We start from the raw sequence: 53,527 nt of genomic DNA, 5'->3' as shown, positions 1-53,527 counted from the left end.
CTTGGCCCGGCAGTAAATCCTTGATTCGTTCCCACTGGTCGTCTCGCAATCCGTATCGTCTGGCCATCTTCCGCTGTGCTTGCTCGCAGTTGGAGAGAACAGAAGTATGACAAAGGGGATTAATTGATGACAGGCCCTAGGCATTAGTGATAACGCCGGCGCCGAGTGCGATGCCATTTCTTCCCCCTTTTGCAGAGCCCTTACGACAGTTTTACGACAAACCCCGCTTTGAACGAACCTCAAGCGGGAATCGGCGTGAGAGGGAGGAGATAACGTGCTGATCTAACTGGTGCCCCGGGCCGGAGTTGAACCGGCGACCTACCGCTTAGGAGGCGGTCGCTCTATCCACTGAGCTACCGGGGCGCGGGCGGTATTCTAGCAGACGTGATCGGACCGGAACCGTGCACGGGATCGCTGGCGGACCTTTCCGGGCATCCTGTAAAATCGTCCGCTTGCAAGCAGGTCGCCGATGAATCCAACTGCCACATATACCCGGGGCGACGTACTGCGCTGGTTGAACGAGCGCGAGGTCGCCAAGGCGCAGGACTATCTCGTGCGCGTTTCCGAGCTCGACGTTCGGCCGCAATCGCTGCATGCGCGCGTGCAGGGCACGGTGCGGCGTCCGTATCAGGTCGACATCCACTTCCATGGAATCGAGCGCCGCGATTGGCGGTTACAGGCGAGCTGTTCCTGTCCGGTCGGTTATTTCTGTAAGCATACGGCGGCGGTTTTGCTCGTTGGTATCGCGCAGCGCGATCAAACGCCGGCCGTGCGGCCCGATGTGTTGTCGTGGATCGAGAATTTTCGCACGTCGTTACAGCCGCCGGCGGCGCCGGAAAAATCCAAGCGTGCGGTCAAGCCTACCACCGCGCTTTATTACGTGATCGATCGGTCCATCGATGAACGTACGTGGCACGTCCTGTTTCGCAAAGGTGGGCTCGATGTCGATGGTCGTCCGGCGCAGGCCGCGGCGGATTGGCACAACGTCGACCAGGCGTTGATGCGGCCGCCGAAGTTTGTCGACGAAAGCGATCTGGAGATATTGCGATTACTCTGGCTGCAACGGCCGCGCGATGGTTTTGGTTATGCATTGACGCTGGCCGGACCGCACGGCGAAGAGATTTTGCAGCGTCTCGTTGCCAGCGGCCGGTTATATTTTGGCGAACAGTCGCTCGTGCGTTTGTCCGAGGGTGCCGCGCGCCGCGGCGAGATGGCGTGGGGTCTCGACGCCAATGGTCTATTGCAGGCCGACGTGCGCACGACGCCGCCGGCGACCGCAGTGCTCGCGCTCAAATCGTTTTGGTACGTGGATGTGCCGGCGGGACTTATTGGACCGTTGACGCTGACGTTGCCGGTCGCACAAGCACGGCGGTTACTGGAGTTGCCGCCGCTCAATGCGCGCGAGGCGCCGTTGGTGGCGGATGCGCTATCGGAATTGGCGCCGGCACTACCGCGACCGGCGGCCGATGCGTTGTCGCAGATACCGGTGATCGACGAGGTGCCGGTTCCGGTATTGAAACTCGGCACGCTGTCGGTCTATGGCGTGCGCCGCTTTCGCGGATATCCGCGTAATTACAACTACGACACGATCGAGTTCGACTACGCCGTTCCGGTATTCCGTTATGGAACGGTGCTGGTCTCGGTCGATGATTCTTCGGAGTTCGTGCAAACCGCGGCAGGCGATTTAGTGCGGGTGAAACGTCGGCGGCGGGAAGAGGCGCGTCGTCTCGAATCGCTCAAGTCGTTCGGCTTGGCGCGCGTGCCGGCGCATGCGCTTCATACCGCCAGTTTGGCGGTGCCGCCGCGCATGTATGCGTTGCACGACGAGAACGCTTGGAACACTTTCTTCGTGACGACGTTGGCGCGGTTGCGTACCACCGGCTGGGACGTGCAAGTGCCGCCGAATTTTCGTCATCGTCGGCTCGAGCCGACCGCGTGGTATGCGGACATTACCGACGGCGGCAACGGTTGGTTTGAGCTCGATATGGGGATCGATGTCGACGGTCGACGGTTGGCGCTGGCGCCGCTGCTGTCGGCGTTGTTTGCGCGCGATTCGCGCTGGTTGGCGGACGATCGTCTGGCGCGTATCGACGATGCCGAAGCGATCGAGCTGCGCGCCGCCGACGGTTTGCGGTTGCAGGTGCCGGCCGGGCGATTGAAGCCGCTCGCGCGCACGTTGATCGATTTGTTCGACGTCGTACCCACCGGCGCGCTGCGTTTGCCGGTGCTCGACGCGCCGCGCCTCGCGGCGTTAGCCGACAGCGGACGCTGGCAATTCCGCGGGATGGACGATGTGCAACAGATGGCGGAACGTTTGCAGGCCACCGCCGGCGTGACGCCGGTTGCACCGCCGCGTGGCTTCACGCTCGCGCTTCGACCGTATCAGCGCGACGGCCTTTCATGGCTGCAGTACCTGCGTACGTACGGACTTGCCGGGATTCTGGCGGACGACATGGGCCTTGGAAAAACGGCGCAAACCTTGGCGCATCTGTTATTGGAAAAAGAGGCTGGGCGGCTCGATCGACCGGCGCTGATCGTGTTGCCGACCTCGCTGGTGCATAACTGGAAGCACGAGGTCGCGCGCTTTGCGCCGGCGTTGTCGGTGCTCGTCTTACAAGGTAGCGAGCGCAGCGCGTTGTTCGCGCAAATTCCAAGGTACGACATTGTCTTGACGACTTATCCGTTGCTATGGCGCGACGAAGCCGAGCTGACCGCGCACGACTATCATTTCGTGATCCTCGACGAGGCGCAGACCGTCAAGAACGGCGCGAGCCGCGCCGCCGCTGTGGTCCGCAAGCTCAACGCGCGTCATCGCCTGTGCCTGACGGGAACACCGCTGGAGAATCACCTGGGCGAGCTTTGGGCGCAATTCGACTTTCTGTTGCCGGGCTTTCTCGGCGACGCCAAACGGTTCGCACGCCATTGGCGCACGCCGATCGAGAAGCACGGCGATCAACTGCGCCGTGACTTGCTCGCGCGCCGCCTCCGGCCTTTCATTTTGCGCCGACGCAAAGACCAAGTGGCGACCGAGTTGCCGAACAAGACCGTCATCGTTCAAACCGTCGAGCTCCAGGCCGGGCAACGCGATCTGTACGAAGCGGTACGCAGCAGCATGGATAAAAAAGTGCGCGATGCTGTTGCCGGAAGAGGCTTCAACCGTAGCCACATCCTCATTCTCGACGCGCTGCTCAAATTGCGGCAGGTATGTTGCGACCCGCGCCTGCTGAAAACGGCCGCCGCCGCGCGTGTCAAAGAACGCGCCAAGCTCGCGCTCTTGATGGGTATGCTGCCGGAATTGGTCGATGAAGGTCGGCGCATCCTCGTGTTCTCGCAATTCACCGGGATGCTCGCCTTGATCGAGCAGGAATTGACGTCGGCGCAGATCCCGTTTGCCGTGCTCACCGGTCAAACCAAGCCGAAACATCGCGAATCCACAATCCGCCGTTTTCAGCAAGGCGAGGTACCGGTGTTCCTTATCAGCCTCAAGGCCGGCGGCGTCGGCCTAAACCTGACCGCCGCCGATACCGTCATCCACTACGACCCCTGGTGGAACCCGGCCGCCGAAAACCAAGCCACCGACCGCGCCCACCGACTCGGCCAGGACAAGCCAGTTTTTGTCTATAAGCTCATCGTTGCCGGTAGCATCGAAGAGAAAATTCTGACGTTGCAGGAGAAAAAAGCCGAGCTTGCCGCCGGCATCCTGGCCGCAGACGGCCATGGCACGGTGAAATTCGATGAAACGGAATTAGCGGCATTGTTGGCGCCGCTTCCGGGATAGTCGGTCGTGTCCGGAAGACGAAGCCGTTTTTGGCGCGTGCTACCGAGCACTTTCATTACCGCCGCCGAGAAGTTTGACGACTCCAGTCCGAGCGTCAGAGAACTCCATGCCGGGATCGGTCAGCTGGCACTGGAAAACGTGCGGGCCGGCCGTGGCCGTTTTGGACAGCCGGTCACGATTTGGTTACGTTGGGGAAACAGAAAGAAAAACCGGCTAGCGCTGACGACGTTAACCGGTTGTTGGCATAAGGGAAAATTGGTGGAGCGGAGGAGGATCGAACTCCCGACCTCTGCATTGCGAACGCAGCGCTCTCCCAGCTGAGCTACCGCCCCATAAGGTCGCGTAGTTTAACGAGTTTACGGGGGTTTATGAAGGGCTTGCTGATGATTCCCTTCATGTCGGGCATTCTATGGTGTCATCAATTTGTTTTTGCGCTTCTTGCCACAGAGATCGAACTTCTTGAGCTTTCGTTGACTTCCAGGAACAAGCGAATTTTGAAAATTCTGTTGGATAGACGATGAAAGCTTTTTTCAGTAGGACAAATGCTTCTGCTGATTTATTTGAAAGAGCCAAGTAGACGATTTGCTGATTAATGCTACGGGGGCCGGGGCGGTACTGCATAACGCGGGTTGCCATCAATAGCTGTTTGTCGAGCGCATTTCTATCGGGCTTCGCAGTTTGAATGGTGATCGCTTCTGCCAGCGGCGTCAGCAGCGGATTTCTTGATATTGCATGCAGCATTGCTGATGTTTCTTGAGGTGTTGAGGTTAAGATCAGCCCATTGATTTCAGTAAGATCTTGAAAGCCACGGAATGTGATTGCGAGTATCGCTGCAGATAGGAGCAGGGAAGCACCGGCGGCGAATTGGCCGAGGGTTGGTGTGAAAGTAGTCTTTAATGTTTTCTCATTTCCTAGCCCAAGTAGTATCGCGGCAATTCCCAAAAAGTAGCTATACCAGAGGGGAAATTCGACACTGCTGTGTAGTAAGAGGACTATCAGCAAGATAAAAATCAGCCAATACGAAGGATTTTTCCAGTGTGGCAGTACTTGACGGAGCCATGTAACGATCATGGATACTAGCAAGAGTAGGCCGACTATGCCGAGTTCAGCAAGAACCTGCATCACCAGGTTATGGGAATGATGAAAGAGCTCCGCTTTTGATATGGCAGCAAATTCGGGAAGGGCCTGGTAGCCGAAGCCGTACCATCCGTAATGGCCGATACCTATTCCCCATATAGGTGACTCTAAAAACATAAGCCACGCTTTGTGCCACTCCGATGTGCGCAGATCAATACCGTCGGCGGCGTTTCGTTGGAATGCCACTAAAGCATCTATGCCGCCTATATCGAGTCCCATGATGTTAAGCAATAATTTCAGCCAGTCGTTAAGGAAAGGTAAGAGATACTGAAAGAGCAAAAATAAAACCAGGATCAAACTGGTTCCCTGCAATAGACGTCGATGAATGGAGTTCCGAGTGGCGCGATATGAAATAAACGACAAAAGAAATCCGGCGACGAGAAAAATGGCAGCCGCACGAGAACTCGACATGGTCAAAACCAACGCATACAAAATCAATAGTGATATCGCAAACGCGCGATTGACTCGATCTGTCGCATGTAAATAAACAATGGCAAAGCTTGCGAAGGTGATTTGCGTAGCGAAGTGATTTCGTTGGCCTGTATTTCCGAAGACGCTAGCCTGGCCCTTCATATCAATAAGCAAGGCCAATTGACCAGAGATGTCGAAATACTGCACGAGGCCGACCGCTGCCTGTAAAGCGCCACCGATGGTAATTAGCCAGGCGATGACGGTGATAGCACGGTCAAGTCCGAGTTGTGTGCGTATCCATGCGCAAAGGACCACTAGCAACAACGCCCAAGTTAGATAGATTCCCGGCAGCAGGGCCTGGGCAACGTAGGCGTGGTCGATAACGAGAGCCTGAAGCGCGATTAGAAGGATTATTGCAAACAGGTAGATCGCTGTGTGAGGAACTTCGAGGTCACGCCAGAAAGTTCTGCATAAAAAAAATGGGAAGCAAGCTGCGAACCCGATGGCAAATGCGGCCCATTCACTATAAAAGGCGGTAGGTAGTCCGTGGTGTGGCAGTAGGAATGGGATAACGGTCAGCAACCCCAAGATCACAACACTTATTGAGGCCATAGTAATAAGTGCTGGACGGGAAGATTCGCTCATACGTACCTTATCCCTTTGAGAAAAATTTCGGGTTCAAAAAAAAGCCCGCCTTGGCAGGCGGGCTTGAGTTATTTATTTCTTCCGCTACCTATACTTTGGGCAGCCACTTCGAGAGTATTCCGCCGGATGCTGTCGGTGCTGCCCAAGTGAAGCCGGCTGTACCATCACAAGTGCCTGCGTATACGACCGTTCCCGTAGCTGACATGGGACCGAACTGAAGGTAATTGATAGTCACAGTAGCTGCGGTGGCTGATAGGCCGCTAAGCGTAATGCCAGCTGTAGGGCTCACGTATCTCCAGGCAGCATTTGTAAAGGCGGTAACACCGCTTGCAACAATGTCGAGACTTACAAGTGTGGTGGCGCTAGATAGCGTTCCATCACTGCAGGCAACGCCTAACGCCGTGAAGATTGGTACAGCGACTGCAGGTCCTTCGCTGATTTTCGCTTTCATGGTGTAGTCTTGATACGCCGGAATCGCAATCGCCGCCAAAATGCCGATGATCGCGACCACGATCATCAGTTCGATCAACGTAAAACCTCTTTGTAACGTTTTCATGTAATGCCTCCGGTTGAATCTTGAGTCGAGGGCGTCCTGGAAAAAACCGGCCCCACTTTCGTGTGGCACCTTAGTTCTTAAGCATTTGGCCCTTGCGACTCCTTTCAGGCCGATGCTTTCCAGAACCTCCTCCGTTGGTTACTTAGTCAGCCCCTGTACGAATGTCAAACAACTGACTCAGGAGTACTGCCAAATGCCTTTCGGCATCCCCATATAGCTGCAGGATCTATGCCACGGCCCTACCTGCCGCAAACGCGCGGTTTACGAGCGCGTCTGTCGACCGAATGGTGATGCTCGTCGGCACAAAAACGGAGGTCTAGTGCTCAGACCTGACAAAATTCGTCACCCCATGCCGCGGCAGGGCGACGAGAAGTGACATATCAGTGTATACGCTAGCCCATGCCGAGCTTTTCAAGTTTGTAACGAAGGGCGCGGAAACTGATGCCCAACAGCTTTGCCGCCGCCGTTTTGTTCTGGCTAGTTTTCGCTAAGGCGTTCTCGATAGCGACGCGCTCAATGCGTTCCAGGTAGTCGTCCAGCGACTCTTCGCCGCCCAGCAATCCTTTGGTTTCCGCTTCTTCCTCTGATGTTTCATGCAGTTGCAGATCGTCGGCGGTGATGTCGTTGCCGTTGCAAAGTGTAAGCGCGCGCTCCAGCACGTTCTCGAGCTCACGGACGTTTCCCGGGAAGCCGTAAGTACTTAGGGAAGTATGGGCTTCCGGCGTTAAACGGGGCGCCTTCATTGCCATGGCGTCGGCTAGGCGGGCGCAGAGCTGATCGGCCAGTAGCGGGATGTCTTCCGCTCGCTCACGCAGGCTGGGGATATGCAGCTGAATGACGTTCAGCCGGTAATAAAGGTCCTGACGAAACCGGCCTTGTTTGACCAGCTCGAGCAAGTCTTTATGGGTGGCGCATAACACGCGCACATCGACTTTGATTTCGGTCTGGGCGCCGACGGGTCGCAACGATCGTTCCTGGATAACACGCAGTAACTTCACCTGCATCGTTAAGGGCAGGTCGCCCACTTCGTCGAGAAACAACGTGCCGCTATCGGCGGCTTTGAACAAGCCATCTTTGTCCTGCAGGGCGCCGGTAAAGCTGCCTTTTTTATGCCCGAAAAACTCGCTCTCCATCAATTGCTCAGGAATGGCACCGCAGTTCACCGGCACGAATGGCTTGCCGGCGCGCGGTCCGAGTTCATGAATCAAGCGAGCGGCCAGTTCTTTGCCGGTGCCCGACTCGCCGCTGATGTAAATGGGCGCTTGGCCCCGGGCCAGCCGCTCGATCAGCGCGCGGACCTTGTGCATGGCCTCGGAGTCGCCGAGCAACCGGCGAGTGCCGGCGGAAGCGACGGCCTGCCCGGCGGGTGCGGCAGGTGCGGTGCTCGGTACCTGGGCGACGCGTAATGCTGACCGAACGATGTTGCGTAAGTCGTTCAGATCGAGCGGTTTCGACAAGAAATCGAAGGCGCCGGCTTTTAGCGCCGCAATCGCCGTTTCCATGTTGCCGAATGCGGTGATAACGGCGACGGGAAGGTAGGGAAACTTATCCTGGATGTGACGTACCAGCTCGATACCATTGCCATCCGGCAAACGCATGTCGGTTAGGCACAGATCAAACTTGAATTCGCCCAGCAGATGACGCGCCTCCTCAAGGTTCGAGGCAGTCCGCGTTTCGAGATTCATCCGTCCAAGAGTAAGTTCGAGAACCTCCCGAATGTCTGGTTCGTCATCGACGACCAGCACCTGGTGTTTTTGTTTGGTCATACTGCTCCGAGTTCATTATTTTCTTCCGCGCGGGCTAGGGTGACGCGAAAACGGCTGCCGACCCCGCCTTCGCCGGGGTGGTAGTCCAGTAACGCGCCGTTGCCTTCGCACAACTCTTTAGCAATATATAGACCAAGCCCGGTGCCTTTCGGAGTGGTCGTAAAGAACGGATCAAAAATGTTGTCGGCGATATTGGCGGGTACGCCGCTGCCCCAGTCGATCACGTCGAAATAGGGGCGCCCATCACCGTCGTTGCCGGTAGCCAGTTTAATTAAGGCCGTTCCAGAGAATGGCGGGCTGTGGCGTAGGGCGTTTTGACAGAGATTGGTGATGACCTGATTGAGCTGATCCGGGTCGAACAGTGCTTCGACGTCATCGCCTAGGCGGGTGAATGCCGGCAATGGAATTCGAACCGCGTCGACGTATTGCGTTAGGAAGTCCGCCAGCCACGTTTGCAGTGCCAGCCGTGCCTGATTGACACGGTCGCGCCGGCTTAGCTGGGTGACGTTCTGGATGATGACGTTCATACGCCGACCTTGTTCTTCGATGATCGTCGTCAGTCGTTTGGGTTCGCTGTCTTCGCCGACGGATTCACCGAGTAGTTGGGCGGCATTGGAGATGGCGCTCAGCGGATTGCGAATCTCGTGGGCGATACTGGCCGTCAGCCGAGCGAGCGCTGCCATTTTGAGTTGTTGCGCTTGCTGTTTTAGCGCTGCCATGTCCTCAAGAAAGACCAGCGTGCCGCTTTCTTTGGCGGCTCCGAGCGGCACGAAGCGTGGCAGCAGGGTGTAATTCGCCCGGGTAGTAAAGGCACGGCGAGTACGTTGCCCGGGGGTATCGCCGAGCCATTGAAACAGCTGAATGGCTAAATCCGAGGAGATTTCGTTCAGCGACATTTTCTTGTCGAGTGGCGGTTCTCTCAACCCGAGAAATCGCTGCGCCGTTTGATTCATAAACATAATGCTGCCGGTGTGATTGCACGCTAATACACCGGACTGCATGCGCTGGATAATCAGCTCATTGATATGAGTGAGGTTGGCAATATCGACACCGCGCCGCGCCGCGATAACTTCCGTGGCGCGTAGGCGCGAGCCTAGGGTGTAGCTCAGAAAAGTGGTGGTGAATAAGCCGATGCCGAGTAGGCCGACCTGCGGATAACCGCCCACTAAGTTTTCCGTCACCGTGCCGCCGATCAGTAAATCCCAAGAATGCTCCAGCATGGCGGCAACGGTAGCGAGCGATGCATAAAAAATGCTCACGCGGCGACCGAGCATGAGACTGCTACCCGCGGAGGCAACGATAAGCAGCAAACCCAGACCGCTGGAGATGCCGCCGCTCGAATGCATTAGCAGTGCGAGTAATGTGATATCGGCAAAGGTCCAAACGCTGATCTGCGTATCAAAATCCGGCTTACGCCAGCGGGCGGCTTCGACGGCGGTAATTGATATAACAAAATAAACAATGCCGGCAATTCTAAAAAGCGCGGGATTATCGGCACCAAAAGGCGGTAGCTGCCCGAGGGTCAGGCTGATAGCTAGGGTTGTTACAGCGATGCAGACCCGATAAATATTAAACAGGCCCAGCAGCCGCCAATTGTGACTGGCGGCGACCGTTCCTTGTAACGGGGTCAAATTGAGAGGAAGCGTCCTTGGCTGCGCTGACATCTTATTGGATTAGCACAGTTTCCAAAGGTAGGCAAAGCGCTGCCGCTCAACGATCAGGACGGACCGGCGTTCCGATGTTCTTGCGAACAGTAAGCGTGGCCGATATGAACCAGTGCATCTTTCTCGGGAATATGCACGCCGCAATGTGCGCACGGCACCATGCGTGCCGGCATGCTAGGCGTAGTACGAGTACGTTGTTTAGGCGCTGGACGACCGGGTAGCAGCTGCTTAATAAATTGAGCGACTAGCCAGCAGGCGAACAGGATAATAAGTAGACGAAAGAACTGACCCATAATGTTGGTCGGGGTAAGAGGATTTGAACCTCCGGCCCCTTGCTCCCGAAGCAAGTGCTCTACCAGGCTGAGCTATACCCCGAACTGGATCAATGATTGCGGTGGACGGAAAAGGCCGCCAGGTCCACAAGTGCGTGCTTGTAAGGCGAATCGGGAAGCGAAGCCAGGGCGTCTTTAGCTAGCGCCGCCTCGACTTCGGCACGGGCGGCAGTGTAAGCGATGGAACCGCTCGATTCAATTGCATTAATAACGGCATCGATCTGCGTTTGATCGCCGCGCTCGATGGCGCCGCGGATCAAATCGCGATGTTCAGTACTGCCATGACGCATGGCATGGATCAGCGGCAAGGTCGGCTTGCCCTCGGCCAAATCATCGCCGACATTTTTGCCCAGGGCCGGGTTGTTGCGGCCATAGTCTAGCGTATCGTCGACTAATTGAAATGCCGTTCCCAGATGCAGCCCATACCGCGCCATTTGTTCTTCGATCGCCCCGCGTTGTTTGTTAATGACGGCTCCCAGGCGGGCGGCAGCCTCGAATAACTTGGCGGTTTTGCTGGAGATGACGTCGAAATAGCGTTCTTCGGTGGTTTCCGGATCGTGACAATTGAGCAGTTGCAGCACTTCGCCGCGGGCAATGGTATTGGTGGTCTGCGCTAAGATTTCCATGACGCGCATTTCGTTGACTTCCACCATCATTTCAAACGCTCGCGAGTACAGAAAATCGCCGACCAAGACACTGGCCTCGTTGCCCCAAATCGTATTGGCGGTCGACTGGCCGCGGCGCATTTCCGAGGCGTCGACGACGTCGTCGTGCAACAGGGTGGCGGTATGGATAAACTCGACGATGGTCGCCAGCTGAATATGCGCCTGGCCCTGATAGCCGACGGCACGGGCGCCGAGCAGGACGATGAGCGGTCGGAGCCGCTTTCCGCCGCTGCCGATGATGTAATTGGCCAGCTGATTGATCAGCACCACATCCGACTGCAGGCGCGTGCTAATCTCGCGGTTTACCGCCTGAAGGTCTTCGTGCACCAGCGCTTTGATGGCTTCGAAGTCCATGCGGCCGTTCATTATTAGGGGGTTGGCAAGGTCGGGCATCGTAGGGATGGGGTACTAAGCTGTCAAGCAAAGGCACGTATCGTTTGACCTTATAGGGGCCGGCCGTTAGAATTGCGGGCCTTTTCAGCCCGGCGTCTGGCTTAAGACGCAACTTTTTCGGAGACGAATATTATGTACGCGGTGATTGAAACTGGCGGCAAACAGTACCGGGTAGCTCCGGGCGATGTCATTCGCGTGGAGAAGCTTGAGGTGGCCGCCGGCGATTCCATTGATTTGGACCGGATCTTGTTGGTCGCTGACGAGCAGGGCGCGCGTTTAGGCGGCGAGCTTGCGGGTCTCACGGTGACGGCGACAGTGCGTGCCCATGGTCGCGGTGAAAAAGTTCGCATCTTCAAGATGCGTCGCCGCAAGAACTACCGTCGTAGCGCCGGTCATCGCCAGTCGTACACCGAGCTCGAAATTACCAAGGTTGCCGGTGTTGCGGCAGTAGCCGCGGCGCCAGCCGCCTAACGGCATACAGGAGATACTGCAATGGCACATAAAAAGGCGGGCGGTAGTTCGCGCAACGGTCGCGACTCACACGCTCAGCGGTTAGGTGTAAAACGTTATGGCGGCGAACAGGTTCTTGCCGGTAACATCTTGGTCCGTCAGCGCGGCACGTGTTTTTATCCGGGTACCAACGTCGGTATCGGTAAGGACGATACGCTGTTCGCTACCGCCGATGGCCATGTGTACTTCGAGATCAAAGGCCCGCGTAACCGTAGAACGGTCAGCGTCCGGTCGGTTTAGTTGTAGCTGTTCATAGAGAAACCCCGCCCTGGCGACAGCGCGGGGTTTTTTATTTTAAAGAGATTCTCACCGACTTACCCTCCCCCTCGGGGGGAGAGTAAAGGGTGGGGGTGGGTTTTGAGTCGCTGATACGTCCGCTATGAAATTCGTCGATGAAGCCACCATTCGGGTCGAAGCCGGCAACGGCGGCGACGGTTGTATGAGCTTTCGACGCGAGAAATTTATTCCGCGCGGTGGCCCAAACGGTGGCAACGGTGGTGCCGGCGGTAATGTCTACTTGGTCGGCCAGGAGGGCCTCAACACCCTCGCCGATTTCCGGCATACGCGCATGTTCCGCGCGCCGCATGGGGAGAAGGGCGGTAGCCAAGATTGCACCGGACGGTCCGGTGTCGATCGACTGATCGCGGTTCCGCTAGGGACCAAGATTGAAGACGCTGCCACCGCTGAGCTCATCGGCGAGATCACGCGCAATGGCCAGCAGCTACTCGTCGCCCACGGCGGCAAGGGTGGCCTCGGGAACGCCTGCTTCAAATCCAGTACCAACCGCGCGCCGCGCAAAACGACCCAGGGCATACCCGGTGATCAGCGCGAGCTGAAACTCGAGCTGCAGGTATTAGCCGACATCGGTTTACTCGGTTTGCCGAATGCCGGTAAGTCGACCTTGTTGCGGCAGGTGACGCAGGCGCGGCCGAAGGTCGCCGACTATCCGTTCACGACGCTGCATCCTAATCTGGGTGTCGTTCGCCTTGGCCCCGATCGTAGCTTCGTCATTGCCGATATTCCCGGTTTGATCGAAGGCGCGGCTGAAGGCATCGGTCTTGGCATTCAATTTTTGAAGCACCTGTCGCGCACCCACATTCTGTTGCATTTGGTGGATCTACTTCCGCCGGAGGGCGAGGCGGAGATTGCGCGACGCGTCGAAAACATCGTCGGCGAGTTGCGCAAATTTAGCCCGGCACTGGCCGAACGCGAACGTTGGTTGGTGTTTAATAAAATCGATTTAATAGATCCCGCCGAGCGTACGGCACGCATCGATGCGTTACGCGCCGAACTCGGTTGGCAAGGCAATATTTACGGCATCTCGGCAGTAACCGGCGAAGGCTGCCGCGAGTTGATGGAAGGTTTGATGCGCCGACTCGAAGAGCTCAGACGGGAACAAAGCGAATGTCACAACGAAACTCCTCCAGCCGAGACCTCCTAACGCGGGCTCGCCGCTGCGTCATCAAAATCGGCAGCGCGCTCGTTACCAACGCCGGGCAGGGACTCGATGGCGAAGCGATCGCCGGTTGGGCGGCGCAGATCGCGCAGCTGCGCGCGCAATCGATCGAGTGTGTCGTCGTCACTTCCGGCGCGGTTGCCGCCGGCATGCAACGCCTAGGGCGTACGCAGCGGCCGAACGCATTGCACGAATTGCAGGCGATGGCCGCCGTCGGCCAGATGGGGTTGGTGCAGGTATACGAGTCGGCATTCCAGCGTTTCGGTATCCATACCGCGCAAGTGCTGCTGACGCACAACGACCTCGCCGATCGCCAGCGCTATCTCAACGCGCGCAGCACGCTGCGGACCTTGCTCGATCATTCGGTGATTCCGGTAATCAACGAGAACGACACCGTCGCGACCGAAGAGATTCGTTTCAGCGACAACGATACGTTGGCGGCGTTGGTGACCAATTTGGTGGAAGCCGACCTGCTGCTGATTCTCACGGATCAATCTGGGCTGTACGAACGTGACCCACGGGTGCATACCGGTGCGCCATTGGTCGCAGAAGGCGCCGCCGGTGATCCGCGACTGCTCGAAATGGCCGGTGGTTCCGGCACATTTGGCCGCGGCGGCATGCGTACCAAATTACTCGCGGCGGAGAAGGCCGCGCGCTCGGGCGCGGCTACCGTAATCGCCGCCGGACGTGAACCGGAGATTTTGCAGCGCTTACTGAAGGGCGAGACAATCGGGACGTTATTGTTGCCGCCGCAGGGTAGGTTGGCGGCGCGTAAGCAGTGGTTGGCGGGCCCACTACAGGTGCGTGGTCGACTGATGCTCGATGCGGGTGCTGTCACCGCTATCCGTGCGGCCAGTAAAAGCTTGCTACCGGTTGGTATTATTAAAGTCGAAGGTAGTTTCGGCAGAGGCGAAATCGTTGCCTGTATTGATGCCGACGGACGCGAGATCGCGCGTGGCTTGGTGAATTACAGTGCTGAAGAGGCGCGGCGCATCATGGGCCAGCCGAGCGACCGCATCGAGCCGATCCTCGGCTACATCGACGAGCCTGAACTAATCGGTAGGGATAACTTAGTACTCAGTTAGCGGCGCGTAATGGCGCCGCTAACTGCAAATCGTCGGATTAACCGGCGATGGCGCGGACGCGATCGTTGAGGCGGCTCTTGTAGCGGCTGGCGGTGTTGCGGTGCAGAACGCCCTTGCCGGCGAGACGGTCGATAATCGAGCTCGCATCGCGGTAGGCGGCTTGTGCCACGGTCTTGTCCTTGGCTTCGACAGCCTTCAGGACTTTCTTAATTTGAGTGCGCATCAGCGAACGGCGAGCGGCGTTGTGCTCACGATTTTTTTCGGCCTGACGGGCGCGTTTCTTTGCTTGTACGGTGTTAGCCAAGGTGAAGTTCCAGGTACCTTTAGGAAGGCGCGCAATATGCGGATTTCGCCGGTTTTTGTCAACCCGCTGTGCGACTGCCGGCGCTATCACGTATCATCGCCCCCGCTTCTGATACCCCCAGGGACCCCGTTTTGACGCGCAAATTGCTGCAATCGACGGCGCTAACCGGCGCCATGACCCTTGTTTCCCGCATAACCGGCTTAATTCGCGATATGGCCATGGCGAGCCTCATGGGCGCCGGTGCGTCGGTGGCGGCCGACGCCTTTTATGTCGCTTTTCGCATTCCGAATTTCTTGCGCCGCATCTTCGGCGAGGGTGCCCTGTCGCAGGCATTCGTGCCGGTCTTCGCCGAATATCGCGCCCGTAAATCGCCGGAGGAAGCGCAGCGGCTAATCGATAACGTTACCGGTGTCCTGAGCGTGGCGCTGTTCGCCGTAACGCTGATTGGGGTGGTGGTCGCGCCCTTGTTGGTGTGGGTCTTAGCGCCGGGCTTTGCCGTGCAAGAGCCGCAGAAGTACCAGCTCACGGTTGCGATGTTGCGCGTCATGTTTCCTTATTTGTTTTTTATCTCGTTGGTTGCGCTGGCGGGTGGAATTCTCAATACGTTAGGTAAATTCGGCGTAGCCGCGTTTACGCCGGTGCTGCTCAATTTGGCGCTCATCGGTGCGGCACTGTGGTTAGCGCCGTATTTGGATCAACCGGCGATGGGCTTAGCCTGGGGCGTGTTCATTGCCGGTGTCGCGCAGCTACTGTTTCAGATTCCCTATTTGAGAAGAGTCGGCTTGTTACCGCGGCCACGGTTTCGATGGCGCGATGATGGTGTCTCGCGAGTCATGAAGCTCATGTTACCCGGCATCTTTGGCGTGTCGGTCGCGCAGATTAATCTGTTGGTAAACACGGTACTCGCCTCATTTTTGGTGACCGGCAGCGTGTCATGGCTTTATTACGCCGATCGCGTCATGGAGTTTCCGATCGGCGTCTTCGGTATCGCGCTTGGCACCGTGGTCTTGCCGCAATTGTCGCAAAAGCATGCCAGCGCCTCGGTCGATGATTTTTCGCACTTGCTCGACTGGGGATTGCGCTTGGCATTCATAATAAGTATCCCCGCATGCGCCGCTTTGATCGTCTTAGCCGGCCCCATCGTCATTACCCTGTTTCATCACGGGAAGTTCGACGCGAACGACGTAACGATGAGTGTGCAGGCATTGATCGCCTTTTTGGTCGGATTAGTGCCGTTCATTCTGATTCGAATTCTTGCCCCCGGTTTCTATGCGCGTCACGATACGGCCACGCCGGCCCGGGTTGGCGTTTATTCTCTTATTACTAATATTGTTTTGAGCTTGCTGTTTGTTTATCCGCTGGCGCATACCGGCTTAGCGTTGGCAACGTCGATCGCCGCGGTCGTTAACGCCGGTTTGCTCTATCGGATTCTTCGGCAACAGGGGGTATACCGCCCGCTGGTCGGCTGGTCGCGCTTCTTTGGTCGGGTAGGGGTGGCGACAGTGGCGATGGCGGGGGCATTGACTTGGGGAGTAGGCGGGCTTGAAGCATGGTTGAGTGCACCATCGCTGGAACGCGCCGCTCGCCTGGCATTCTGGATTCTCGTCGGCTCGGTGGTGTATGGTGCAGTACTCTTATTAAGTGGCATGCGCCCGGCTCATCTGAAACTTAAGACGTCCTAGCTAGTTACATGATCTACGCCGAAATCCATCAAATCACCACCTGCGACGACCCGCGTGTATTCACGCTGGCGGAGGCAGAGGGGTTGTTTCCGTTGGTACGCAAGATCACACAGGGGACGTATCACCAGCTCGAACCGGTACGGCGCGTGCTCGAAGCGATGGTACCGACCAATCCCACGATCAAGGAAATCGAGCGCCAGTACGAAGCGATCGTCAAGCGCTGGGTCGGTAAAATGGAACGCCTCGGGTTGGTGGTGAAGGGGCTGTGGTTGGTCGATTTCGATACCGGCGATGGTTACCTCTGTTGGAAGTTTCCCGAGCTGCGTATCGGCTACTATCACGGCTACCACGAAGGCTATTCCGGCCGCGTGCCGTTGCAGAAGGTTGTCGAAGAGCTCGACCCCGATTGGGCGCACGCATAGCTTCGCTGCTCGCCATTCCTCTTATTAGCTTTTAGAATCAATTCAATGGAGCTTATTCGCGGGCTGCACAATCTGCGACCGGACCACCGCGGCTGTGTCGTCACTATCGGTAACTTCGACGGTATTCATCTCGGCCATCAGGCCGTGATCACGCAGCTGCACGAGCGCGCGCAGGCACTGGCTGTGCCGTCGCTGATCATGTTCTTCGAGCCGCAGCCAGCGGAGTATTTTCGACCGCAGGCGATGCCGGCGCGATTGATGCGCTTGCGGGAGAAGCTGCTGACGTTACGCGAGCAGCCGATCGATCGGGTGCTGTGCGTGCGCTTCGACGATCGTGTCGCTGCGCTCGACGCCGAGGTGTTTATCGAGCAGATACTGCGCCGCGGTCTCGATGCACGTTATGTCGTCGTCGGCGATGACTTCCGTTTTGGTCACAAGCGCCGCGGCGATTTGGATATGCTGGTTCGAGCCGGACGGCAGCACGGGTTCGACGTCGCGGCGATGCCGACCTTCCGCATCGATGGTGAGCGGGTCAGCAGTACCCGCATTCGTGCGGCGCTGGCCGCCGGTGATTTGACCACGGCGGCGAAGTTGCTCGGACGTCCGTACCGCATGTGCGGCCGCGTGGCGCATGGTGACAAAATCGGCCGCCAGATCGGCGTGCCTACCGCCAACATCGCTTTGCATCGGCGGCACGCCGCCATCCAAGGCATCTTTGCGGTTAAGACCTCGGGATTGTCGGCCAAGCCGTTGGCCGGCGTTGCCTCTATCGGCACGCGGCCGACGGTGGGCGGTGTGAAGCCGTTGCTCGAAGTGCACTTGTTCGACTTCGATGGCGAGATTTACGGTCGCCACATCGCCGTCGATTTTCTGCATAAGCTGCGCGACGAGCGCCGCTTCGATTCTGTTGAGGAGATGCGCGCGCAGATCATGGATGACATTGAGCGCGCGCGCGATTATTTCGTCGTTCGCGGATGACCGCGACGAACCGAGCCTTTAGGTGAGTGCTACGTAATGACCACAAGCGATTATAAGAACACGCTCAATCTGCCGCGCACGGATTTTCCGATGAAGGCCAACCTCGCCAACCGCGAGCCAGAGTCTCTCAAGCGCTGGGAGTCGATCGGGCTATACGCCAAATTGCGCGCCACCGGCGCTGGTCGGCCGAAATACCTTCTGCACGACGGGCCGCCGTATGCGAACGGCGACATCCATATCGGTCATGCGCTGAACAAAATTCTGAAAGACATCATCATTAAGTCGAAGACGTTGAGCGGCTTCGACGCGCCGTACGTGCCCGGTTGGGATTGCCATGGCTTGCCGATCGAGCACGCGGTCGAAAAGAAAATCGGTAAGGCCGGCGTGCAAGTCGATGCCTCCAAGTTCCGCGCCGCTTGCCGCGAATACGCGGCGGCGCAGGTGGATCGTCAGCGTGACGATTTCATTCGCTTGGGTGTGTTCGGTGATTGGCGTAAACCTTATTTGACGATGGACTACCGGTTCGAGGCCGACATCATTCGCGCGCTCGGCCGCATCGTCGCCGGCGGTCATGTGTATCAAGGTTTCAAGCCGGTGCATTGGTGTATCGATTGCGGTTCGGCGTTGGCCGAGGCCGAGGTCGAATATCAGGAACGTACCTCTCCGGCGATCGACGTGCGCTTTACGGTCGTCGATGAAGCGGATTTCTCGTCGCGCGTCGATGGCGGCGGTAAAGGCGAAGGGCCGGTCAATGTCGTCATCTGGACGACGACCCCATGGACCCTGCCGGCGAATCAAGCAGTCGCGCTACACCCGACTCTCGATTACGTGCTGGTGCAGTATGTCGGTAACGTTGGTCACGAGCGCCTGCTAATTGCTGACGCCCTGCTTAAAGACGTCATGGGGCGTTACGGCATCGACGATTACCGTGTTGTTGGCCGCGCGCCGGGCGCCGCCTTTGAAGGCGTGAAGCTCAAACATCCGTTTTACGGGCGCGAAGTACCGATCGTGCTCGGTAATCATGTAACGACAGAGACCGGTACCGGTGCAGTGCATACGGCACCAGGCCATGGTCTCGAAGACTTTATCGTCGGTCGGCACTACGGTTTGGCGATTGACAATCCGGTCGGCGGCGACGGTAAATTTTTGCCGAGTACCGAGATCTTCGCCGGTGAGCACGTCTTCAAGGCGAACGACCATGTGATCGAAGTCCTTAAGACCAACGGCAAATTGGTACATGCGGCGGCGCTTAACCACAGCTATCCACACTGCTGGCGCCACAAGACGCCGATTATTTTCCGCGCCACGTCGCAGTGGTTTATCGGCATGGAAAAATTGCGCGACAATGCCATGCAGGCGATCCGCGATACGAAATGGATTCCGAATTGGGGCCAAGCGCGCATCGACAGCATGGTCGACGGGCGTCCGGATTGGTGTATCTCGCGCCAGCGTGCCTGGGGCGTGCCGATCGCACTGTTCGTGCATAAAGAAACCGGCAAGCTCCATCCCGATACCGCCAAGCTGATCGAAGCGGTGGCACAGCGCGTTGAACAGAAAGGTATCGACGCCTGGTTTGAGCTAACGGCAGACGATCTGCTCGGTGCCGATGCCGCGCAATATGAAAAGGTGAAGGACACGCTCGATGTTTGGTTCGATTCGGGCGTAACGCATGCTTGTGTGCTCGAGCAGCGAGACGGTCTGCAGTGGCCGGCGAATATGTATCTCGAAGGTTCGGATCAGCATCGCGGTTGGTTTCAATCGTCGCTGTTGACCTCGGTCGCCATGAAAGGCCGTGCGCCGTATCGTGAAGTGTTGACCCATGGCTTCACCGTCGACACTAAGGGCCGGAAAATTTCGAAGTCGCTCGGCAACGATATGGGCGGGCTGCAGAAGGTTATCAAGACGCTCGGCGCCGACATCATGCGTTTGTGGGTCGCTTCCACTGACTACCGTGGCGAGATGAGCATCTCGGAAGAGATCCTCGCGCGCATGGGCGATTCCTATCGGCGTATTCGTAATACCGCGCGCTACTTACTGGCAAACCTCGACGGTTTCGATCCGTCGCAAGCGTTGCCGCCCGAAGAATTACTGGCGCTCGATCGTTGGGTATTGCGGAAGGCGGCGCAGTTGCAGCGGGAAGTGATCGAGGCCTACGACTCTTATAACTTCCATCTGATCTATCAAAAGGTGCATCAGTTCTGCGTTATCGAGCTTGGCGGTTTTTATCTCGATGTGCGGAAGGACGGCATGTACACCATGCCGCGCACGTCACTAGGCCGGCGTTCGGCGCAGACGGCGATGTATCACATGCTCGAGGCGGTCGTACGCTGGCTCGCACCGATCCTGAGCTTCACGGCCGAAGAGATTTGGTCGTACTTGCCTGGGCAGCGCAGCGACTCTGTGTTCTTGGAACAGTGGTACAGCTTGCCGGCGCTGGATAGTTTAAGAAAAGACGAATTGACACTGGAGCAGTGGGAGTTGGTGCTGAATGTGCGGCAAGCGGTTAGCCGCGAGCTCGAGAAGTTGCGGGTCGCCGGCGATATCGGCTCGTCGTTGGATGCCGAAGTCGATCTCTATTGCAGCGATGTCGTGCTTAAGCAGTTGGGCAGTTTTGGCGATGACTTGCGCTTTATCTTTATCAGCTCGTATGCGCGACTGCATCCATTGGCCGAGCGTACGATGAGCAGCACGGCAACGGAACACCCCGATTTGTATATTAAGGTGACACCGTCGGGATATGCGAAGTGTGTGCGTTGTTGGCATCATCGGGAAGACGTTGGCTCCCACGCCGATCATCCATTGATTTGTGGGCGTTGCATTGAAAACGCATTCGGAGTGACCTAACTATGCGTCGCGTGGCGTTTCGTTTCCTCTGGATCTCGGCGGCTATTATCGTCTTTGATCAGCTCAGCAAATGGGTGGCACTGAAGTATTTGCTGCGTCATGCCGAAGTGGCGGTCGCACCGTTCCTGAATCTCACGCTCGTTTTCAACCGTGGTGCCGCCTTCGGTTTCTTGAACAGCGCCGAGGGTTGGCAGAATGTCTTTTTCGTGGTCATTGCACTCGTTGCGACCGCTATCATTTTTTATCTGCTAAACCGGCTGAGCGCCGCCGAGCGTAGCGTCGCTATCGGTTTGTCGCTGATCCTCGGCGGCGCCTTGGGTAATTTGATCGACCGATTCATACACGGCCATGTGATCGATTTCATCGACATTTACTATAAAACCTGGCATTGGCCGGCGTTTAACGTCGCTGACTCGGCGATTACCATCGGTGCCGCGTTGTTGATCCTTGATGCCTTCGGTATTGGCACACGCAAGCGCCACGCCGAATCCTAGGTTCGTAAACCGTCGTTTTCCTGCGTATTATGCCGCCCATGCAAGTTTATCTAGCCAGCCCCAGAGGTTTCTGTGCCGGTGTCGACCGCGCGATCGAGATCGTTGAGCGCGCGCTCGAGTTGTTCGGCGCGCCGATTTATGTGCGCCATGAAGTCGTGCACAACCGCTTCGTGGTCGACGATCTGCGCGCCAAGGGTGCTGTATTCGTCGATGAACTGGATCAGGTGCCGGACGGCGCCACAGTTATTTTTAGCGCGCACGGTGTATCCCGCGCCGTACAAGCGCAGGCGCGCAATCGCGGCCTGCGCGTGTTCGATGCTACCTGTCCGCTGGTGACTAAGGTTCACATGGAAGTCGTTCGGCACCGTAAACACGGCACCGAGCTCGTTCTCATCGGCCATGCCGGTCATCCGGAAGTCGAAGGCACGATGGGTCAAGTGAACGATGGAATTTATCTCATCCAAACAGTCGATGACGTCGCGAAGTTGCAGGTACGCGATCCGCAAAATCTCGGTTACGTTACCCAAACGACGCTGTCGGTCGACGACACCAAGAAAATCGTCGATGCGCTCCACGTTCGCTTCCCGGCGATTCAGGGGCCGAAGCGCGACGACATCTGTTATGCAACGCAAAATCGGCAGGATGCGGTTAAGCAACTCGCTGGCAACTGTGAAGTTTTTCTCGTCGTTGGTTCGCGCAACAGCTCCAACTCTAATCGACTGCGGGAAGTCGCCGAATCCTTGGGCGCACGCGCTTATATGATCGATGGCCCTGAAGATATACGGCGCGAGTGGTTAGAAGGTGCTTCTAGGATTGGTTTGACGGCGGGTGCGTCGGCGCCGGAGGTTTTAGTTCAGCAGGTCGTGGCCCGGCTGACGGAGTGGGGCGCGTCGGTGGTGTCCGGTGCCGATCAAGGCAATGAAGGAGTGGTGTTCCCGGTTCCCCGGGCGCTGCGCAGTTAGTCGATTAACCTTCCTTAATTCGCCCACTTGCTGCGATCATTGGCGTCGTTGTAATCGCCGTCGCAATTTTTATCGAAGAATTTGTCGCCTTTGGAAGTAATACCGAAGCAGCCGTCACTGGCCGGCTGGCGGCCGGTAACTCCGGTGCCGCTCGGATTGGCAATCGCGGTGAACCCGCAATTGATGGTCGAGCAGTTGCTGGCGATAGCTCCGCCGGATTGAACCACGCCCGTTATAAGACTGAGGAAGTAGTGATGATCGGGTGAAAGCTGCGTCATCCCCAATCCTAAGTTCGCGCAGTCTCGTGTGGCGGTCAATGAAGACGCATAACTATTACAGCGGGTAAAGAATTTCTCCTGTACGTCTGTTATTCGCAAAAGCGCTGTGTGTGCATCAGACCGGCGCCCTTGGGTCATGAACGTGGTGTAGCCTGGATAAGCAATACTGGCAAGAATGCCGATAATGACGACGACGATCATGAGCTCGATTAACGTAAAACCGCGCGCTCGCATTGCTCTTCTCCCGGCTCTAGTTATTAGTTGATCGGGACGATTTGGATTTCGGTGATATATAACTCGCCCGTCGCGCTATTCATCTGGGTGTTAAAACGAATACGCTTTTCGTGCTGGAGAATATCGACTGATGCAGGTTTACCGTCGGGAAGGTAAACGCGCAGTGTCGACGCAAGACGGTAGCGCCGGTCATTGATGGATATTTGTTCGTGTGCCGCATCGACGCTACGAACGGTGCCACTCATACTGAACCGGGACGCGCTGTGCGCGACAGTTTGTGCAGCATAAACGCCATTGCTGGACCCGCAGACCAACAGTAGTGCGACGATCATCGACAATCTGTTCATGATGGGTACCCTCCGCTAGCAACGATTCTGCTTATTGAAGCTGGCGCCAGGATTGACGGCCGCCCGATATTTTCCCGACGTAGTTCTTGACGGCGACCACCGCCCCTTTTGATCCAGCCAGAAGTTTTAAGTCTTTGCCTTTGGGGCTGTCACGCATGATGACCGGGTCGGGCAGGATGCCGTTGTCCGGATTAATACCGGCGACAGAACCACCCAGATATTCGTCATTGCTGTCGATAATGCCATTGTTGTCTAAATCAAAGACAGCTTTGGCCAGTTTGCCACCATTAGTGGGATTCAACTCCATCAACCAGCCGGTTCCACCGAAATTACAGGGTGTCGAATCGGGAATAAGAGTGGTGAAGATAATGCGTGGTGTTGCACCGCCTAGCAGTACCGGTTTTGAAACCGAGCGTTCGCCGGTCGCGAGTAAATCCAGCGTCCATCCCATGCAGTTGCCGCCGGAGTTGCAGGCGGTTCCGCTGCTGCCCCAGCCAGAGATGGTATTGTTGCTAACAACGCGAACCGTTTGGCCGGAGACCGTTTGCGTCGATAGCGTTTGTGTTCTTAATCGACTGGATGCTACCGCCCCTGTGGTAGCGGCGCTCGTGCTGTTATCGGGATCCCAAACGCCGTTGAAACTATTGTCGATCGGCGTGCCTGAGACGCTGCCGTCCGGCGGAGCGTTGGGGTTACTGTCGGTCGTCGCGATATAGCGACCCGTGCCAAAGTACGCCATGAAGCCTACTTCGCCGGTGGGATGAAGTCCGATTTCGGGACGCGCGGTGATAGGCAGACGATTACCAGCGCTATCCTGGGCGGTATACATCGGCGCAGGTTTCTGACTCGCGCCGTTTCCCGATTGATAGTACGAATCCCATTTCGTCGGATCGTTGTCCGTCAGGTCGATTTTCCAAAGGTTGCCCTTAAGGTCGCCGGCATAAACATAATCGGCAACGTAGTCCTCATCCTTATCGACGATCGCCGGTGTGGAAAGACCGTTGGCATATTTGGTTCCGGGATAAGCGGCGTCTGCGACCGGATCCGGCAACAGGATTTTTGCGATCTGTGCGCCGGTGACGGCATTGACGACGTAAAGATAAGCTCTTTCATTGATGCTGTTGTAACCGTTGCCGAAGACCGCGGCCCATACGGTAGTCGAGCTGCTGGTGCGAACTTTAGTGATAGTGGCTTCACCGTATGTGTAGCCCATATCGCCGGATGCACTATCGGTGAATTCCCATAACGAAATTCGAGATGCGTTATTTTCTGAAAATGCCAGTGTTAAGGTCGGCGAAACACCGCCGTCCGGATCGGTAATGTCGAGCGCGAAATAGCCTTTACCACCGCCGCCGACGCCGCCTATTAAAACGGTCCGCCAGCAACCCGTTGTACATTGTCCCGATACGTTGGTGAATATGCCGTAGGCATCGGCGGCCGTCGGTGAAGCATCGACGTAATACCGATGGCTATAAGTCGGGTTGGTTAAATGATGTACGCCGTTGTTGTAATTGGGATTGGCGGGGGTCGTAGTGTCGTTAAAAATGAACGACGGTACGTAAGCGATCTTTTCGTCGCCGGTATCGGCATCGAAGCCATGAAACATCCCATCGTTTGCGCCGACGTAGACCATCTCCCGACGGTCGCTGTAGTCATCCCGGAACGTCGAATGCGCCACGTCTTCGATGTTGGCGACAAAAACCGGTGAGCCGATATAAAGAGGAGCGGAATTGGCGATGTCGCCTAATTTGAATCCGCCGGTTCGAGTGCGGAAGCTCGGCGCCGTCCCTGCTCCTTCTTGAGCCGCGTTTCCGCGAAGGAATTCAAGTCGGTCGGTGCCGTAGGCGTCAGTCGTAGAAGTGGCCGGATTGCGATTGAGCACGGCTTGCATGTTGCTTGATAGGGCGTTGGCGCCACTGATAGTCCAGCGAAATGGGATGCCGGTACTGCTATTTCGCGTAATGATGGCGCGATTAGTCCAGGTCGCGCTGGCGAGGCGCGATTTTGCGCTCCAGGTTGGAGTGGAGTTGATAGTTCCAGTCGCATCGATTGCATACGACAATAAATCACCGCTCCAGGTATTGTTGATAAATAGGCCCTGATACAGGTGACTGTTTGTGTTAAGCGAGCGCGAATTGACGGCCACGGCGGCGGCGCTGGCGGTTTTTGCTTCGATATCCGTTAGCGCGCCGGATAGGGCGTTCGTCAGCTGACTGCTGTTGTCCGCCGTGTAGTACGTACCATGGCCATAGGCGGCCGCGTCTTCGAGCATTTGGTTAGCGGCAGCGAATCCAACCGTGTATGTCTCGATATTTTGTTTGGGATACGCGATAGAGTTCCAACTGATCCCCGCATTGTCGTTGCCGCTGGTCATTAAGTCCGTGTCGTAGCCGAACTTCGCGAAGTCATCGAGATATAGCGTGTAGCCTTCGTCCCAGTTGCTTCCGCTTTGGAAGCCGTCGGAATACTGCGGAAAAGTCGGATACTGAGCTGCCGTTGTTGTCGGCGCCTGTCCGTCCCAATCCGGAAGTGAATGACTTGTGTCGGCGGTGTCCGCTGGATCGTCGCTAGGAAAGTTGTCGTCGACCGTGGGGAGACCATCGGTAATGACAATAATGAAGTTCTTCTGGCAACGATACTGCAGTGGACTCGTGTATGTCAGGTTCGCGTGATAATAGCTCGACAGGCCGCGAAAGTAGCGCGTTAATTCGTAATACGCTTCTGCCAGCGGAGTATTGTTTTCAGAAGCGTATCCGCTAATCGCAGTCGTAATGGTCAATGCCGTACTGCCACAGCTCGCGCTCACGGTTGCGCCGTCGCCATAATCCAGGGATGAGTCGCCATAGAACCGCGATACACCGAAGCGGACACCGGGAGTGTTGGTGACCAGATTCGTCGCCACAGTGCGGGCGACGTTCATTCGATAATCGTTCGGAATAGTTCCGGTCGTCAGGTTGGTGCCGTCGGCATAAGTACTGAAGAGGTAATTTAAATAGTTGCCGTTAAAACGAGTGGCGCCGCCACCTACCGGGTCAGGTAGCACAAGACATTTAGTCGTAGTACCGTCCGTGCCTTGTTTCCCCGCGAGGCCGCTGGTTGTGCAGTCGGTAATGCTGGAATAGTGAATATTTCCATTAGTGGAGGTGAACCCCCAGCTCGTGTAAGTGGTTGTGTTGTTATACCCGCTTGCCCAAATAACGTTGTTCATACTGCCCGAGGTATCGATGAGCAGCATGACATTCGGTTCTACCGATGTGGTAACGAATAGCGGCGCTTGGGAAAGCGATAGCTGCGCGGCGACGCCGACGTGTGTGGTCGTTAATAGAGCGACCGCGGCTGCGCTTAACGCTGCGCGTTTGCAGAAGAGTGGTGCAACGGATCGGCGAAGTTGGTTGGGTAACGCGCGTAAATATCGACCCGATTCGCGGCGAATATTGGTGAGACCGTTCATGAATGCTCTCCCAAGTTTATTGTTACTCAACAATAAAAGTCGATGCGCTTATTAATATTCACGCGCGTAGGTGGACTGCACCATCACCTTGGCAGCATCGGTACCGCCGGTACCGCGGCCAGTGATTCGCAATACGGTTATGCCTTTGCCTTTGTAGTTCGCAGGCACGACGAGGCTGCCTCCAACTTCCGGTACTTCTCCGAGATCTTCGATGATGTACTTCGGCTGAGTAGAAACTTTGGTAAGTCCGCTACCGCAAGAGGCGCTGACAGTGGGGCTGCACGGATACTTAGCCGTATCTGAAGAAGCGGAGGACCAACTGACGGTATCCCATCTCGGCGATGTTGTCGCCGAGACGCTATACAGGCCATTTGAATTAGTAAAGGGAGGCTTATTGAGCTGGTCCCTGGCCCATGACTCGCCGCTGACTAATGCCGTTTCAGCGGCCTGGAATGCAAGATTGCGGTCCTTCATGTTCCCCGCCATTTTTTCTTCCAGCGTGGTAGTGCTCATGGCGGTAAGACCCATGATGGTGAGGAGGGTGAGAAGCACTAGCGCCATGACTAGTACGTAGCCGCGCTGACGATTCTTCGGATTTTTTAAGTGCATGGTGACTTCACTCAATTTCGGAGTTGTATGGTTGAACTGAAATATTGGCGTCGATACCTGTCGTTCGGCGGGTCGATGACCGTACCGTCGAGCGTGTACGTTTTTGTATCGATATCCGCATCTGCCGGCGAAAGTGTGCGGGCGACTAGGCCAAGTCGCGCGCTGACTACTTTGTCCCATGCGCCGACACTGGCGTTGCTGGCCGTTAAATAAACATTCGGTACGTTGTCTGCAGTGGCGTCAGTGTCTACGCCGAAGGTAAACCGCATCTCCTCGATGCCTTCGACCAGCTCTAGGGATTGCAAAGCACCCGCTATTAGTTCTTTGCGATACAGTGTCGGTTGGCTATTTATAGGGTTAGTTTTTATGTAATAAACGTGTGTTACGAGCTTCATGAGCTCGGCATTGTTGCCGTAGCGGTGGCTTAGTTTGTTTTGCGAGTTTCCGGTTGTATGAGCAACGGTGATAACCGACGCGCAAGTACCGCCACAGCCGTCTTGATGAGTTTTGAATACATCTCCATTTTTGCAGTCTGTTACGATCAGAATGTCTCCCGCTTTGATGTCGGGAGCGAGCGTTGCAGTGCCTTTAATTTTCACGTTTGCGTTATCGGGAACATTGTTACCGGTTAAATTTGCTCCCCCTTGCGAGGCATACTGCACCATGATCACGTCCGTACCGGCCTTAACGTCTACGGTTGGGAACAAATCGGACGGTAGATTTGGGGACCAGTCGCTCGCCGATGTGCCCGCACCGGTGTAGCGATACGACGTAATTCCTGCAGTATTAAAGCTTGAATATTGGGAAGGGGGGTTGACGAGATTACAGATCGTCCCGCTTGGGCACGTTTGACTGACCGGGGTGCTAAGGGTGAGTGAGCTGCTACAGCCCATATAGCCCGCCATTCGAAGGTCGCGCGACAAGAATTCCATGGCGAAGCGACCGGCTTCTTGAGTGCGAGCCAAACCCTCTTCGAGGGTATAGGTGGAATGGCTCGATGAAAAAATTTTCGATACAGCTGCCAAAATGATAAGGCCGATCGTTAGGGCGACCATCAATTCGACAATCGTGTAACCGAAAGATGTTCGCCGAGGTTGCATATGTAGCAGGCGAAACCGGTGGTTTGATGGTTTTTTTGTGTCAGCTGAAATCATAGGTCTGCCTCTACGTCGAGCTGCATGTCTTCTTCGTTTTCTCTCCACTTAATCGTCACGACACTGCGTGCGCCGCTGATATTGACGGCCCCGGTGCCACTCACCAGTAGCGCTGTAATATTGTTTTTCCAGGAGGCAACGTCGTAATCAGCAAGCTGATTGGGAGCGCAGAGCGAAGCGGTACTCACGCATTGCCCGCCAGATACTGACGGCATAGCGTTCGCCGCAACATTGTTGTAATACCCCGCCGTTTTGCCTAGGGAATTAGCTCGAATCCGGTCGATGATGTCGTAAGCCAGCACGGCTGCTTGTGTACGCTGATAGGACTGCTGATTGAACTTGAGCCCCATCGTTTGGAGAGCTGCAAGACCCAGCAATCCAATGGAGAGAACTAAAAGCGCAACCAGAATTTCAAGCAAGCTGTAGCCTTGATGGCGTTTTTCGTTTTGTTGGGTTGTTTGGTTCATGTTTTGCGCCTTAACATGCATTGGGAGCAGCTGATAACGTCGAGCTCTGACCCATATCGCCGACGCTAACTTGCTTACCTCTAGCGGGCACGTTGTTGTAGCAAAATACGTAAAATGCCTTCCCGATCCGGTTGCCAGCGCCATCTAGAGCAAGAGCGCCGGAGCCGCTAAAAACGATTAGTGTTCCAGTACTCGTTATTGTGCTATTCGTGTAGATCGCCTGGCGGCCACGTAAAACGGTATCGCCGCTGTCCCAGGCGTTGTTGCCATTGACGTCGAAGAAAACGATTCGACCTGCATTCCATGCACCCGTACAACCGCTGGTAGCATTTCCGGAACAAACACCTACCGTGGTTCCGCGCTTAACTGCTTCACTGCGGGCGAAGTTAAGGTCTGCCAAGAAATCATTGACCTGTCCGCTGAGTCGGTGGCTCGCTACGATTTGCGACATGCCGGGAGCGGAAAGGCCGATCAAGACGGCAGCGATGACGAGCGTTACCATGAGCTCAATCAGTGTAAAACCTGCAGATTCAGACTGATTTAAGACAGACGGTATATTTTTACCGATATTAGGTAACTGATACGTTGAGTTAAGGAAGACAAACGGTTCATTAATACCGACAAAAGGATCAGTAGGGGTCCAGACTGAAATCGAAGTCGGATACATAGATGAATGTCCCTTGAGCTCAAGCCGTATTTTGCGGGTGGAAATTAGTACCCTTGGCGTTTTCTTTGTTAAGTCTACTGCGGTCGTAAGGCTCCGCAATTGCCGCAAAACGTCAGTGGGTAAAGCGACCGGCCGCTGATCGGTCGATTAGATACGCTGGCAGCTATGGAGGAGAACGCCGAGCTGCAAATTGGGTTCGACCCAAGCCGATGTCTAAATTTATACTTTAATAAATGGCGCTCAGTTTCCCCTCAACTGAATCGGATGTGGCGACGCTTTTGCGGACGCATGGTATTAGTCCAACCGCACAACGCATATTGATTGCGCGTGTCATTTTTTCTCATGGCACCCACCTTTCAGCGGAAGAGGTATTCAGTAAAGTTAATGCTAGTAACCAGAAAGTGTCGAAAGCGACGGTATACAACACGCTGGGCTTATTGGCGTCGAGAGGAGTTGTCCGAGAAGTCATTGCTGACCCAAAACGCGTTTTTTACGACCCCAATACCCTTCCGCATTACCATTTTTATGACGAGGCGACCGGGCGGCTGACGGATATCGATGCGACCCAGGTCAAGGTTACCGGGCTACCGTCGCTACCCGAAAACACGGAATTGCAGGGCGTAGATGTGATTATTCGATTGCGTCGCCAGGACAGCTAATCATCGATTTTATAGTTGGTTGGCGGCCCCGTTAGGCTTATACTTGCGCGCTCATTTTTCCTGGGCCGGTGTAGCTCAGTTGGTAGAGCAACTGATTCGTAATCAGTAGGTCATCGGTTCGACTCCGGTCACCGGCACCAATTAAATCAATAGCTTAATAGCGTTTTCGGTTTGTTTGTGAATATTCTGCGGATACTCCGGCTTCGTAGTCGCATCTAGCTCAGATGCCGCTTTGCAAATTTCCTCAAGCGGCCGCTTCTTGTTCCGCTGCCTCAGCTTTACGTCGCGTTCATCGTTAGTCCTTGTTCAGCCGATACGGCAACAACGCTTCAGCTGTCACGCAAGAGCGTTTCCGAGAGCAACGTTGAGAAGAATGGCGCCCAGCTCATACGCTATGAGCTACTTGCTGGATCAATGCTGGTGCCGATGCCGGTGATGAATATCGGGATAATGCGGATGCTTGTGCACGATCGGCTCATGCCGGTGTAAATGAACGTGCGGCTCAGAGTCGTTCCAAGGGAAGTCGTGCTGGTGTTGATGATGCTCATCGTGCACGTGACGATGGGCGTGTGTGAGTGTTTCGTGTTGATGCGCATGCTCATGGCGTTCCGTTAGATGCAGCCACACGCCAGCGCCCATGAACGCTGTGGCGATCCAAAACAACGGACCCGGCGTTTCTTGCAGCAACAACAACGATAACGCCGCGCCGAAGAACGGTGCGACGGAAAAGTAGGCGCCGGTGCGGGCGCTGCCGAGATGACGCAACGCGAGCACGAATAACACCAGGCTCATACCGTAGCCGAGCATACCGACGACACCGACGGCGAGCACCGTGTTGACATTCGGTAACGTAGCGCCGACGCCGAGCGCGATACCTGTGTTCGTCAGTCCCGCGATTAGACCCTTCAACCCGGCAATCTGCACCGGATCGCCGGCGGCGATCTTGCGCGTGAGATTGTTGTCAATCGCCCAGCAAAGACAGGCGCCGGCGATGAACAACGTCCCGAGTGACGTCTCCCAGCGTGCGTCACTCGGCCATGACAACACCACCCCTCCGGCGACGATCAATGCCATGCCTAACGCGATACGGCGATCGAAGTTCTCCTTGAACACGAACCACGCGAGCAGCGCGGTGAAGACACCTTCGACGTTAAGCAGCAGCGATGCACCTGCCGCCGTTGCTTGCATTAAACCCATCATGAGCAATACCGGGCCGACAACGCCACCCGAGAGTATCGCGCCTGCGAGCCAAGGAAGATCGCGGCGCGTGAGCGCGGCGTCGTGTGCGCCGTGGTCAACGCGCGCGCGGCTTAATAACCACCAGGCGAGCAATCCCAGCCCCGAACCGAGATAGAGCAAGCCGGCGAGCAATAGCGGCGACACAACCGTGCCGCCCAACAGCTTGGCGAGTGGAACGCTCGCTCCAAACAGCACTGCGGCGAGCAGCGCGCTCGAAACACCCGGCTTGAGAAAAATTTTCGTCATCGATAAGAGATCGCGCAATCGTGTTTTGATAGTGTTGCACAACACCAAGGTCGGCACCCACAGCAGCCTTTTAACGCGGCCCAACCCCATAACGGAAGTCATCGAACGCGGTCACGCTGTCGGCTTTAGTCCACACGCCGACGGCACCGGGGCCGGTGATATGGTCGTCCTGCCGCTCGATGTATTTCTTGCCGTTCAAGAAAACGCGGATCGTCGTTCCCGCGAACTCGACGCCTAACGTATGCCATTGGTTCGGCGCCACCGGCGCGTCGACGTAGGCGATCGTCTTGCGAGTACCGTTCTCGGTGTAATAGAGCGAGACGTTATTCTCCAGTGCATTCGCGCGGGCGACGTAGTAGTTGTTGGCGTCCTTCCAACGCCATACCAGCCCGCCTGCTTGATCTTCCCGTCCGGCGATGGATTTGAACTTTACCTCCGCGAAACCGTTCTCGAGGGAAGCGCCTTGTTTCACACACCAGGGAAATGTGCCGCTGCCCGACTGCTTCAACACGTTGGGCAGACTGGGTGCGGTCGCATCGGTTTCTACCGACCATTTCGGCGTCCCGTGTCCGGTAACACCTGCCGTCCAGTCCGCCGGCGGCGAACCCGGCTTGTCACGGTCGAATGAACCGGCGTCGGCCAATACCGGCACCGACACAAACCACAGCAGCAACGCAAAAATCCTAACCATTAGCCCTCTCCAGGATTGGCAACTCGATGTGTCGGCAGAGATAGCGATACGCAGGTGCCGTGTCCCACGTCGCTGGTAAACGCCAGACGCCCGTGATGAAGCCGCACGATTTCATTCACGATGCTCAAGCCAAGGCCGGCGCCGCCACGCTCGCGCGAACGGTCGACCTCGACGCGGAAAAAGCGTTCCGTCAACCGCGGCAACAATTCGGGCGCGATCCCTTTGCCTTGATCGACGACAGTAATTTCAATCCATTGCTCTGTGCGCTTCGCGGTGAGATGGATCTCGCCACCCGGCGGCGAGTACTTGATGGCGTTGTCGATGATATTCAGGAACACTCGAATCAGTTGGTCGACGCTTCCTTGCATCGACAACCCGGCAGGCACTGCGACGTCAATGCTGACGGTGGACGCCTGCGCCATCGGCGACATCTGCGCAACGACGCTCGGCAGCAACTCGCTGAGATCGATTTCTTCCACGGCCGAGCGATTGTTCGCTTGATCCATGCGCGCCAACATCAACAGGTCGTTGCTGAGTCGGATGAGACGATCCGCTTCACGTTCGACTTGTTGAAGGACTACTTGATACTCCTCAATACCGCGCGACCGGCTGAGCGCCACACCAATCTGGCCCTTGATGGCGGCGAGCGGCGTTCGTAGCTCATGGCTGGCATCGGCGGTGAAGCGGCGTTCGTTCTCGAACGCTTGTTGAATGCGGTCGAGCATGCGATCGACGGTCGCCGCCAGACGGCCGATCTCGTCGGGCACACCGCGGTAGTCGATACGACGGCTGAAATCTTGCGCGCTGATTTCATCGGCGGTCCGGCGGATGCGATCGACCGGCCGCAGTGCGCGATCGGCCAGAAAAATGCCGCCGATGCCGACGAACACCAGCAGCACCGGCACCGCAATCAACATGCTCAACATCAATCCTGACAGCGCCTCTTGGATGGGCGTCAATGCTTTGGCCGCCTGCGCCCAACCGCGCAAATTTCCGCTGCCGTCGGCGATTCGCTGGGTATAGGTGCGCCACGGTTGCCCTTGGTAGGTGCCGCCGTTGACGTCGGCCGTAACGAAACCGGGCTCGATACGTGCCGGCCATGGCAAACCGTTTTGCCGGCCGAAGCCGGCGATGTTCGTACCATCGGGCCGCAGCAGTCGAATGCTGAAACCGGCCTGAGTTATATGACGTGCGGCATGGCGGTACTCTTCGCTGTCGACAAAATCGGGTTCGGCTTTGTTGTCGGCAACGTAGCTCAGCGCCTGGGCAACGGCGACCTTCAGACCTTCATCGGTGGATTGCAACAGCGTTCGCTGCAGCTGGAAATACAAATACACGCCGAACAACGACAGCACGATCAACAGCAACGCTAAGTACCACAGCGTCAGCCGTACGCGAAACGAACGCCAGCCGCCGTCAAACATCGCTGGCATCTCCCAACAGGCGATAACCAACGCCGCGCACGGTTTGAATCAGCGCAGTTTGCCCGGGCTTGTTGATCTTGCGCCGAAGGTAACCGACATAGACCTCGATCACATTGAGGTCGCCGAAGAAATCGCTGTTCCAAACCCGCTCAACGATCTGCGTACGGGTCAGGACATGGCGCGGGTTGCGCATCAAATATTCGAGTAAGGAGAATTCGCGCGGACTCAGCGCAATCGTTTTACCGGCGCGCGACACTTTGCGCTGCGCCAGATCCATCGTCATGTCGGCAACGCGCAATTCAGTACCGACTTGCAGCGGCGGACGCCGCAGCAACGCACGGACTCGCGCCAGCAGTTCGCTGAAGGCGAACGGCTTGACCAGATAGTCGTCGGCCCCGCCGTCCAAGCCGGCGATGCGATCGTCGATCGTATCCTTGGCGGTCAGCAACAGAACCGGTACGCGATTGCCGTCGGTGCGCAGTTGCTTTAGCAACGATAAGCCGTCGCGCTTTGGCAGCAGGATGTCGAGGATGATGGCGTCGTACGGGCCACCACTGGCGTGGTGCAGCCCTTGCTCGCCGTCGACGGCGACATCAACCGCATAACCGGCCTCGGCCAAGCCGTCGCGCATGAAATTCGCAATGCCGGGCTCATCCTCCACGACCAGGACGCGCATCGTTGTGTTTCCTAAATTAATTCGCCAGCAGAGATCCGATGGCTCGCCACTACACCGTGGCGAGCCATCGGAGAACGAGTGCAATTTATCCTTAATATGTGCAACCGCAAACACTGTATCGGGTGTTGTGGCCCATCAGTAGGCCAATGGGTTCCCGGCAAGATCGATCCACGATTCCACGGTTTTGCCTGCCTGCAGGGCTAACAATTTGAACGCCGGTTTGCCGTTTTGGATGGCTGGGGTGATCGAGTAGATCATTCCTTGCTGTTGCGCGGCGGCCTTTTTCACCAGCTCGGCCAAGCTCAGTTGGGTTTGCTGCATGACCGTCAAATGCATGGCCGAGCGAGCAATATGAGGTTTGTCGCCGAAGACTTCTTTTTCCGGCGACCAGCTGGTTTTGGTGGCATCGCCGTCCAATTCAACTAATTCGTTTTGCTCCGCAGCAACCGCACGACCTTGCTTCGCGGTGTACACGCTTAAGTGCAAATCCTTGCCCGACATTTCGAGCTTCGCCGAGATCGGCAAACCGGCTAACTGCTCGGCACGATTGATGCCGTCCACGAGACTGATTTTGGCGTCGGGCAACCGTGCTGGAAGCGCGCTCTGATCACCGCCGGCATAGGCGAATGACGCCGACAGTCCGGTTGCACACAATAAGAGTACCATCGCCAGGGTCGTGTTTGATTTAGAGAATACGGGGTTTGCGGACTTCATTAACTATCTCCTTGTGGAAAGATGTTTAGGAAGTCGCAGTATGGGAAATCAATCTGAGAAGTCGCTGAGAAGAAAATAAGAGTTTTCTCAGGTACGGCTACGCCTATGCATAGCCGCGTTATTGGTTAAGGTTCTGATACCTGAGACTAAGGGTTAGAAAGATGGATTTTTTTGAGCATTGAGCGATTTCCGGCGAATTCGCTAAACCACCGCGTGAATCGGCTTGACCTTGCCCTTAGGGCAACCGGTAGAGTGTGGCCATGGATTTTCAACAACCCTCGCGTCTCCTTTCCATTGGAGAATTCGCCGCGGCGACGCAGCTGTCGCCCAAAGCGTTGCGGCTGTACGACGAGCAAGGACTGCTGCGGCCGGCGGCGGTGGAGACGAGCAACGGCTATCGCTACTACCGCGACGATCAAATTGCGCTCGGGCGTTTGATTCGCACGCTGCGCGATATGGAGCTGCCGCTCGCGGACGTGGCGGCCGTTGTCGCCGACTCGGCGCGTGCCGAAGCGCTGTTGTATCGCTTCGCGCAGGAAGGCGAACAGCGGTTCGCGCGACAGAAGCGTGCGTTACAAGCAGCGCTGACATTGCTGCGCAATAACGCACCAACCGAGGGGCCGGCGATTAGCGAGCGCAAACGTTCAGCGACGATGGTGGCGGTGTGGCCGTTTCTGGGAGAGCGGCGCGCATTGCTTGAACGTTTTCGCGGAGAGCTAACTGCGGGTTACGCGGTGTTGGCTCAGGCCGGTGTGGCGCCCGCGGGCGAACCGTTTTGTGTGCTGATTGATCCCATATCGGACGACGAAGGTCGGCTCGAAGCAGCCATTCCTATTATGACGCCGGTGACCATGCCAAACGGTATCGCCACGCGGCAGTTGCCGGCGCGCGATGCCGCGTTTATCGGCGTTCAGTTCACCGACGCGGCCACGCTCGATCTCACCGCGTCGCTCGATACGTTGTTCGACTGGTTTGACCGTCGCGGTTACCGGGCGGTTGAGCCGCCGGCCGTCTCATTCATCACCAATGACCATGGTTCGCGGGCCGAGATTACTTGGGCCTACGAGCCGGTGTTGGTGTCATCCCATTTACCGAGGTGATTATGTCGACGTCGATTTCCTCCGATCATTTGTATGCGCAGCTCGGTCTGCCGGCGTCGTCGGTCATTGTCGACGTGCGCCGCGAAGACGATTACGCCGCGCGGCCGCGCCTGTTGCCCAGCGCGCGCCGTGGCGATCCCGAGCACATCGCTCAGTGGTCGAAGGCGCTGCCGCGTACGCGGCCGGTGGTGGTTTATTGCGCGCACGGACGGAGCGTCAGTCAGTCCGCCGCCAAGGCACTGACGGCGCTCGGCTACGAGGCATCGTATCTCGATGGCGGAATCGAAAGCTGGACGACGGCCCAGCACGCGACGGTGAGAGCGCGCGCCGAATTCAACGCTCCCGGCGGTTCGCGTTGGGTAACGCGCGCGCGGCCGAAGATCGACCGGCTCGCGTGCCCGTGGCTTGTGCGCCGTTTCATCGATCCCGATGCGTTGTTCTTTTACACGCCGGCGCACCGCGTGCGCACCGAAGCAGAAGCGTTGGGCGCGCAACCGTACGACATTGCCGACGTGATGTTCTCGCACCGCGGACCGCGCTGTAGCTTCGATGCGTTCCTCGATGAGTTCGATCTCCACGACCCGGTGCTCGACGCCGTCGCCGACATCGTGCGCGCGGCCGATACTGCCACGCTTGAAAAATCGCCACAGGCGCCGGGCCTGCTCGCGATCTCGCTCGGGCTGTCGGCGAATATTTCCGACGATGGGCTTCTATTAGAACAAGCGATACCGATCTATGACGCGCTTTACGCTTGGTGCAAAACCGCAAAGGACGAGACCCACGCATGGCCGCAGAAGAAATACTGACCCAACCTGCCGCGACCGCACCGAGCCCGGTCAGCTTCGCCGACGCGTTCCGTTATTGGCTGAAGCTCGGTTTCATCAGCTTCGGCGGCCCAACCGGGCAGATCGCGATCATGCATCAGGAGCTGGTCGAGCGCCGACGCTGGATCTCCGAGCATCGGTTCCTGCATGCGCTCAATTACTGCATGCTGCTGACGGGACCGGAGGCGCAGCAACTCGCCACTTACATCGGTTGGCTGATGCACGGCGCCTGGGGCGGGATCGTGGCCGGCGCATTGTTCGTGTTGCCGTCGCTCTTCATTCTGGCGGCGCTCACGTGGATTTATCTTGTCTTCGGCAATGTGCCGGCGGTGGTGGGAATTCTGTACGGCATCAAGCCGGCGGTCACGGCGATCGTTATGTTCGCCGCCTATCGCATCGGCTCGCGCGCGCTCAAGAGCGGCGTGCTTTGGGGTATTGCCGCGGCGGCGTTCGCGGCGATCTTCGCGTTCAACGTGCCGTTTCCCTACATCGTGCTCGGCGCTGGCCTCATCGGTTACGTCGGCGGTCGCGTGGTGCCGGCGAAGTTTCGCACCGGCGGGCATCACGGCGATGCCCACAAAAGTCTTGGGCCGTCGATCATCGACGATGACACGCCGCCGCCAGCGCACGCGCGCTTCGCGTGGTCGCGCCTCGTTGGTTACAGCGCCGTTGGGTTAGCGCTCTGGGCCGCGGTAGAAGGTACGCTCTACGCGCTTTTCGGTTGGTACGGCACGTTGACGCAAATCGGTTGGTTCTTTACCAAGGCAGCACTCCTTACCTTCGGCGGTGCTTACGCGGTGTTGCCCTACGTCTATCAAGGTGCGGTCGACCACTACCAATGGCTCAACGCCTCGCAGATGATTGATGGCCTCGCACTCGGGGAAACAACGCCGGGCCCGCTGATTATGATCGTCGCGTTCGTCGGTTTTGTCGGTGCCTGGACCAAGGAAATCTTTGGCCCAAACGCGCTCGCACTAGCCGGCATTGCCGGCGCGACGGTGGCGACGTTCTTCACGTTCCTGCCGTCGTTCGTGTTTATCCTCGTTGGCGGGCCGATGGTGGAAGCCACGCGCGGCGACCTCAAGTTCACTGCGCCGCTCACTGGCATCACCGCTGCCGTGGTTGGAGTGATCCTGAACCTCGCGATGTTCTTCGCCTACCACGTGCTTTGGCCACAAGGGTTTCGCGGTACGTTTGAGTGGTTCTCTGTGTTGATCGGGATCGCGGCGTTTGTTGCGTTGTGGCGTTTTAAGATCGGGATCATTCCGGTCGTTCTCGCCTGCGGGGTGGGCGGGTTGATCTACACGTTCCTCGTGTAGAACGAAATTATTTAATCCGCTTCGGCCTCGATTTTTCCCGGCCGCTCATTGCTTGAGACGTTGGCTCGCCAGGCCGAAGACTGACGGAGAATCAGTCGCCTATATCATCATCGGCGGTGGTGGCTTTGGCGGGACGGGAGCCCGGGTAGAGCTGTGTTGAGTCGTAGCGGAAGCCCTTCCGGTATGCTATATGCATACAGCATATGAAGCGCTCCAGCCCTGAAAATACAGCCGTTATGAAGCGAGCCACCAGTCGGCAGTGGGTTCTAAAACCTCAGGACCTCGCCGTAGCGATGAAACTCGTTACCCTCGGAAATCGGTGGTTGCCTTACGCCGAATTGGGTCAAGCGATGCGACTGTCTCGTTTCGAGGCTCACGCAGCAGTGCAGCGACTTGCCGCTGCGGGTTTAGTTGCCGAATTTGATGGGTCGCCGCGCCCGATTATGGCCGCGTTACGGTCGTTCATACTTTTCGGAGCGAGATACGCCTTCCCACCCGTTCGCGGCGGTCAGACCATCGGTTTTCCTACCGCGCACGGGGCTGCACCCTTGAAGCAAATGATGGTTGCAGGTTCTGAACCTGTTCCGGTGTGGCCTCACCCGAAAGGAACTGTTCGGGGCCAAGCCTTGTTACCGCTTTTTGAAAAGCTTCCGCTGGCAGCGATGGACGACCCCCCTTTCTACGGGTTGCTTGTATTGTTCGATGCGTTACGCGCCGGACACGCTCGGGAAAGGGAGTTAGCGGCGAAATTGCTGGAAGAGCGTCTGAAATGAAAGAGGTCGGCTCCAAAGACGACCCGAACCTGGGGATTTTGGTGTTGGTGGCGGACGCACTGGGTGATCTGCGCGATTCGTTAGTGTTTGTCGGGGGCTGTGCAACCGGCTTACTACTTACCACGGCGCGCGCCGAACTGATTCGAGCAACTCAGGATGTCGATGTCGTCGCGCAGGTGGCTACGCTCGTGCAGTACCATAAGCTGGAAGCGTCTCAAACAACTGGCTGAATTGAATCGCGCATGAGCACTAACTGCAGGTGGTAAAGATTGCCAAAAAGCAGACTATTTTTTTGAAAGTGAAAGAGAAGTCGATATTTTCGACAGAAAATTCGTAATCAGTAGGTCATCGGTTCGATTCCGGTCACCGGCACCAAAATCCAATGTGGGTCAAATGCCGATCACGGTCCCGTGTGATCGCATCGGCACTTTCCCGCCGCCAGATATTGTATGCTGTTCCTCTCGCACTATTATAAATATTCGGTCGCCTGTTCGTACTGACGGAGCATGTTGTCTTAATCAGTCGCCTATTGGTTGGCGCCGCCGTTAATATTCAAACAGACAACATGCCGCCCTTTTCCTCCTGCTTTTGCTGCATACATCGTGTTGTCAGCATGTCGTATTAGCGTTTCCGGATCGTTTCCGCATTCTGGATAGGTCGCAATTCCAACGCTCATCGATAAATGATCTTTGGTATAGAGGCGCACCGATTCGCGAATGTGTTCGGCGAGATGTTGGATCTTTTCATTTTTCAGATCGTGCAACAGCACGACGAACTCATCTCCGCCTACTCTTGCGGCGACATCTGACTGGCGTATCGATTGTCGCATTGCGCTGGCGACTTCACGCAGGGCGTTATCGCCCGCTTCATGTCCCTTACCATCATTGATTTTTTTAAAGTTGTCGAGGTCGATGAACATCACTAAAAACCGTCTTTTATGTCGTTCCGACATTGCGATTGTTTCGCGAAGCCTTTCGTACAAAAACGGCCTATTAGGTAGCCCAGTTAGCGGATCATGGGTCGCCAGTTCACGTAGTCGTTGATTTGCATCGTTCATGCGTTGATAGAAACGTCTTGCAAAAATGGGGAGAGCGACGATTCCGAGCCATAGGCCAACGCTAAGTGGTTCCAGTGATCGCCAGTAGTCGCTGAGAAACACGACGCATCCAAAGCCGGTTGCTGAACAGAATGTTGAAAAGAGGAGGTAACGAAGACTTCCATAACGCGCGCCGTTACCGATATCTACCCATAGGTACACGATATAAATGGGGCTTATCCAACCGCCGTACAGGAGTAAGACCCCAGTGACCATCGCCCGGTCGCCCAGTGTGTGGCATACGCGACGAATGAGCGACCTCGTCGGCGACAAATAAATCCAAACGAATATCGCGATTGCGAACCCGATATAACTAGAGAGGATGGTAAGAAATAACGTCGGTACCGTCGTGCGGTAATGCAGCGCAACAGCAATACCGTAGATAAGAACGAAAGCGGTAAAGAGAACACGAATTACGTTCTGTTCGACTTCGGTATCGGGACATAAACGGAAGCGATCGAACAGCCGCTGCCATTGGTTGACGGGTATGACAGTGGTTTGTGAACCGTCGGCGCGTCGATTTTTTGATGGGTATACTTCGGGCGCCATCTCGTTCGTCTTTTTACGATGATATTTATCGCAAATACGTTGCCACCCGCGTGGTGGGTTGGGAGTTTGCGGATCGCCAGAACGTCGATTCCGAATTTGTTCTTCTGTCGCCATGTGCATCGTCCCTATCGCACTATCGTGCGTATTCTGAAGATTGTTTTTCCGATTGGATGAAAAGAGTAAAAGATGCCGCTGTTAAAAGGAGCGGCGTAATCGGCGCGTGTAAATTATTACTCTTCCGATAAGCTTAACTTCCTTAAGTTTGCGCTCCTCCATTATTTCTTCACCGTCCGGATCTTCCTGGGTTAAGCGAACGCGTGCATGCTCCAAGAATTGGACCCGTCGGATAACGTAATTTCCTTCATCATTTAATACAAAGATGCCGGCGCGATTCGCATGTTCTCGGCGGCAATCGCATAATAGCCAGTCGCCCGCTCGTACTGATCGAAACAACTCGTCTGATCGCACGATAAATATTGCCAGTTGCTCAATATCGAGTTTCCATTCGAGCAGTAAGTTACGCCGGAAGGATAGGGTGGCTGCTCGTAATGCAATGGCTCGACCTTCAGTGGTAAACGATTGATCGTCGACCGCATCCAGATCATATGTCGGTATCCGCGGATACTCTCCCGCATCGGAAGACGGCTTTTGGTACTCCTCAACCCATGCACTTAACTCGCAGAGAGCGAGCTTACTGATCCCGGGAGCGGAAGTAACAACGCCATCGTTATATGCCAGACAGAACTCGACTAATCCGTTTGCCGCGGTAATTCCTCTACTACGACAGTAACGCGAGAAAGTATCGACGACGAGATGGCGCGACTCTGTAGGAATCGGTCGCATGGGCCCCGTTCCGGCGGCTAACCATTCGATGTTTAAGCCGGCAACATTGGCGAGCGCAATAAGGGCGGGTCGGGTCGGTTCTCCGCCGGTGAAATAATGCCGAAGCCCGGATTTTGAAATAACGTCTTCCAGCTTCGTAGCGATCTTGTTCACGTTGCCCACTAGCTCGGCCAAGACCTCCATCCTTTCGATGAACGTGGGGTGGCTTTTTTTCAGTAGAACAGGGGTGCTTGCCATTATTCTAAATGCCGCCTAGTATGTGCGAAATACAGATATATATAGGTTATATACGGAATAAGAGTTATCTAAAACAGTAACACATATGGATAGGAAACGTGGCGGCATCGCTGTAGGCCGAGATGAGTTTTGTTTAGCCATCGATACCAACGGAGGGAACATAAACGTGTTGATCTTGACCAGGCGGGTTGGTGAGGGCGTTACCATTGGTGATGATGTCAGGGTTGCGGTTCTTGAGATCAATGGCAATCACGTGCGGATTGGGGTTGCTGCGCCGAGGGACATTCCGGTTCACCGCGAGGAGATTTACGAGAGTATAAAAAAGCGGAGGAAAGCCGGTATAGAAAACCGAGCGAGTTCTGAACCGTTCGGAAAAACAGTCTGAGAAGAACAAGTAGTTTAGCCAAGTTGTGTGTAGACAGGCTGAAACTTTGTTAGGGAGGAGGCGACGTCATGCAGTGGATCGACGGCATTAGTTATGCGGAGCATCCATTCGAGTGGACCAGACCACACTTTAATTTGCGATATCAGTAGAGCTTGATTCGGTCGTGTGCTGCGCGGCTTAGGCTGGAGGCGACTCAAGGGAGCGTTTGGACCGTGAACAATAAGAAGATCACCGCAGCATACGACCCAATCAAGAACGAACGAAAGACGAAGAAAGAGGAACGTAACCAAGTAGAAGGAGCGGAGCGGCTTAGTGACTCTTGCAGAGCGAGCGTGTTTCGCATTGTATTCACCGGTGATTTCACCGATATACGACATACCGCAAAGGATCCATCAAATGTCGCCAAAGAAATCGACAGCCAATATTCCGTTGTCAGAGCAACAGGGAAGCACTCCGGTATCGAAACAGGAGACAGGGAAATACACTCAAGTTAAGCCAAAGCCCAAGAGCTATCCCCTACGGCGCCACCTCGCCGATCGACTGCGGCTACTACGCAAAGTTCGCAAGTGGTCGCAAGGGCAGGTCGCAGACGAGAGCGGACTGCATCGAACCTACATCAGCTTGGTGGAACGCGGACGGTGCAACATTAGCCTGGACAACCTTGAGCGGCTTGCCGACGCATTCGGTATAGGAGCCGCCGACTTGATAAGTCCTGATAACTCCACTCAATCGGCGGAATACACGTAAACATCTAAAGGTACTGTAGCGCCGTGCCACCCGCTTAGGCGATGAGCGTGAGCCCCACGGCCGCAAATCCGGCAATCTGCCACGGAAAGTTCAAAGAAGGAACGACCACGATGCTTATTTATACGAGGCGTGTCGGCCAAACCCTGACCATTAGCAACCGCCTTGTTATCACGGTACTTAACGTTGAAAGCGATCACGTTCGTATGTGCATCGATCTAGACAATACCTTCCAATTCATTTTCTCCAGCGGTGTGGGTCAGACCTTGAACATTGATGACGACACATCGGTCACGGTACTGGTGAGCAAGGGCGGTCACACTCGTCTTGGCGTCGACGTCGCCATAAATACGCCGGTTTACCGGGAAGAAATTCAAAAGCTTATTTCATGGAATGAAATCCGCCTGAATCTTTGTGACGACAACGCTGATCGGTTTTTTAATTGAGCAATAGCAGATGAAGGTGCGGAGAGCTTTCGATATGAAGATATCCAAACAGGTTCTCTTTTCGCGACGCAGCATACTAATTTTTGTGGTAGCAATCTTGATCATAGAAATTATCGCTTTCACTTTAGTTGATTCGGCGAATCGATCTAACATGCGAGCCTGTTCATATCCTTTATTGGTCTCGATCCATATCTGGCTTACCCATTGGAGTTTCGACAGAAAGCAACGAAAGAAGAATCGAAAGGACAGAGAGATAATGGTTCGTCAAGTACTTAATCAACGTAAGTAGGTCGGTCGGACTTCTATATTGGGGAACCGCATTTGTTGCGGGAACGATTACTAATTGGACTCGGTCGCAAGCTGCCAATGTATCTGCAGGCAGAAGCTGCCGGTATAGCGATGATTGCGTCCTGTCACGGATTCGAGACCGATCTATCCACGTTCCGGTGGCGCTTTTCGGTGGCAATAGAGCGCATCCAAACGTCTGCACCGTATTCTCAGGTTACCCATACCATTGCCAACGTCACTCTTGCTATCAAATCACTGTTCCAGGACGTAACGCATCATGCGAAACACATTCAGGGTCGACGCAACGGTTCTGGGGTAGCGTATTGATACGGCATTTGCTTCAGATCGCTGTATTGCGAGATGTTTCGATGTAAACCCATTTTCACTGCTCCGCTGCATAGCGGACAACGGTGGCCAGTCAGCCTCTGAAAGATAGTGCAGTCCAGAGAGCCGGGAGCTATATATGTTCGTATGACAGTTAAGGGCGCCACGATGCTGCTCCACCCGGGCCAACTGACCCTCGCTGATCTTCGCAAGATCGCTATGCCGGCAACGACGCACGATCTCATTCAGCTCGCGGCGTCGAGCTACGCCGCAATCGACGCCGGTGCCCGCACCGTACAGAAAATCGTCGCTAAGGGAGATCCCGCCTACGGCATTAACACCGGCTTCGGTCGTTTGGCGTCCCATCATATTCCAACGGATCAGATCGAATTGCTGCAACGCAACCTGGTGTTGTCGCACGCGGTTGGCGTCGGCAGCGCGTTGCCGGAGCCGATCGTGCGCTTGGCCATGGTGCTGAAGCTCGGCAGTATGGCGCGCGGCTTTTCGGGTGTGACTCGTCAGCCGATCGATGCGCTGATCGCGCTGTACAACGCGCAAGTGTGGCCGGTCATTCCCGGTAAGGGATCGGTCGGTGCCTCCGGCGATCTCGCACCGTTGGCGCATTTGACCTGCACGTTGCTCGGTATCGGCGAAGTGACGGTGAATGGTCAGTTGCTGCCCGCCAGCGAAGGGCTAAAGCGCGCCGGTTTGAAGCCGCTGCAGTTGGCCGCGAAAGAAGGGCTGGCGTTGCTTAACGGTACGCAGGTCTCTACGGCGATCGCGCTGTATCATTTATTTCAGATCGAAGACTTGCTCCAAACCGGTGTGGTCACCGGCGCCTTGTCCGTGGACGCGGCCATGGGCTCGGTCAAACCCTTCGACGCACGTATTCATGCGCTCCGCGGTCAGCTTGGCCAAATCGACGCCGCCGCCGCCTATCGCGAATTGTTGAAAGACAGCGGGATCAATGCCGCCCATGCCGGCTGCAGCAAGGTGCAGGACCCATACTCGCTGCGTTGCCAACCGCAAGTGATGGGCGCTTGCTTGGATCAAATGCGGCACGCCGCCGAGGTGCTGGTGCGTGAAGCTAACGCCGTGTCGGACAATCCGTTGGTGTTCGCCGATACCGGCGAAGTGCTTTCCGGCGGTAACTTTCACGCCGAGCCGGTGGCGATGGCGGCCGACAATCTTGCCATCGCCGTTGCCGAGATCGGCGCGCTCGCCGAACGCCGCATCGCGCTGCTGATCGATGCGACGTTATCTGGGTTGCCGGCGTTCTTGGTAAAAGACAGCGGCCTGAACTCCGGTTTCATGATCGCCCACGTTAGTGCTGCCGCGCTTGCGTCCGAGAACAAAACGTTAGCGCATCCGGCGAGTGTCGATTCGTTGCCGACATCGGCCAACCAAGAAGATCATGTATCAATGGCAACCTTCGCCGCGCGCAAGCTCGGCGAGATGTGCGACAACACCGCCGGCATTCTTGCGATCGAGCTGTTGGCCGCCGCGCAAGGCATCGACTTCCGCGCGCCGCTGACAACCTCGCCGCGGTTGCAGCCGGTGATGCGGCGTATTCGCGAGCACGTCGCACGCTACGATAACGATCGCTACTTCGCACCGGATATTCATGTCATCCAACGGCTAGTGCAGCAGGGTGTGTTCGCCGGTTACAGCCCGCTACGCGTTGCCTCGCGCGACGGCAGCGCGAACTGACGAGGATGTAAGCAATGGACGATGCCCGCTTGGACACCACGCGTACCATCCGCGCACCGCGCGGCAGCCAGCGTGTTTGCAAGAGTTGGTTGACCGAAGCGGCCTATCGCATGATTCAGAACAATCTCGATCCGGAAGTCGCCGAGCATCCGCAAACGTTGGTCGTGTACGGCGGTATCGGCCGCGCGGCGCGCAATTGGGCGTGTTTCGACCAGATTTTGGCGAGTCTGCGCGAGTTGAACGACGACGAGACCTTGTTGATACAGTCCGGCAAGCCGGTCGGTGTGTTCCGCACCCATGTCGACGCGCCGCGCGTATTGATCGCCAACTCCAATCTTGTGCCGAAGTGGGCCACCTGGGAACATTTCCATGAGCTTGATCGTAAGGGTCTCATGATGTTCGGGCAGATGACCGCCGGTTCGTGGATTTACATCGGCTCCCAAGGCATCGTTCAAGGCACGTACGAAACGTTTTGCGCCATCGCTAATCAGCACTTCGATCGTAACCCCAAGGGTAAATGGATTCTTACCGGCGGTCTCGGCGGCATGGGCGGTGCGCAGCCGCTGGCGGCAACGATGGCCGGCTTTTGTCTGTTGGCGGTGGAGTGTGACGAGACGCGCATCGACCTACGTTTACAGACGCGCTACCTCGACAAGAAAGTAACGACGTTGGATGAGGCGTTGAAGGTTATCAACAACGCCTGCGCCAAAGGCCAAACGATTTCGGTCGGTTTGCTCGGCAATGCCGCCGATGTTTTTACCGAGCTCGCCGCGCGCGGCGTCTTTGCCGATGTCGTCACCGATCAGACCAGCGCGCACGATCCGATCCACGGTTATCTGCCGCAAGGTTGGACCGTCGAGCAATGGCATGCGGCGCAAGTTAACGCACCGATGAGCGTAGTTGGGCCGGCCAAGCAATCGATGGCGCGCCAAGTGCAGGCGATGCTGGCGTTTCAGCAAAGCGGGGCAGTGGTGCTCGATTACGGCAACAACATTCGGCAAATGGCGCACGACATGGGCGTCAGCAACGCCTTCGATTTCCCGGGCTTCGTGCCGGCGTATATTCGACCGTTGTTCTGCAAGGGTTACGGTCCGTTTCGTTGGGTCGCGCTGTCCGGCGATCCCGACGATATTTACAAGACCGACGCGAAGGTCAAAGCGCTGATTCCGCACGATCCGCACTTGCATCATTGGCTCGACATGGCGCGCGCGCGTATTACTTTTCAAGGATTGCCGGCGCGCATCTGCTGGGCCGGCGTGAAGGATCGCTATCGCCTCGGCTTGGCATTCAACGAAATGGTTCAGACCGGCGAGCTGAAAGCGCCGATCGTTATCGGCCGCGATCATCTCGATACCGGCTCGGTGGCGAGCCCGAACCGTGAGACCGAAGCGATGCTGGACGGCTCGGATGCTGTCTCCGATTGGCCGTTGTTGAATGCACTGCTGAATACCGCCAGTGGCGCGACTTGGGTCAGCCTGCACCACGGCGGTGGTGTCGGTATGGGTTATTCGCAGCATGCCGGTGTCGTGATCGTGTGCGACGGTAGCGAAGCGGCCAGCAAGCGGCTCGAGCGCGTGTTGTTCAACGATCCGGCGACCGGCGTCATGCGTCATGCTGACGCCGGCTACGAATCGGCGAAGCAAACGGCGCGCGAGGTCGGTTTGACGTTGCCGATGTTTCAGGGTTAAGCAAGCGTTATGCGCGCCGATCTGCTAATTCGACGAGCGCAGCTGGCTACGTTCGATCCGAACGTGAACAACGATGGTTATGGAACGATAGCTCACGCCGCGATTGCGCTGCACGACGGTCGTATCGTCTGGCGCGGTGCCGACCGGGATTTGCCGGCCGATCTCGACGCCAAACAAGAACTCGATGCCGGTGGGCGCTGGTTGACGCCGGGATTGATCGATTGCCACACGCATCTGGTCTACGCCGGCCATCGTGCCGACGAGTTCGAGATGCGCCTGAACGGTGTCGGCTACGAAGAGATCGCGCGTGCCGGTCTCGGCATTCGCTCAACTGTGCGCGCCACGCGCAGTGCCTCGGAAGAGGAATTACTCCAGCAAAGCTTGCCGCGCTTACGCAATTTGATGAACGAAGGGGTAGCCACCGTAGAGATTAAATCCGGTTATGGTCTCAATATGACCACCGAACGCGCGCAACTTCGCACGGCGCGCAAATTCCACGCCACGCAACCGATTCATGTCAGCACTACCTTTCTCGGTGCGCACGCATTACCGGAAGAGTTCGTCGGTCGCGCCGATGACTACATCGATCATCTGATCGCGGAGATTCTGCCTGTGCTCGCGCATGAAGGGTTAATCGACGCCGTCGATGCCTTTTGCGAGACCATCGGTTTCACGCCGGCGCAGGTCACGCGCTTATTCGACGCGGCGCGCGCGCTCAATCTACCGGTGAAGTTACACGCCGAGCAGTTGTCCGATCGGAGCGGGGGCGAGTTAGTCGCGCGCTATCGCGGTTTGTCGGCGGATCATTTGGAATGGTTGTCCGACACTAGCATCGCTGCCATGGCACAAGCGGGAACGGTTGCGGTATTGCTACCGGTTGCTTTTTATTGTTTGCACGAAACGCGCTTGCCGCCGATCGCCGCCTTGCGGGCCGCTGGAGTGCCGATGGCGGTTGCCACCGATTGCAATCCCGGCACGGCTCCGTGTCCGTCCATACTACTGGCGCTCAATATGGCGTGTACGCTGTTTCGGCTGACACCGGCCGAGGCACTTGCCGGCGTCACCCGTGAAGCGGCGCGTGCCTTAGGACTGCAACACGATCGCGGTCGAATTGCCATTGGCCAACGTGGGGATTTAGCGCTGTGGTCTATCAACCATCCCGCTGAGCTGTGTTACCACTTGGGATACAACCCACTGGCGTTGCGGATTTTTAACGGAGCCGTTCCCGCCGGCGCTTGTTGATTCCTTGCTACCGACACCGCGGACGCGGCGAATGAGACCGTCGTGTGTTAGGTCGCGCAACGCGCGATTGACGGTCATGCGGCTGGCGTGAAAGTGCCGTGCTAACGAATTTTCCGATTCGACTCTATCACCGGGTTTCAGCCGACCGCTACGGACGTCGTCAACGATGACGTTTTTGATGACCTGAAAGATCGGCATTACTACGTTTGCCGGCTGCGATTCCATCGCCGTAGGGCGGGGGGTGTGCGCGGCATCTTTTAGCTTCATTCCGGATGTTCCGTTAGGCGATAAAAACTAAGAAACAAAAAAGACAACGACTATGCGCCGAGTTCTAGCTTGCCGTTGTGAGTAGAAGCGATGAAGGAGGGCAACGACGCGAGCTAGGATACGACAATAACGCGTGATGAATCGTTTAGATTACTGGCCAAATGGCCAGTGGTTGTATTTGGCGCTGGTCTTAAACTAGCGGCCTGCAGGGAGGAGCTCTTAGTGCGCGAGTGAGGACCGCAAAGTTTCGGTCCTCATTTTTTTTTTTGCTAAAGCCGACTGGTTAAAGTCGGTAAATAAGTGATTGCCGGCGGCGTATGCTCTGTTTCACCCGCATGCGTCGCCGGACTTTTACTCCACCGTAAGCCAATTGCCGCCGTTAGCTGGCGGACTTGTTCGGATCCGGTGGGAGTCGCCATGAGACCAACAACGTGGCGACGAGTACCAGAATCCCTACCGCAACAATCGATCGCACGGGCGATGCGCCATTGGCGGCAGCGAGCGTGTAAAGACCCACCGTTATCAGCATCGCGATATTTTCGAAAAAGTTTTGCAGCGCGACCGCGCCGCCGCTGCCGATCGTTTTGTGACCGATCTCCTGTAACGCCGCATTGATTGGCACCATGAATAATCCACCGGTAACACCCACTAATACCAGCACCGCCCGCGCCGGCCAAATGGCGTCGACCTGACTCAATACTAAGATGAACACGCCCATTGCATAAGCCGCGAGCCGCGCGCGCCGCAGGCGCTCGATCGGGATGAGCTTGGGTACGAGCGTCGCGCCGATGACGATTCCGATGGCAAGGGCGAGCGTAAGGTTGGCGATGTCGGCGGTGTTATGCGTCAGCAACACGACCGGCGCCCATGCCACCAGCAACAAGCGCAGTACCGCCGCTGCCGCCCAGAACAGACCAGTACCGAGCATAGCGAAACGCGCGCGGCTACTGACGAACAGCGAGCGCATCATGTCGATGAAGTGGCCAACGCCGGGTTGGTCAGCGCGATGTTGCGGTGCGATCTTCGGAATCAGCAAGGTCGTCGCCAGCGACAGGCCATAGCACGTGACCACCAGCAACAGCGCCGCCGTAATCGACCGATCGGCCACGCGCGCGCCGACGACGGTACCGGCGATAATAGCGACGATGGTCGAACCTTCGATCAGGCTATTGGCCTGTACCAGCCGATCGTGCGGCAACATTTCCGGCAATATGCCGTATTTCGCCGGACCATAAACGGCGGCACCGATACCGACGAAGGCGTAGGCGAAGATCGGTTCGAGGCCGAGCAACATGAACAACGCGCCGGCGCCTTTCAACGCATTCCCGATCATGAGCACCCACGCTTTCGGCCGGCTGTCGGCGAACGGTCCGACCCAGGGTGCCAGCACCACGAAGGCGACCAGAAACGCGCTCTGTAGCGCCGGTACGTACCATGGCGCGGCGTTGCTGGCATGCAGCACCATGGCGATAGCAGCAAAGAGAATCGCGTTGTCGGCGAATGCCGTTATGAACTGAGCGACGAGTAGGGCGTAGAGGCCGCGGCTCACGAGGCTAACTCCTGTTCCACCAACGCACGTGCGCCGGGGTAATCGATTTTGCCGGTGCCGAGCAGCGGTAAATTTTTGGTAATGAGAATGCGCTTCGGCACGCTGATTTCACCGACGCCGTCGCCACGGGCGCGGGCTAGTAGATCGGCGCGATTGGCGTCGTGTTGATCCGTGAGTAGCACCAGCTGTTCGCCCTTCTGCGGATCCGGCAGATTAACGACCGCGTGTAACGCTGCCGGCCAGGTACGAGTTGCCAGTTCTTCGACCGCCGCCAACGACACCATCTCGCCGCCGATTTTGGCGAAACGTTTGGCACGGCCGTGAATGTGCACGAAGCCATCGGCATCGACGCTGACGATGTCACCGGTGTCGTACCAGCCGTCGCCCATGTTCGAATGTGGTGGCACCAATGTGCCGGGGCGATCGGCCAAGAAGTAACCGAGCATGACGTTTGGCCCGTGCACGTGCAATCGTCCACCGGTACTGATGCCGGCGACCGGTTCCAGCCGGTAGTCGATACCCGGCAGGAACTGCCCAGGGCTGCCAGCGCGGAAGCCCATCGGCGTATTTGCCGCCAACACCGGGCTGGTCTCGGTCGCGCCGTATCCTTCGAAGATACGAACGCCGAATTTTTCCATCCAGTCAGTACGCGTTTCGTCTTGCAGCTTTTCAGCGCCGGCAAAGACATAACGCACGCTGTAGAAGTCGTAGGGATGGGCGTAGCGCGCGTAACCTTTTAAGAAGGTATTGGTGCCGAACAAGATGGTGGCGTTAAGGTCGTATGCCATTTCCGGCACGATGCGATAGTGCAGCGGCGACGGATAAAAGAACGTGCGCATGCCGGCGAGGATCGGCAGCAGCGTGCCGGCGGTAAGACCAAACGAATGAAATAGCGGCAGCGCGTTTAAGATCACGTCGTGGCTGCTGAAGGCGATACGGGCGGCAATCTGTTCGCGGTTGGCCAGCAGATTGGCGTGCGACAGCACGACACCCTTCGGCGTTCCCTCGGAGCCGGACGTAAATAGCACGACCGCCGGATCGTCGGCATTGGCGGTCGGTGCCGTGTGGTGATAGACCAGCCGCGCCAGCGGTATGGACGCGAGCGCGCGTAACTTGTCGAGCAGACCGATCTTCGCGCGAAAGTCTTCCAAATAGACCAGCTGCACTTCTTTTGCCAGCAGCTCGGCCGCCGTTGTTAATTTTGCCACTTCAATAAAACGGCGCGATGTCAGCACCGTCTTGATCTTGGCTGTGCGGCAGGCCGACACTATGCCTTGCGCGCCGACTGTATAGTTCAACATCGCCGGCACACGGCCGTAGGCCTGTAAGCCGAAGAACACGACCGCATTGCCGACCGCGTTCGGTAGCAGCAGTCCGACGCACTCGCCAGGTACCGTTATCTTTGCCGCCAGCCGACCGACGATGAACGCGCGCATCAGTAGCGTGTTGTAGCTGAGCGGTTGGCGCTCGATATCTTCGACCACTTTCTGGTCACCGCCATGAATCGCCTTCGCATCAAGCAGTGCGCGGAACAGCGTGCGTCGATAGTTCGAGGTCACAAACATCATCTGCGTCATGATGTCGGCTAGTACGCTACCCGCCTTTTGCCGGCGCGCGCGCCCGCGCAGTTTCGGCGACAACTCGATCATCGTTGCCGGCAAGATGGTCAGGCGAATCACCGGAAACCAACGTAATCGCACGCGTCCACGTAACCGCGAGAACGGCGTGTATTGCGCGCCGTCGATGCGTACCGGCACAAGCTTGGCCCTCGACTTATCGGCGATCATGCCGGTGCCGTCGTAAATCTTCATCAACGAACCGGTAACGGTGATACGGCCTTCGGGAAAGATCACCGCTTTGCGGTCTTCTTGTAAGTAGCGAATCAGTGCGCGAGTGGAGTAGGGGCTCGTCGGATCCATCGGAAACGCGTGGACCAGCTTAACGAACGGCCACACCCACCAGCGTTTAGCGATGTGCGAGTTGACGGCGAACGTCAGATCGTCGGGGAGAAAGGTTGCCAGCAATACCGCGTCGAGAAATGACGTATGGTTGGCAACGACTAGCACGCGATCGCCAGCGGCGCGATAGTGTTCGAAGCCGCTCACCTCCACCCGATAAAGCGCGCGCAGTAGAACGCGAATAAGGGTTTTCAGCCAACGCATAGATAGCCTCTCTTTGAATAATCGTTCAGCGGCGTTTCGGTTTTTGCTTGAAGCCGATCAGATAATTCGTCACTAGCGAGGTAACGATCTTGTCCGCCGCTTCCAAACCTTGCTCATGCAGCCGATCGGCTAAGCCCAACACGGCGACCCCGTGTACGCCGCTCCATAACGCCTGGGCGGCGGTCTTGAGATCCTTCGCCGATCTTTCCGGTGCGACATCGCGCAGCTGTTGCTCGACGATTTCGAACATGCGCGTTACCTTTTCTTGAAACCAGGAGGGCAGGGGTGTTGCCGGCGGATGCTCGAAGATCAGGCTCCAAAGCGCCCGATTGGCGAAGCCAAAATTAATATATTGGCGGGCGAGCGCGAGCAAGCATCTTTCCGGATCCTTGCCGCGGACGGTCACGGCCTCGAGCGTTGTATGCAGGTCATCCAGCGTACTGCCGTTGATATGTACGATCAGGTCATCAAGATTGCGGAACACCAGGTACAAGCTACCGACGGCGTAACCGATGGCGTCGGCGACTTTGCGCGTCGACAATGCACCGTAACCTTGTTTTGCGATTAATCGCCTGGCAGCGGTCAGCGCCATTTCTTTGATTTCTTCCGAGCTATGTTCGCTTTGTTTACGGCGGCGGCCCACGGTCAGTTTACCTATTGAACATTGTTCATTAATTGCGGTACTGTATTGAACGATGTTCAATAAGTCAACGGAGCAAGATGTCGATGCGTGAAACACGATTCAACTTCAGGATAGACCGTTAATGGTCTATGCGACGGATTAGATGCCATCCGTAGCCGGGATGGAGCGAAGCGTAATCCGGGGCCATGCTCTCCTGGATTACGGCGCTTCGCGCCTCCCTCCAGGCTGCAAATTACAAACGGTGGGGCTCGGTATTCTTGAGATGCGATCTAATATAAGGAAGCTCTAAACAATTCCTAAAACAGTCGGACAAGTTGACTAAGAGACGGTAACAAAATGAACGTTGGCACGTTAACTCCCTCCCCCTCAGGGGGAGGGTTGGGGTGGGGGTGGGTTTG

The 53,527-nt window shown here is 56.6% G+C and carries 48 protein-coding genes and 5 tRNA genes; 26 read left to right on the top strand and 27 right to left on the bottom strand.

Going from position 1 to position 53,527, the window contains the following annotated elements; genetic code table 11:
• Nucleotides 1–287: 287 nt before the first annotated feature.
• Nucleotides 288–363, bottom strand: a tRNA-Arg gene (locus HY308_17910).
• A 106-nt stretch (nucleotides 364–469) separates the two neighbouring features.
• On the opposite strand from HY308_17910, the gene HY308_17905 reads away from it, so the two are divergent.
• Nucleotides 470–3,778: a DEAD/DEAH box helicase gene (locus HY308_17905; GenBank protein MBI3900144.1), complete on the top strand. Its 3,309-nt coding sequence runs from the start codon at nucleotides 470–472 to the stop codon at nucleotides 3,776–3,778.
• A 256-nt stretch (nucleotides 3,779–4,034) separates the two neighbouring features.
• Here HY308_17905 and HY308_17900 read toward each other — a convergent pair.
• From HY308_17900 to ispB, 7 genes are all read right to left on the bottom strand, one after another.
• Nucleotides 4,035–4,110 (bottom strand) — tRNA-Ala (locus tag HY308_17900).
• 61 nt (nucleotides 4,111–4,171) lie between these two features.
• Nucleotides 4,172–5,971: an O-antigen ligase C-terminal domain-containing protein gene (locus HY308_17895; GenBank protein MBI3900143.1), complete on the bottom strand. Its 1,800-nt coding sequence runs from the start codon at nucleotides 5,969–5,971 to the stop codon at nucleotides 4,172–4,174.
• An 88-nt stretch (nucleotides 5,972–6,059) separates the two neighbouring features.
• Nucleotides 6,060–6,527, bottom strand: a complete 468-nt coding sequence (locus HY308_17890) for a prepilin-type N-terminal cleavage/methylation domain-containing protein (protein ID MBI3900142.1) — start codon at nucleotides 6,525–6,527, stop codon at nucleotides 6,060–6,062.
• Between the two features lie 392 nt (nucleotides 6,528–6,919).
• On the bottom strand, nucleotides 6,920–8,293 hold the full coding sequence (locus tag HY308_17885) for a sigma-54-dependent Fis family transcriptional regulator (GenBank protein ID MBI3900141.1): 1,374 nt from the start codon (nucleotides 8,291–8,293) through the stop codon (nucleotides 6,920–6,922).
• Complete coding sequence (locus HY308_17880; GenBank protein MBI3900140.1) at nucleotides 8,290–9,924, bottom strand: hypothetical protein; 1,635 nt, start codon at nucleotides 9,922–9,924, stop codon at nucleotides 8,290–8,292. The genes HY308_17885 and HY308_17880 overlap by 4 nt, the downstream gene beginning before the upstream one ends.
• A 331-nt stretch (nucleotides 9,925–10,255) precedes the next feature.
• Nucleotides 10,256–10,332: transfer RNA gene (locus HY308_17875), tRNA-Pro, on the bottom strand.
• 7 nt (nucleotides 10,333–10,339) lie between these two features.
• Entirely contained in the window at nucleotides 10,340–11,308 is a 969-nt protein-coding gene (gene ispB / locus HY308_17870) for an octaprenyl diphosphate synthase (protein MBI3900139.1), read from the bottom strand.
• A 171-nt stretch (nucleotides 11,309–11,479) separates the two neighbouring features.
• On the opposite strand from ispB, the gene rplU reads away from it, so the two are divergent.
• The 4 genes from rplU (at nucleotide 11,480) to HY308_17850 (ending at nucleotide 14,398) form a co-directional block, all read left to right on the top strand.
• Nucleotides 11,480–11,818: a 50S ribosomal protein L21 gene (gene rplU, locus HY308_17865; GenBank protein ID MBI3900138.1), complete on the top strand. Its 339-nt coding sequence runs from the start codon at nucleotides 11,480–11,482 to the stop codon at nucleotides 11,816–11,818.
• A gap of 21 nt (nucleotides 11,819–11,839) precedes the next feature.
• Nucleotides 11,840–12,097 (top strand): 50S ribosomal protein L27, encoded by a 258-nt coding sequence (gene rpmA / locus HY308_17860; protein ID MBI3900137.1) that lies wholly within the window; start codon nucleotides 11,840–11,842, stop codon nucleotides 12,095–12,097.
• Between the two features lie 139 nt (nucleotides 12,098–12,236).
• Complete coding sequence (gene obgE / locus HY308_17855; GenBank protein MBI3900136.1) at nucleotides 12,237–13,298, top strand: GTPase ObgE; 1,062 nt, start codon at nucleotides 12,237–12,239, stop codon at nucleotides 13,296–13,298.
• On the top strand, nucleotides 13,262–14,398 hold the full coding sequence (locus tag HY308_17850) for a glutamate 5-kinase (GenBank protein MBI3900135.1): 1,137 nt from the start codon (nucleotides 13,262–13,264) through the stop codon (nucleotides 14,396–14,398). The genes obgE and HY308_17850 overlap by 37 nt, the downstream gene beginning before the upstream one ends.
• 37 nt (nucleotides 14,399–14,435) lie before the next feature.
• On the opposite strand, the gene rpsT is transcribed toward HY308_17850, so the two are convergent.
• The gene (rpsT, locus tag HY308_17845; GenBank protein ID MBI3900134.1) at nucleotides 14,436–14,702 is read right to left on the bottom strand and encodes a 30S ribosomal protein S20; all 267 of its coding nucleotides are present in this window, start codon (nucleotides 14,700–14,702) and stop codon (nucleotides 14,436–14,438) included.
• A 131-nt stretch (nucleotides 14,703–14,833) separates the two neighbouring features.
• Between rpsT and murJ the strand changes: the two genes are divergently transcribed.
• The 6 genes from murJ to ispH are packed head-to-tail and all read left to right on the top strand — an operon-like array spanning nucleotide 14,834 to nucleotide 22,084.
• Complete coding sequence (gene murJ / locus HY308_17840; GenBank protein MBI3900133.1) at nucleotides 14,834–16,384, top strand: murein biosynthesis integral membrane protein MurJ; 1,551 nt, start codon at nucleotides 14,834–14,836, stop codon at nucleotides 16,382–16,384.
• A gap of 8 nt (nucleotides 16,385–16,392) precedes the next feature.
• The gene (locus HY308_17835) at nucleotides 16,393–16,806 is read left to right on the top strand and encodes a DUF2203 domain-containing protein (GenBank protein ID MBI3900132.1); all 414 of its coding nucleotides are present in this window, start codon (nucleotides 16,393–16,395) and stop codon (nucleotides 16,804–16,806) included.
• Nucleotides 16,807–16,851: 45 nt separating this feature from the next.
• Nucleotides 16,852–17,784 (top strand): bifunctional riboflavin kinase/FAD synthetase, encoded by a 933-nt coding sequence (gene ribF, locus HY308_17830; protein ID MBI3900131.1) that lies wholly within the window; start codon nucleotides 16,852–16,854, stop codon nucleotides 17,782–17,784.
• A gap of 36 nt (nucleotides 17,785–17,820) precedes the next feature.
• Nucleotides 17,821–20,628, top strand: a complete 2,808-nt coding sequence (gene ileS, locus HY308_17825; protein MBI3900130.1) for an isoleucine--tRNA ligase — start codon at nucleotides 17,821–17,823, stop codon at nucleotides 20,626–20,628.
• Nucleotides 20,629–20,630: 2 nt separating this feature from the next.
• Entirely contained in the window at nucleotides 20,631–21,122 is a 492-nt protein-coding gene (locus tag HY308_17820) for a lipoprotein signal peptidase (protein ID MBI3900129.1), read from the top strand.
• 38 nt (nucleotides 21,123–21,160) lie between these two features.
• Complete coding sequence (gene ispH / locus HY308_17815; GenBank protein ID MBI3900128.1) at nucleotides 21,161–22,084, top strand: 4-hydroxy-3-methylbut-2-enyl diphosphate reductase; 924 nt, start codon at nucleotides 21,161–21,163, stop codon at nucleotides 22,082–22,084.
• Between the two features lie 14 nt (nucleotides 22,085–22,098).
• Here ispH and HY308_17810 read toward each other — a convergent pair whose 3' ends face one another.
• From HY308_17810 to HY308_17780, 7 genes are read right to left on the bottom strand one after another with little or no spacing between them, the layout of a single operon-like run.
• Nucleotides 22,099–22,596 carry a prepilin-type N-terminal cleavage/methylation domain-containing protein gene (locus HY308_17810; protein ID MBI3900127.1) on the bottom strand — a complete coding sequence of 166 codons (498 nt, stop codon included), beginning with the start codon at nucleotides 22,594–22,596 and terminating at the stop codon, nucleotides 22,099–22,101.
• Between the two features lie 23 nt (nucleotides 22,597–22,619).
• The gene (locus tag HY308_17805) at nucleotides 22,620–22,943 is read right to left on the bottom strand and encodes a hypothetical protein (protein ID MBI3900126.1); all 324 of its coding nucleotides are present in this window, start codon (nucleotides 22,941–22,943) and stop codon (nucleotides 22,620–22,622) included.
• A gap of 31 nt (nucleotides 22,944–22,974) precedes the next feature.
• A complete protein-coding gene (locus HY308_17800; GenBank protein ID MBI3900125.1) occupies nucleotides 22,975–26,394 on the bottom strand; it encodes a hypothetical protein in 3,420 nt (1,139 codons plus the stop codon).
• A gap of 51 nt (nucleotides 26,395–26,445) precedes the next feature.
• Entirely contained in the window at nucleotides 26,446–27,003 is a 558-nt protein-coding gene (locus tag HY308_17795) for a hypothetical protein (protein MBI3900124.1), read from the bottom strand.
• Nucleotides 27,004–27,014: 11 nt separating this feature from the next.
• On the bottom strand, nucleotides 27,015–28,157 hold the full coding sequence (locus HY308_17790) for a PilW family protein (GenBank protein MBI3900123.1): 1,143 nt from the start codon (nucleotides 28,155–28,157) through the stop codon (nucleotides 27,015–27,017).
• Nucleotides 28,154–28,624, bottom strand: coding sequence for a type IV pilus modification protein PilV (pilV, locus tag HY308_17785; GenBank protein MBI3900122.1), 471 nt, complete (start codon nucleotides 28,622–28,624; stop codon nucleotides 28,154–28,156). Before pilV ends, HY308_17790 begins: the two co-directional genes overlap by 4 nt.
• A 10-nt stretch (nucleotides 28,625–28,634) precedes the next feature.
• Complete coding sequence (locus tag HY308_17780; protein MBI3900121.1) at nucleotides 28,635–29,291, bottom strand: GspH/FimT family pseudopilin; 657 nt, start codon at nucleotides 29,289–29,291, stop codon at nucleotides 28,635–28,637.
• Between the two features lie 233 nt (nucleotides 29,292–29,524).
• Between HY308_17780 and HY308_17775 the strand changes: the two genes are divergently transcribed.
• On the top strand, nucleotides 29,525–29,950 hold the full coding sequence (locus HY308_17775) for a transcriptional repressor (GenBank protein ID MBI3900120.1): 426 nt from the start codon (nucleotides 29,525–29,527) through the stop codon (nucleotides 29,948–29,950).
• A gap of 64 nt (nucleotides 29,951–30,014) precedes the next feature.
• Nucleotides 30,015–30,090, top strand: a tRNA-Thr gene (locus HY308_17770).
• A 271-nt stretch (nucleotides 30,091–30,361) separates the two neighbouring features.
• Here HY308_17770 and HY308_17765 read toward each other — a convergent pair.
• From HY308_17765 to HY308_17745, 5 genes are all read right to left on the bottom strand, one after another.
• Complete coding sequence (locus tag HY308_17765; protein ID MBI3900119.1) at nucleotides 30,362–31,435, bottom strand: DMT family transporter; 1,074 nt, start codon at nucleotides 31,433–31,435, stop codon at nucleotides 30,362–30,364.
• A gap of 70 nt (nucleotides 31,436–31,505) precedes the next feature.
• Nucleotides 31,506–32,126 carry a hypothetical protein gene (locus HY308_17760; GenBank protein ID MBI3900118.1) on the bottom strand — a complete coding sequence of 207 codons (621 nt, stop codon included), beginning with the start codon at nucleotides 32,124–32,126 and terminating at the stop codon, nucleotides 31,506–31,508.
• The gene (locus tag HY308_17755) at nucleotides 32,126–33,550 is read right to left on the bottom strand and encodes a HAMP domain-containing histidine kinase (GenBank protein ID MBI3900117.1); all 1,425 of its coding nucleotides are present in this window, start codon (nucleotides 33,548–33,550) and stop codon (nucleotides 32,126–32,128) included. The genes HY308_17760 and HY308_17755 overlap by 1 nt, the downstream gene beginning before the upstream one ends.
• Nucleotides 33,543–34,226 carry a response regulator transcription factor gene (locus tag HY308_17750; protein MBI3900116.1) on the bottom strand — a complete coding sequence of 228 codons (684 nt, stop codon included), beginning with the start codon at nucleotides 34,224–34,226 and terminating at the stop codon, nucleotides 33,543–33,545. Before HY308_17750 ends, HY308_17755 begins: the two co-directional genes overlap by 8 nt.
• A 135-nt stretch (nucleotides 34,227–34,361) precedes the next feature.
• Nucleotides 34,362–34,940 (bottom strand): hypothetical protein, encoded by a 579-nt coding sequence (locus tag HY308_17745; GenBank protein MBI3900115.1) that lies wholly within the window; start codon nucleotides 34,938–34,940, stop codon nucleotides 34,362–34,364.
• A gap of 260 nt (nucleotides 34,941–35,200) precedes the next feature.
• Between HY308_17745 and HY308_17740 the strand changes: the two genes are divergently transcribed.
• From HY308_17740 to HY308_17715, 6 genes are all read left to right on the top strand, one after another.
• Nucleotides 35,201–36,040 carry a MerR family transcriptional regulator gene (locus tag HY308_17740; GenBank protein ID MBI3900114.1) on the top strand — a complete coding sequence of 280 codons (840 nt, stop codon included), beginning with the start codon at nucleotides 35,201–35,203 and terminating at the stop codon, nucleotides 36,038–36,040.
• A 2-nt stretch (nucleotides 36,041–36,042) separates the two neighbouring features.
• Entirely contained in the window at nucleotides 36,043–36,846 is an 804-nt protein-coding gene (locus tag HY308_17735; protein MBI3900113.1) for a chromate resistance protein, read from the top strand.
• Nucleotides 36,825–38,183 carry a chromate efflux transporter gene (gene chrA / locus HY308_17730; GenBank protein MBI3900112.1) on the top strand — a complete coding sequence of 453 codons (1,359 nt, stop codon included), beginning with the start codon at nucleotides 36,825–36,827 and terminating at the stop codon, nucleotides 38,181–38,183. Before HY308_17735 ends, chrA begins: the two co-directional genes overlap by 22 nt.
• 203 nt (nucleotides 38,184–38,386) lie before the next feature.
• The gene (locus HY308_17725) at nucleotides 38,387–38,956 is read left to right on the top strand and encodes a hypothetical protein (GenBank protein ID MBI3900111.1); all 570 of its coding nucleotides are present in this window, start codon (nucleotides 38,387–38,389) and stop codon (nucleotides 38,954–38,956) included.
• Nucleotides 38,953–39,186 (top strand): hypothetical protein, encoded by a 234-nt coding sequence (locus HY308_17720; protein ID MBI3900110.1) that lies wholly within the window; start codon nucleotides 38,953–38,955, stop codon nucleotides 39,184–39,186. The genes HY308_17725 and HY308_17720 overlap by 4 nt, the downstream gene beginning before the upstream one ends.
• A 25-nt stretch (nucleotides 39,187–39,211) precedes the next feature.
• Nucleotides 39,212–39,331 (top strand) — tRNA-Ser (locus tag HY308_17715).
• A 151-nt stretch (nucleotides 39,332–39,482) separates the two neighbouring features.
• On the opposite strand, the gene HY308_17710 is transcribed toward HY308_17715, so the two are convergent.
• Nucleotides 39,483–40,715 (bottom strand): diguanylate cyclase, encoded by a 1,233-nt coding sequence (locus HY308_17710; protein MBI3900109.1) that lies wholly within the window; start codon nucleotides 40,713–40,715, stop codon nucleotides 39,483–39,485.
• 81 nt (nucleotides 40,716–40,796) lie between these two features.
• Nucleotides 40,797–41,618: a hypothetical protein gene (locus tag HY308_17705; GenBank protein ID MBI3900108.1), complete on the bottom strand. Its 822-nt coding sequence runs from the start codon at nucleotides 41,616–41,618 to the stop codon at nucleotides 40,797–40,799.
• Nucleotides 41,619–41,847: 229 nt separating this feature from the next.
• Here HY308_17705 and csrA point away from each other — a divergent pair, with 229 nt between their 5' ends.
• The 7 genes from csrA to HY308_17670 all read left to right on the top strand — a co-directional run bounded on the left by csrA (nucleotide 41,848) and on the right by HY308_17670 (nucleotide 48,508).
• On the top strand, nucleotides 41,848–42,066 hold the full coding sequence (gene csrA, locus HY308_17700) for a carbon storage regulator CsrA (protein MBI3900107.1): 219 nt from the start codon (nucleotides 41,848–41,850) through the stop codon (nucleotides 42,064–42,066).
• A gap of 212 nt (nucleotides 42,067–42,278) precedes the next feature.
• A complete protein-coding gene (locus HY308_17695) occupies nucleotides 42,279–42,560 on the top strand; it encodes a hypothetical protein (protein ID MBI3900106.1) in 282 nt (93 codons plus the stop codon).
• Entirely contained in the window at nucleotides 42,463–42,813 is a 351-nt protein-coding gene (locus HY308_17690; protein ID MBI3900105.1) for a helix-turn-helix transcriptional regulator, read from the top strand. Before HY308_17695 ends, HY308_17690 begins: the two co-directional genes overlap by 98 nt.
• Before the next feature lie 47 nt (nucleotides 42,814–42,860).
• The gene (locus HY308_17685) at nucleotides 42,861–43,256 is read left to right on the top strand and encodes a carbon storage regulator (protein ID MBI3900104.1); all 396 of its coding nucleotides are present in this window, start codon (nucleotides 42,861–42,863) and stop codon (nucleotides 43,254–43,256) included.
• Nucleotides 43,257–44,036: 780 nt separating this feature from the next.
• Complete coding sequence (hutH, locus tag HY308_17680) at nucleotides 44,037–45,578, top strand: histidine ammonia-lyase (GenBank protein MBI3900103.1); 1,542 nt, start codon at nucleotides 44,037–44,039, stop codon at nucleotides 45,576–45,578.
• A gap of 14 nt (nucleotides 45,579–45,592) precedes the next feature.
• Nucleotides 45,593–47,266 carry a urocanate hydratase gene (locus HY308_17675; protein MBI3900102.1) on the top strand — a complete coding sequence of 558 codons (1,674 nt, stop codon included), beginning with the start codon at nucleotides 45,593–45,595 and terminating at the stop codon, nucleotides 47,264–47,266.
• 9 nt (nucleotides 47,267–47,275) lie between these two features.
• Nucleotides 47,276–48,508, top strand: a complete 1,233-nt coding sequence (locus tag HY308_17670) for an imidazolonepropionase (GenBank protein ID MBI3900101.1) — start codon at nucleotides 47,276–47,278, stop codon at nucleotides 48,506–48,508.
• Here the strand turns inward: HY308_17670 and HY308_17665 are convergent.
• From HY308_17665 to HY308_17650, 4 genes are all read right to left on the bottom strand, one after another.
• A complete protein-coding gene (locus HY308_17665; GenBank protein ID MBI3900100.1) occupies nucleotides 48,401–48,775 on the bottom strand; it encodes a GntR family transcriptional regulator in 375 nt (124 codons plus the stop codon). The two genes, HY308_17670 and HY308_17665, sit on opposite strands and share 108 nt — an antisense overlap.
• A 379-nt stretch (nucleotides 48,776–49,154) precedes the next feature.
• The gene (gene lplT, locus HY308_17660) at nucleotides 49,155–50,324 is read right to left on the bottom strand and encodes a lysophospholipid transporter LplT (protein MBI3900099.1); all 1,170 of its coding nucleotides are present in this window, start codon (nucleotides 50,322–50,324) and stop codon (nucleotides 49,155–49,157) included.
• Nucleotides 50,321–52,486, bottom strand: coding sequence for an AMP-binding protein (locus tag HY308_17655; GenBank protein ID MBI3900098.1), 2,166 nt, complete (start codon nucleotides 52,484–52,486; stop codon nucleotides 50,321–50,323). The genes lplT and HY308_17655 overlap by 4 nt, the downstream gene beginning before the upstream one ends.
• Before the next feature lie 25 nt (nucleotides 52,487–52,511).
• Nucleotides 52,512–53,129, bottom strand: a complete 618-nt coding sequence (locus HY308_17650) for a TetR/AcrR family transcriptional regulator (protein MBI3900097.1) — start codon at nucleotides 53,127–53,129, stop codon at nucleotides 52,512–52,514.
• Nucleotides 53,130–53,527: the final 398 nt, after the last annotated feature.

The organism is Gammaproteobacteria bacterium, assembly GCA_016199745.1.
GTDB lineage: Bacteria > Pseudomonadota > Gammaproteobacteria > Acidiferrobacterales > Sulfurifustaceae > JACQFZ01.
This window is presented reverse-complemented; position numbering and strand designations above follow the sequence as displayed.

Coding starts and splice junctions, on each gene's coding strand:
- HY308_17675 (MBI3900102.1), top strand. CDS start 45,593: ATGGACGATGCCCGCTTGGACACCACGCGTACCATCCGCGCACCGCGC.
- HY308_17655 (MBI3900098.1), bottom strand. CDS start 52,486: ATGCGTTGGCTGAAAACCCTTATTCGCGTTCTACTGCGCGCGCTTTAT.
- HY308_17775 (MBI3900120.1), top strand. CDS start 29,525: ATGGCGCTCAGTTTCCCCTCAACTGAATCGGATGTGGCGACGCTTTTG.
- HY308_17710 (MBI3900109.1), bottom strand. CDS start 40,715: ATGGCGACAGAAGAACAAATTCGGAATCGACGTTCTGGCGATCCGCAA.
- HY308_17850 (MBI3900135.1), top strand. CDS start 13,262: ATGTCACAACGAAACTCCTCCAGCCGAGACCTCCTAACGCGGGCTCGC.
- HY308_17745 (MBI3900115.1), bottom strand. CDS start 34,940: ATGAAGTCCGCAAACCCCGTATTCTCTAAATCAAACACGACCCTGGCG.
- HY308_17740 (MBI3900114.1), top strand. CDS start 35,201: ATGGATTTTCAACAACCCTCGCGTCTCCTTTCCATTGGAGAATTCGCC.
- HY308_17720 (MBI3900110.1), top strand. CDS start 38,953: ATGAAAGAGGTCGGCTCCAAAGACGACCCGAACCTGGGGATTTTGGTG.
- ribF (MBI3900131.1), top strand. CDS start 16,852: ATGGAGCTTATTCGCGGGCTGCACAATCTGCGACCGGACCACCGCGGC.
- pilV (MBI3900122.1), bottom strand. CDS start 28,624: ATGAACCAAACAACCCAACAAAACGAAAAACGCCATCAAGGCTACAGC.
- HY308_17750 (MBI3900116.1), bottom strand. CDS start 34,226: ATGCGCGTCCTGGTCGTGGAGGATGAGCCCGGCATTGCGAATTTCATG.
- HY308_17895 (MBI3900143.1), bottom strand. CDS start 5,971: ATGAGCGAATCTTCCCGTCCAGCACTTATTACTATGGCCTCAATAAGT.
- rpmA (MBI3900137.1), top strand. CDS start 11,840: ATGGCACATAAAAAGGCGGGCGGTAGTTCGCGCAACGGTCGCGACTCA.
- HY308_17665 (MBI3900100.1), bottom strand. CDS start 48,775: ATGAAGCTAAAAGATGCCGCGCACACCCCCCGCCCTACGGCGATGGAA.
- HY308_17780 (MBI3900121.1), bottom strand. CDS start 29,291: ATGTATCCGACTTCGATTTCAGTCTGGACCCCTACTGATCCTTTTGTC.
- HY308_17790 (MBI3900123.1), bottom strand. CDS start 28,157: ATGATTTCAGCTGACACAAAAAAACCATCAAACCACCGGTTTCGCCTG.
- HY308_17760 (MBI3900118.1), bottom strand. CDS start 32,126: ATGGTTAGGATTTTTGCGTTGCTGCTGTGGTTTGTGTCGGTGCCGGTA.
- ispB (MBI3900139.1), bottom strand. CDS start 11,308: ATGGACTTCGAAGCCATCAAAGCGCTGGTGCACGAAGACCTTCAGGCG.
- hutH (MBI3900103.1), top strand. CDS start 44,037: ATGCTGCTCCACCCGGGCCAACTGACCCTCGCTGATCTTCGCAAGATC.
- HY308_17885 (MBI3900141.1), bottom strand. CDS start 8,293: ATGACCAAACAAAAACACCAGGTGCTGGTCGTCGATGACGAACCAGAC.
- HY308_17805 (MBI3900126.1), bottom strand. CDS start 22,943: ATGAACAGATTGTCGATGATCGTCGCACTACTGTTGGTCTGCGGGTCC.
- ispH (MBI3900128.1), top strand. CDS start 21,161: ATGCAAGTTTATCTAGCCAGCCCCAGAGGTTTCTGTGCCGGTGTCGAC.
- HY308_17890 (MBI3900142.1), bottom strand. CDS start 6,527: ATGAAAACGTTACAAAGAGGTTTTACGTTGATCGAACTGATGATCGTG.
- rplU (MBI3900138.1), top strand. CDS start 11,480: ATGTACGCGGTGATTGAAACTGGCGGCAAACAGTACCGGGTAGCTCCG.
- chrA (MBI3900112.1), top strand. CDS start 36,825: ATGGCCGCAGAAGAAATACTGACCCAACCTGCCGCGACCGCACCGAGC.
- HY308_17810 (MBI3900127.1), bottom strand. CDS start 22,596: ATGCGAGCGCGCGGTTTTACGTTAATCGAGCTCATGATCGTCGTCGTC.
- HY308_17835 (MBI3900132.1), top strand. CDS start 16,393: ATGATCTACGCCGAAATCCATCAAATCACCACCTGCGACGACCCGCGT.
- HY308_17725 (MBI3900111.1), top strand. CDS start 38,387: ATGAAGCGCTCCAGCCCTGAAAATACAGCCGTTATGAAGCGAGCCACC.
- HY308_17670 (MBI3900101.1), top strand. CDS start 47,276: ATGCGCGCCGATCTGCTAATTCGACGAGCGCAGCTGGCTACGTTCGAT.
- HY308_17690 (MBI3900105.1), top strand. CDS start 42,463: ATGTCGCCAAAGAAATCGACAGCCAATATTCCGTTGTCAGAGCAACAG.
- obgE (MBI3900136.1), top strand. CDS start 12,237: ATGAAATTCGTCGATGAAGCCACCATTCGGGTCGAAGCCGGCAACGGC.
- HY308_17765 (MBI3900119.1), bottom strand. CDS start 31,435: ATGACGAAAATTTTTCTCAAGCCGGGTGTTTCGAGCGCGCTGCTCGCC.
- HY308_17800 (MBI3900125.1), bottom strand. CDS start 26,394: ATGAACGGTCTCACCAATATTCGCCGCGAATCGGGTCGATATTTACGC.
- HY308_17820 (MBI3900129.1), top strand. CDS start 20,631: ATGCGTCGCGTGGCGTTTCGTTTCCTCTGGATCTCGGCGGCTATTATC.
- HY308_17735 (MBI3900113.1), top strand. CDS start 36,043: ATGTCGACGTCGATTTCCTCCGATCATTTGTATGCGCAGCTCGGTCTG.
- HY308_17905 (MBI3900144.1), top strand. CDS start 470: ATGAATCCAACTGCCACATATACCCGGGGCGACGTACTGCGCTGGTTG.
- HY308_17755 (MBI3900117.1), bottom strand. CDS start 33,550: ATGTTTGACGGCGGCTGGCGTTCGTTTCGCGTACGGCTGACGCTGTGG.
- HY308_17795 (MBI3900124.1), bottom strand. CDS start 27,003: ATGCACTTAAAAAATCCGAAGAATCGTCAGCGCGGCTACGTACTAGTC.
- ileS (MBI3900130.1), top strand. CDS start 17,821: ATGACCACAAGCGATTATAAGAACACGCTCAATCTGCCGCGCACGGAT.